Source organism: Levilactobacillus cerevisiae, assembly GCF_003946245.1.
Lineage (GTDB): Bacteria > Bacillota > Bacilli > Lactobacillales > Lactobacillaceae > Levilactobacillus > Levilactobacillus cerevisiae.
Map to the genome: position 1 here is coordinate 1 of NZ_RHNN01000023.1, position 57671 is coordinate 57671.

53 protein-coding genes are annotated in these 57671 nt (G+C 50.5%); 33 read left to right on the forward strand and 20 right to left on the reverse strand.

Annotated features, from left to right (window positions below):
• Positions 1–1252: 1252 nt before the first annotated feature.
• The 5 genes from apf (at position 1253) to EKM99_RS11040 (ending at position 5472) form a co-directional block, all read left to right on the forward strand.
• Positions 1253–1906 (forward strand): aggregation-promoting factor, encoded by a 654-nt coding sequence (gene apf, locus EKM99_RS11020; RefSeq protein ID WP_125583477.1) that lies wholly within the window; start codon positions 1253–1255, stop codon positions 1904–1906.
• 225 nt (positions 1907–2131) lie between these two features.
• Positions 2132–2482: an aggregation-promoting factor C-terminal-like domain-containing protein gene (locus tag EKM99_RS11025; RefSeq protein WP_125583478.1), complete on the forward strand. Its 351-nt coding sequence runs from the start codon at positions 2132–2134 to the stop codon at positions 2480–2482.
• Between the two features lie 254 nt (positions 2483–2736).
• Positions 2737–3924, forward strand: coding sequence for an acetate/propionate family kinase (locus EKM99_RS11030; protein WP_125583479.1), 1188 nt, complete (start codon positions 2737–2739; stop codon positions 3922–3924).
• 105 nt (positions 3925–4029) lie between these two features.
• Positions 4030–4587, forward strand: a complete 558-nt coding sequence (locus EKM99_RS11035; protein WP_125583480.1) for a TetR/AcrR family transcriptional regulator — start codon at positions 4030–4032, stop codon at positions 4585–4587.
• Between the two features lie 60 nt (positions 4588–4647).
• Positions 4648–5472, forward strand: coding sequence for an SDR family oxidoreductase (locus tag EKM99_RS11040; protein ID WP_125583481.1), 825 nt, complete (start codon positions 4648–4650; stop codon positions 5470–5472).
• Positions 5473–5536: 64 nt separating this feature from the next.
• Here the strand turns inward: EKM99_RS11040 and EKM99_RS11045 are convergent, their stop codons facing one another.
• The gene (locus EKM99_RS11045) at positions 5537–6334 is read right to left on the reverse strand and encodes an alpha/beta fold hydrolase (protein WP_125583482.1); all 798 of its coding nucleotides are present in this window, start codon (positions 6332–6334) and stop codon (positions 5537–5539) included.
• A 233-nt stretch (positions 6335–6567) separates the two neighbouring features.
• Here EKM99_RS11045 and EKM99_RS11050 point away from each other — a divergent pair, with 233 nt between their 5' ends.
• Positions 6568–7098, forward strand: a complete 531-nt coding sequence (locus EKM99_RS11050; RefSeq protein ID WP_125583483.1) for a hypothetical protein — start codon at positions 6568–6570, stop codon at positions 7096–7098.
• 407 nt (positions 7099–7505) lie between these two features.
• Here EKM99_RS11050 and EKM99_RS11055 read toward each other — a convergent pair whose 3' ends face one another.
• Entirely contained in the window at positions 7506–9128 is a 1623-nt protein-coding gene (locus EKM99_RS11055; protein ID WP_125583484.1) for an ABC transporter permease, read from the reverse strand.
• Positions 9129–9133: 5 nt separating this feature from the next.
• The gene (locus tag EKM99_RS11060) at positions 9134–10027 is read right to left on the reverse strand and encodes an ABC transporter ATP-binding protein (protein WP_125583485.1); all 894 of its coding nucleotides are present in this window, start codon (positions 10025–10027) and stop codon (positions 9134–9136) included.
• A 176-nt stretch (positions 10028–10203) separates the two neighbouring features.
• Between EKM99_RS11060 and EKM99_RS11065 the strand changes: the two genes are divergently transcribed.
• The 3 genes from EKM99_RS11065 to EKM99_RS11075 all read left to right on the forward strand — a co-directional run bounded on the left by EKM99_RS11065 (position 10204) and on the right by EKM99_RS11075 (position 13017).
• The gene (locus tag EKM99_RS11065) at positions 10204–10842 is read left to right on the forward strand and encodes a TetR/AcrR family transcriptional regulator (protein ID WP_125583486.1); all 639 of its coding nucleotides are present in this window, start codon (positions 10204–10206) and stop codon (positions 10840–10842) included.
• Positions 10839–11498: an HD domain-containing protein gene (locus EKM99_RS11070; protein ID WP_125583487.1), complete on the forward strand. Its 660-nt coding sequence runs from the start codon at positions 10839–10841 to the stop codon at positions 11496–11498. Before EKM99_RS11065 ends, EKM99_RS11070 begins: the two co-directional genes overlap by 4 nt.
• A gap of 184 nt (positions 11499–11682) precedes the next feature.
• Positions 11683–13017 carry an MFS transporter gene (locus tag EKM99_RS11075; RefSeq protein ID WP_125583525.1) on the forward strand — a complete coding sequence of 445 codons (1335 nt, stop codon included), beginning with the start codon at positions 11683–11685 and terminating at the stop codon, positions 13015–13017.
• Between the two features lie 61 nt (positions 13018–13078).
• Here EKM99_RS11075 and EKM99_RS11080 read toward each other — a convergent pair whose 3' ends face one another.
• Both EKM99_RS11080 and EKM99_RS11085 read right to left on the reverse strand, forming a co-directional pair.
• Positions 13079–13606, reverse strand: a complete 528-nt coding sequence (locus EKM99_RS11080) for a DUF3278 domain-containing protein (RefSeq protein WP_125583488.1) — start codon at positions 13604–13606, stop codon at positions 13079–13081.
• Between the two features lie 2 nt (positions 13607–13608).
• Positions 13609–13797 carry a helix-turn-helix transcriptional regulator gene (locus EKM99_RS11085; protein ID WP_125583489.1) on the reverse strand — a complete coding sequence of 63 codons (189 nt, stop codon included), beginning with the start codon at positions 13795–13797 and terminating at the stop codon, positions 13609–13611.
• A gap of 156 nt (positions 13798–13953) precedes the next feature.
• On the opposite strand from EKM99_RS11085, the gene EKM99_RS11090 reads away from it, so the two are divergent.
• Positions 13954–14757 (forward strand): chitosanase, encoded by an 804-nt coding sequence (locus tag EKM99_RS11090; protein ID WP_225419841.1) that lies wholly within the window; start codon positions 13954–13956, stop codon positions 14755–14757.
• A gap of 368 nt (positions 14758–15125) precedes the next feature.
• Positions 15126–15587 (forward strand): NUDIX hydrolase, encoded by a 462-nt coding sequence (locus EKM99_RS11100; RefSeq protein ID WP_125583491.1) that lies wholly within the window; start codon positions 15126–15128, stop codon positions 15585–15587.
• 40 nt (positions 15588–15627) lie between these two features.
• Here EKM99_RS11100 and EKM99_RS11105 read toward each other — a convergent pair whose 3' ends face one another.
• Entirely contained in the window at positions 15628–16431 is an 804-nt protein-coding gene (locus EKM99_RS11105; protein WP_125583492.1) for a hypothetical protein, read from the reverse strand.
• Between the two features lie 4 nt (positions 16432–16435).
• Positions 16436–16939, reverse strand: coding sequence for an aminoacyl-tRNA deacylase (locus EKM99_RS11110; protein ID WP_125583493.1), 504 nt, complete (start codon positions 16937–16939; stop codon positions 16436–16438).
• Positions 16940–17124: 185 nt separating this feature from the next.
• Between EKM99_RS11110 and EKM99_RS11115 the strand changes: the two genes are divergently transcribed.
• From EKM99_RS11115 to EKM99_RS11125, 3 genes are all read left to right on the forward strand, one after another.
• Positions 17125–17850, forward strand: coding sequence for a GntR family transcriptional regulator (locus EKM99_RS11115; protein WP_125583494.1), 726 nt, complete (start codon positions 17125–17127; stop codon positions 17848–17850).
• Between the two features lie 296 nt (positions 17851–18146).
• A complete protein-coding gene (locus EKM99_RS11120; RefSeq protein ID WP_125583495.1) occupies positions 18147–20531 on the forward strand; it encodes a phosphoketolase family protein in 2385 nt (794 codons plus the stop codon).
• Positions 20532–20820: 289 nt separating this feature from the next.
• Positions 20821–21501: a matrixin family metalloprotease gene (locus tag EKM99_RS11125; RefSeq protein ID WP_225419842.1), complete on the forward strand. Its 681-nt coding sequence runs from the start codon at positions 20821–20823 to the stop codon at positions 21499–21501.
• A 700-nt stretch (positions 21502–22201) separates the two neighbouring features.
• On the opposite strand, the gene EKM99_RS11130 is transcribed toward EKM99_RS11125, so the two are convergent.
• On the reverse strand, positions 22202–23584 hold the full coding sequence (locus tag EKM99_RS11130; protein WP_125583527.1) for an MDR family MFS transporter: 1383 nt from the start codon (positions 23582–23584) through the stop codon (positions 22202–22204).
• Positions 23585–23680: 96 nt separating this feature from the next.
• Here EKM99_RS11130 and EKM99_RS11135 point away from each other — a divergent pair, with 96 nt between their 5' ends.
• Complete coding sequence (locus EKM99_RS11135; RefSeq protein WP_125583496.1) at positions 23681–24268, forward strand: TetR/AcrR family transcriptional regulator; 588 nt, start codon at positions 23681–23683, stop codon at positions 24266–24268.
• 54 nt (positions 24269–24322) lie between these two features.
• Here the strand turns inward: EKM99_RS11135 and greA are convergent, their stop codons facing one another.
• On the reverse strand, positions 24323–24805 hold the full coding sequence (greA, locus tag EKM99_RS11140; protein ID WP_125583497.1) for a transcription elongation factor GreA: 483 nt from the start codon (positions 24803–24805) through the stop codon (positions 24323–24325).
• Between the two features lie 85 nt (positions 24806–24890).
• On the opposite strand from greA, the gene EKM99_RS11145 reads away from it, so the two are divergent.
• From EKM99_RS11145 to EKM99_RS11160, 4 genes are all read left to right on the forward strand, one after another.
• On the forward strand, positions 24891–25319 hold the full coding sequence (locus tag EKM99_RS11145) for a hypothetical protein (protein ID WP_125583498.1): 429 nt from the start codon (positions 24891–24893) through the stop codon (positions 25317–25319).
• Between the two features lie 516 nt (positions 25320–25835).
• A complete protein-coding gene (locus EKM99_RS11150; protein WP_225419843.1) occupies positions 25836–26600 on the forward strand; it encodes a response regulator transcription factor in 765 nt (254 codons plus the stop codon).
• Between the two features lie 64 nt (positions 26601–26664).
• Positions 26665–27930, forward strand: a complete 1266-nt coding sequence (locus EKM99_RS11155; protein ID WP_125583528.1) for an ATP-binding protein — start codon at positions 26665–26667, stop codon at positions 27928–27930.
• A 4-nt stretch (positions 27931–27934) separates the two neighbouring features.
• A complete protein-coding gene (locus tag EKM99_RS11160) occupies positions 27935–29260 on the forward strand; it encodes a sensor histidine kinase (protein ID WP_125583500.1) in 1326 nt (441 codons plus the stop codon).
• Between the two features lie 936 nt (positions 29261–30196).
• Here EKM99_RS11160 and EKM99_RS11165 read toward each other — a convergent pair.
• The 3 genes from EKM99_RS11165 to EKM99_RS11175 all read right to left on the reverse strand — a co-directional run bounded on the left by EKM99_RS11165 (position 30197) and on the right by EKM99_RS11175 (position 32376).
• The gene (locus tag EKM99_RS11165) at positions 30197–31087 is read right to left on the reverse strand and encodes an RluA family pseudouridine synthase (protein ID WP_125583501.1); all 891 of its coding nucleotides are present in this window, start codon (positions 31085–31087) and stop codon (positions 30197–30199) included.
• A gap of 65 nt (positions 31088–31152) precedes the next feature.
• Positions 31153–31608, reverse strand: coding sequence for a universal stress protein (locus EKM99_RS11170; RefSeq protein WP_125583502.1), 456 nt, complete (start codon positions 31606–31608; stop codon positions 31153–31155).
• Between the two features lie 201 nt (positions 31609–31809).
• Entirely contained in the window at positions 31810–32376 is a 567-nt protein-coding gene (locus EKM99_RS11175; RefSeq protein WP_225419844.1) for a cation transporter, read from the reverse strand.
• Positions 32377–33039: 663 nt separating this feature from the next.
• On the opposite strand from EKM99_RS11175, the gene EKM99_RS11180 reads away from it, so the two are divergent.
• The gene (locus EKM99_RS11180; RefSeq protein ID WP_125583503.1) at positions 33040–33714 is read left to right on the forward strand and encodes a hypothetical protein; all 675 of its coding nucleotides are present in this window, start codon (positions 33040–33042) and stop codon (positions 33712–33714) included.
• A 19-nt stretch (positions 33715–33733) separates the two neighbouring features.
• Here the strand turns inward: EKM99_RS11180 and EKM99_RS11185 are convergent, their stop codons facing one another.
• The 5 genes from EKM99_RS11185 to EKM99_RS11205 all read right to left on the reverse strand — a co-directional run bounded on the left by EKM99_RS11185 (position 33734) and on the right by EKM99_RS11205 (position 39599).
• Positions 33734–35542 (reverse strand): oligopeptide ABC transporter substrate-binding protein, encoded by a 1809-nt coding sequence (locus tag EKM99_RS11185; RefSeq protein WP_125583504.1) that lies wholly within the window; start codon positions 35540–35542, stop codon positions 33734–33736.
• Between the two features lie 142 nt (positions 35543–35684).
• Complete coding sequence (locus EKM99_RS11190) at positions 35685–36635, reverse strand: ABC transporter permease (RefSeq protein ID WP_125583505.1); 951 nt, start codon at positions 36633–36635, stop codon at positions 35685–35687.
• A 14-nt stretch (positions 36636–36649) separates the two neighbouring features.
• Positions 36650–37615 (reverse strand): ABC transporter permease, encoded by a 966-nt coding sequence (locus EKM99_RS11195; protein WP_125583506.1) that lies wholly within the window; start codon positions 37613–37615, stop codon positions 36650–36652.
• Positions 37615–38589: an ATP-binding cassette domain-containing protein gene (locus tag EKM99_RS11200; protein ID WP_125583507.1), complete on the reverse strand. Its 975-nt coding sequence runs from the start codon at positions 38587–38589 to the stop codon at positions 37615–37617. Before EKM99_RS11200 ends, EKM99_RS11195 begins: the two co-directional genes overlap by 1 nt.
• Positions 38586–39599, reverse strand: a complete 1014-nt coding sequence (locus tag EKM99_RS11205; protein ID WP_191983316.1) for an ABC transporter ATP-binding protein — start codon at positions 39597–39599, stop codon at positions 38586–38588. Before EKM99_RS11205 ends, EKM99_RS11200 begins: the two co-directional genes overlap by 4 nt.
• A gap of 441 nt (positions 39600–40040) precedes the next feature.
• Here EKM99_RS11205 and EKM99_RS11210 point away from each other — a divergent pair, with 441 nt between their 5' ends.
• From EKM99_RS11210 to EKM99_RS11265, 12 genes are all read left to right on the forward strand, one after another.
• Positions 40041–40505: an Rrf2 family transcriptional regulator gene (locus EKM99_RS11210; protein WP_125583508.1), complete on the forward strand. Its 465-nt coding sequence runs from the start codon at positions 40041–40043 to the stop codon at positions 40503–40505.
• An 876-nt stretch (positions 40506–41381) separates the two neighbouring features.
• Positions 41382–42395: a lipoate--protein ligase gene (locus EKM99_RS11215; RefSeq protein WP_125583509.1), complete on the forward strand. Its 1014-nt coding sequence runs from the start codon at positions 41382–41384 to the stop codon at positions 42393–42395.
• 131 nt (positions 42396–42526) lie between these two features.
• Positions 42527–42949 (forward strand): hypothetical protein, encoded by a 423-nt coding sequence (locus tag EKM99_RS11220; RefSeq protein WP_125583510.1) that lies wholly within the window; start codon positions 42527–42529, stop codon positions 42947–42949.
• Positions 42950–42960: 11 nt separating this feature from the next.
• Complete coding sequence (locus tag EKM99_RS11225) at positions 42961–43650, forward strand: hypothetical protein (RefSeq protein ID WP_225419846.1); 690 nt, start codon at positions 42961–42963, stop codon at positions 43648–43650.
• A gap of 702 nt (positions 43651–44352) precedes the next feature.
• Positions 44353–46068 (forward strand): DUF5776 domain-containing protein, encoded by a 1716-nt coding sequence (locus EKM99_RS11230; protein ID WP_125583511.1) that lies wholly within the window; start codon positions 44353–44355, stop codon positions 46066–46068.
• Positions 46069–46183: 115 nt separating this feature from the next.
• The gene (locus EKM99_RS11235) at positions 46184–46738 is read left to right on the forward strand and encodes a TetR-like C-terminal domain-containing protein (protein WP_125583512.1); all 555 of its coding nucleotides are present in this window, start codon (positions 46184–46186) and stop codon (positions 46736–46738) included.
• Positions 46739–46860: 122 nt separating this feature from the next.
• Complete coding sequence (locus EKM99_RS11240; protein WP_125583513.1) at positions 46861–48660, forward strand: oleate hydratase; 1800 nt, start codon at positions 46861–46863, stop codon at positions 48658–48660.
• Positions 48661–48958: 298 nt separating this feature from the next.
• Positions 48959–49249: a type II toxin-antitoxin system RelB/DinJ family antitoxin gene (locus EKM99_RS11245; RefSeq protein ID WP_125583514.1), complete on the forward strand. Its 291-nt coding sequence runs from the start codon at positions 48959–48961 to the stop codon at positions 49247–49249.
• Positions 49230–49583, forward strand: a complete 354-nt coding sequence (locus EKM99_RS11250) for a toxin-antitoxin system, toxin component, MazF family protein (protein WP_225419847.1) — start codon at positions 49230–49232, stop codon at positions 49581–49583. The genes EKM99_RS11245 and EKM99_RS11250 overlap by 20 nt, the downstream gene beginning before the upstream one ends.
• 118 nt (positions 49584–49701) lie before the next feature.
• Positions 49702–50292: a TMEM175 family protein gene (locus tag EKM99_RS11255; RefSeq protein WP_125583516.1), complete on the forward strand. Its 591-nt coding sequence runs from the start codon at positions 49702–49704 to the stop codon at positions 50290–50292.
• A gap of 14 nt (positions 50293–50306) precedes the next feature.
• Positions 50307–51377 (forward strand): YdcF family protein, encoded by a 1071-nt coding sequence (locus EKM99_RS11260; protein ID WP_125583517.1) that lies wholly within the window; start codon positions 50307–50309, stop codon positions 51375–51377.
• 54 nt (positions 51378–51431) lie between these two features.
• Complete coding sequence (locus EKM99_RS11265; protein ID WP_125583518.1) at positions 51432–51689, forward strand: type II toxin-antitoxin system prevent-host-death family antitoxin; 258 nt, start codon at positions 51432–51434, stop codon at positions 51687–51689.
• Positions 51690–52623: 934 nt separating this feature from the next.
• Here EKM99_RS11265 and EKM99_RS11270 read toward each other — a convergent pair.
• The 3 genes from EKM99_RS11270 to EKM99_RS11280 all read right to left on the reverse strand — a co-directional run bounded on the left by EKM99_RS11270 (position 52624) and on the right by EKM99_RS11280 (position 55998).
• The gene (locus EKM99_RS11270; protein ID WP_125583519.1) at positions 52624–53475 is read right to left on the reverse strand and encodes an SAM-dependent methyltransferase; all 852 of its coding nucleotides are present in this window, start codon (positions 53473–53475) and stop codon (positions 52624–52626) included.
• A gap of 198 nt (positions 53476–53673) precedes the next feature.
• Complete coding sequence (locus EKM99_RS11275) at positions 53674–54093, reverse strand: helix-turn-helix domain-containing protein (RefSeq protein WP_125583520.1); 420 nt, start codon at positions 54091–54093, stop codon at positions 53674–53676.
• Positions 54094–54189: 96 nt separating this feature from the next.
• Positions 54190–55998, reverse strand: a complete 1809-nt coding sequence (locus EKM99_RS11280; RefSeq protein WP_125583521.1) for a M3 family oligoendopeptidase — start codon at positions 55996–55998, stop codon at positions 54190–54192.
• Positions 55999–56290: 292 nt separating this feature from the next.
• Between EKM99_RS11280 and EKM99_RS11285 the strand changes: the two genes are divergently transcribed.
• On the forward strand, positions 56291–57235 hold the full coding sequence (locus EKM99_RS11285; RefSeq protein ID WP_125583522.1) for an alpha/beta hydrolase: 945 nt from the start codon (positions 56291–56293) through the stop codon (positions 57233–57235).
• Positions 57236–57671 lie beyond the last annotated feature (436 nt).

Below are 57671 nucleotides of genomic sequence, written 5' to 3' on the forward strand. Positions count from 1 at the left end.
CTCAAAAAAAATTGCCTAATCTCAAAGGATTAGACAATTTTATAAATGGAATTACCAACAACAGTTGACATAGAACCGCATTAACATCGGTTCAGTGATGACCCCGGGTTTGGGTCATTGCTGAACCGGGGTTAAGCGCAGGGACCTGGCTCGCGTAGCACGTTTCGGAGGCTGCCAGGACCAGGATTGAATGGCGAGAGAAAGATTAACGAACTAAAACAAGATAATTTGAAGCGAAAGTCAGGCTTGGGGTCTTTGCTTAGCGTTGTTAAGCGGAACCAGTTGCCTCTCGTAGCACATTTCGGAGGCTGCCAGGTCCAGGATTTAGTGGCGAGAGAAAGACTAGCGCACTAAAGCAAGATGACTTGAAAAGAAAGTCCAAGCCTCAAACAGAAAACCAGGGGCAAGGTTAAGCGCAGGGACCTGCCCCGCGTAGCACGTTTCGAAGGCCGCAAGGACCAGGATTTAGTGGCGAGAGAAAGATTAACGCACTAAAACAAGATAATTTGAAACGACCGTGTCAGTCTTGGGGTCTTTACTTAGCGTTGTTAAGCGGAACCAGTTGCCTCTCGTAGCACATTTCGGAGGCTGCCAGGTCCAGGATTTAGTGGCGAGAGAAAGATTAGCGTACTAAAGCAAGATGACTTGAAAAGAAAGTCCAAGCCTCAAACAGAAAACCAGGGGCAAGGTTAAGCGCAGGGACCTGGCTCGCGTAGCACGTTTCGGAGGCTGCCAGGACCAGGATTGAATGGCGAGAGAAAGATTAACGAACTAAAGCAAGATAATTTGAATCGAAAGTCGGGCTTGGGGTCTTTGCTTAGCGTTGTTAAGCGGAACCAGTTGCCTCACTGAACAGCACCAAGCAAGTTTAAAAACGTCTCAAAACCAGCCAACAACACTCCGTGGCCCGCCCAATCTCGTCAGCAATTCACACCGCTCACCACCCCCAAAATCACCAACTCTATAGAAGAAACCAAAAAAATCCACCAAATCAATTCTCAAATTAACGTTTTTAAATCCAGAAAATCCCGTAACAATCCCGTTTTCCGTCACACCCCCGCAACGAAAGCGGTCGCAAACATGGTTAATGTTGCAACCTTATTAACCACATTACGGTTTGTCATTTAAGCCGGTTTTTCTTAACGTGGGTGTAACTCAGGAACAATCACGGTGTAACGTCCGCGGGTTATGATAGGTCTCGTTAAGTAATTGCATGACATTTCCACTACTCAAAAGGAGGACATTCATTTCTATGAATATCAAAAAAGTTTTAGTTTCTACGTTAGGTACCGTAGCCGTATTAAGTGCCGGGTTATTTGCCAGCACAACTTCCGCCAACGCCGACGTCCGGGTAACGGTTAAGTCGGGAGACACGGTTGCCAAGATCGCTAACCAATACAACTCCAGCATTTCTTCAATTGAAAAAGCAAACAGTTTAAAGAACGTTAACTTGATTTACGTGGGTGAATCCTTAGAAATCCCTGACGCTACGAGCACTTCAACAACGTCAACCGCCTCAACTGCAACGACTAGCGCGGCATCCACGACGCCTAGTCAATCAACGACCGCTGCGAACAGTGCCGCTTCAACCAGCACTAGCAGCAACTACAGTAGCCAAGCTAGCACGAGCGCCTCAACTGGCACCACTAGCAGCGCCTCTACGGCTTCCTCAACGACTTCCAGCTCAGACTCTTCAGCCAAGGCTTGGATCGCTAGCAAGGAATCTGGTGGCTCTTACACGGCAACGAACGGTAACTACTACGGTAAGTACCAATTAAGCAAGTCCTACCTGAACGGTGACTACTCAGCCGCCAACCAGGAAAAGGTTGCCAACTCTTACGTGAGCTCCCGTTACGGTTCATGGGCAGCTGCGAAGGCCTTCTGGCAAGCAAACGGCTGGTACTAAACCCGATTTAGTACGGTCAATTAAGTAAATAACTCAGGAAACGACGGTGAAGCCGATAAAGCTGACCGTCGTTTTTTCGTGGCTACACCGGGCTTAAACGACATTATATTACACCAAACTGTCAAAAGTGGGGTGGGGCGTCACCGTTTTGTAACATAGGGACAACGCGGCTGTAACTTAAGAACGTTAAACTATTCTTAACAATTTCGTTAGGAGGGAACCCATTTGAAACTTAAAACTATGTTCATGTTAATCGTCATGGTCGTTTCAATGGCCCTGCCTAGCGTTTCGTCCGTTATGACGCCAGCAACGACCGCCGAGGCCAGCGTTACCTACGTTTGTTCTTTGTCCAAGAAGGAACAACGGGCCAAGGCCTGGATCGCCGTCAAGGAATCCGGTGGTAACTACCGCGCCCGCAACGGCCGGTATTACGGCAAGTATCAACTCACCGTTTCCATGTTGAAGGGTGATTACAGCAAGGCCAACCAGGAAAAGACCGCTGACAGTTACGCCCACAGCCGCTACGGCACGTGGACCAAGGCCAAGCAGCACTGGTTAGGTTACGGCTGGTTCTAAATTTATAATTAACGAGCTCGTGACGTTGTCAGGGCTTTTTTTATTGGTCGAAATGGCCGGCAGTCCGGGAGTGGACGACGTTCTGTGGCCGGGTAACGGTCAGGCATCACGTTTAATGCTCAGGCTTTCACGGCTTGCGGCTATGCAAAGCCTAACTAAAAATTCTCACAGAAAGTCAATCTTTTCTTGAAAGCGGTTACAGAATCGTTTAAACTGGGAAATAACCGAGAAAAGATTGGGAGGAGACACGACTCATGGCAAAAACATTGGCAATTAACGCAGGTAGTTCAACATTGAAATGGAAACTCTTTTCCATGCCGGAGGAGACCGTTATCGCATCGGGGATGGTCGACCGGTTGAATCTGCCCGGCTCCATTTTCAAAGTAAAGCTACCCGATGGCAAGAAAATTACGGACACGCAGGATAATATCACCAACAAGCTGGCGGCAGCGATGGTATTGACGCGGCTGAAGTCTTACGGCATCGTGAAACACCTGAGCGAAATCACCGGCGTCGGTCACCGGGTCGTGGCTGGGGGGGAAGTCTTCAAGGATTCCGCCGTCATCACGCCCACCGTCCTGAAGCAGATCAAGGAATTGAAGGACTACGCGCCGTTACATAACCCGGTCCAAGCCTACTACGTCGAGGTCTTCCAACAATTACTGCCGGAAGCCACACAGGTAGCGGTCTTTGACACGTCCTTGTACACGGAAATGCCCGCGGTCAATTACATGTACAGCATTCCGTACGAATATTATGAAAAATTCGGTGCCCGCAAGTACGGCGCTCACGGCACGAGTCACCGCTACGTGGCCCACCGCACGGCTGAAATCTTGGGCAAGCCATTGTCTGATTTGAAAATGATTACGTTGCACCTGGGCTCCGGGTCATCCGTGACCGCGTTCAAGGACGGCCATGCGCTCGACACTTCGATGGGCTTCACGCCACTGGCCGGTGTCATGATGGGGACCCGTTCTGGGGACATTGACCCGTCGCTAGTGGCCTTCTTGGCCGAAAAGCTGCACAAGACGATGCCAGAAATGATCGACGTGCTCAACCACAAGTCCGGTCTGCTGGGCATTTCCGAGCTGTCCCCCGACCAACGGGACTTGGAAGACACGCAGGACGAGCGGCCGAAGTCTAAATTAGCGCTGGACATGTTTGTCGATCGCGTGGTCAGCTACGTCGGCAGTTACATCGCCGAACTGGGCGGCGTGGACGCCATCGTGTTCACGGCCGGCTCCGGTGAAAATGGTGTCGACATGCGGCAAGCCGTGGCGGACAAGCTGAACTACTTTGGCATCGCCATCGATCCCGCCAAGAATGACTTCCGTGGTGAAGAACACATCGTCAGCCCTGACGGCGCCAAGGTTCAGGTGCTGGTGGTCCCAACTAACGAAGAATTAATGATTGTTCGCGACGTGGAACGGTTATCTAAATAAATTTTGTTGCTGAAAAGCGCGACCCGAGTGACTGGGCCGCGCTTTTTTTAATGGTCATGTGCGAAAGTTCTTGTAAGTGACTAACTAATCAGTTATTATAGGGCTATGCGAAAAAGAGATGACAACAAAATACAAGCGATTCGCGAATCCGTGTTGGATTTATGTATGACGGAAGGCCTGTCCAATCTGACCACGGCTAAAGTGGCACAGCGGGCTGGCGTGAGTCCGGCAACGATTTACATTTACTATCATGGGAAGACGGACCTGCTGAGTCGGCTATACGTCAACATCAAGACGGAACTGCATGCGGGGCTAACCACGGCGCTGGGAACGGGTGCATTGGCGGACCGGATTCAGCGGGCCCTGGCCTATTCCGTGACGCAGTATCAGGCGCATCCCAAGGAGGCAAAATTCCTGGGGACATTGTGGAATGCCCAAGAGATGTTGGATGACCAGGCCTTGGCGTTTGGTCAACAGGTCGATGATCCCTTGGCACAGCTGTTCCATGAAATTCAGGCTGACCCAGCCTACGTGGATGCGCCGGTGGAGGTCATTGCCGGTTTCTTTGAAATCTTGGTTGGCATGGTTCAGCGCGATCCGCAGTTATCCCCTGCGGTGGTCGCCACGACGATTACGATGATTGTGAAGGCACTGAAAAAGTAGTGCTTTTATTTTTGCTGTTTAAATAACTGATTAGTCACTTATAAAAGGAGCGAATGTCAAATGAAAAAAGTTGTGTTAATTACGGGTGCCTCAAGTGGAATGGGGGCTGCGGCGGTTAAACTGTTTGCGGATAAGGGCTGGATCGTTTACGGGGGAGCTCGCCGACAAGAAAAGATTCCAACTGGTCCCAATATTCATGCGATTCGGGTCGACATTACCAGTTCAGTCGACAACCAGGCATTTGTGGACCAAGCCTTGCAGGAGAATCACCGAATCGACGTGTTGATTAACGCAGCGGGCTACGGCGAGTACGGCGCGGTTGAAGAGGTCGCCATTGAATCAGTGAAGAAAGAATTTGCGACGAACCTTTTCGGCGTGATGCAGCTGACCCAGCTGGTCTTGCCCACGATGCGTGCTCAAAAAAAGGGCCGCATCGTCAATATTTCTTCCGGGATGGGGTCCAGTTATATGCCGACGGGGGGCTATTACGGCGCCAGTAAGGCAGCACTACAGTATTGGAGCGACACCTTGAACGCAGAGATTACGCCGTTTGGTTTACGCTCAGTCGTGGTCCAACCGGGTGCCACCCAGTCGGCGTTCATTGATCACATGGTGGCGAGCTTTGACCGCAACACACATGCGGGTTCGCCCTATGCCCGGCAATTAGCTGGCGTGATCACGATGTCTAAAAACTACCAGGCCATTGCGACGGTAGAGGACTTAGCACGGGTCTTTTACCGGGCCGCAACTGAGAAACGACCGAAACGCCGATACTTCAATAGTCTCAGCGACCGTCTGAGTGCAAATTTTGCCCAGCGGTTCCCAGGACTGTGGCGGGTTGTGATTGACCGAATGACGCGGGGATGGCAGAAAGCGACTGATTAATAGTCCTAAAGGCAACGATGTGCTCTGCTCAACGGCGCCCAGTCAGTTACGGTGATTGTCATGACTAGCTTTCACGTAAGAATTGGGTGAAATACGCCGCCATCATTGGGTACTGGTCGATGGGCAGGTTGTGGCCCGCGTTAGCGAATAGGCCAAACGTCCCGTTGACTTGGTGTGCCATGAAGGCCTCGTGATCGGTGTAGCCAATGGTCACATCGTGGCGGCCGGACAACAGCGTGATTGGCTGGGCAAAGTTAGTTGCCTTTAGCTGGTCCTCAAAGCTGAGCCGGTAGTGGGTGCCGTGATCACGATGTAGCTGATGGAGCGCATCTAGGTTGGTCCGGCGAATACCGGGGATGACCTGCGTTTGAAAGGCTTGCCAAGTTTGCGGGTTTTGCACGACCGTCACCTTATGGTAGTTGGCAAAGTAGTCCGCATTCGCGGCGGCCACGGCGATTGGCGCCGACTGAATGATCCGGTGCTCGGCCACGTGCCGCTCGCCCCGGATACCGGTCAACGTCGGGCAGACCAAAAACAAGCGTTGCACGCGCGTCGGTTCCTGGTAGGCCAACGCTAAGGCCAGGTAGCCGCCGTAGGAATAGCCGACCACGTCAAAGGATTGGTCACCCAGGACGGCCGTCACGGTTTCGGCGATGGCGGCCAGAACGTGGTCACTATCGGTCTGAGCTGGTGGCAGGGGTGGCGTGGCGCCCATACCGGGTAAATCTATGTAGAGCCGCGTGTGCATTTGCCCAGCAAATAATGGCTCAAACCACTGTTCCATGGCGTCGTGATCAATGGCCGCGCCGTGAATGAAGACGATGGGGGTGCCACTTCCCCGTAAATCGTAATGTAAGTGCATCGAAGCCCTCCTAAGGAAACCGTTATCATAGCCTCATTATACCGTAACAGAACGATGTTAGCGCAACCTTAAATGGGGGCTTAATGTTTTCTTGACCACTATGACAGTTGGGTAAAAACCGTGTCATTTTGTCATGTAACCCCGGATTCTTTAACCGATCGGTAATGGTTCACTAACGGCTTTGAGACATGCAGGCGGTAAGCTAGGGTCATCAAAAAGGGAGGAACCATTTGATGATTAAAAAAGTAATGATTACGACATTTAGCGCCGCAGCTGTCCTAGCAGCCGGTATCGGTTTTTCCAGCGTCACAGCGAATGCCAGCACGTACCAAGCGCCGGCGCAAAGCTATCACTACCAACCACAGACTAGTACCTATAGCAAATACGCACCCGTTAAGAACACGAGCGTTAGTGCACCGAGCCAAAGCAGCACGACCAGCACGGCCACGACTGGGACGACCAGTAGCACAACCAGTACGACAAGCAGTAGTAGTGCCTCTGGGGCCACGATTAGCGAGGCCCAATTTGAAAGCCAAGGCGTTGTTTATTTAAACGGTAATAAATGGACGTATTACTCCGGCAGTACGACCGCCGATGGGACCAGTATCAGCGCGAACGGACTGGATCCAAACGGTTACCGCGTTGTTGCGGCGCCGGCCAACGTGGCATTTGGGACCAAGATTATGACGCCGTTAGGAATGGGTGTCGTGCATGACCGCGGGACGGCCATCACGGGCAACCATTATGACGTTGTGATTCAATAAAAGACGAATAGATAAACGTAACCGCACCACTTCTCAAACTAGAGAAGGGTGCGGTTTTGTTTACGTCTAAATGGCTGGGGGAGCCAACGTATTCCTAGCATACCCGATGTTTTGCGGAATTGCGAGAAATATCTAATGAAAATGGTTGGTTAGTTATGAGTTAACCGATTGAACTAAAAAGCCATGACTGACCTGCAGCGGTTGATATAACCTTAATTGTAATGAAATATAGATAATATTATTAATGGTTAATACTTGCTATTTGATTTATAGTCGGTTAAGCTAGTGAAACGAACTTGCTAGTTCGCCGGCTCCAGGAAGATGGGTGCGGCATCCTGATTCACGCGTTCGCTGTAAGATAAAAGCCGCTAACCAAAGCAAGTCAGCGACTCAATGAAACCAGTTATTTAACTCATTTGCAAATCACGTCGGCGGTAGCCCACCCAACCGATGATGACGAGGCCAATGGCCAGGACAATCATCCAGCTAAAGGTGGTCCAGTTGACGTCGTGTAGGGGAACTCGGGTCATCCAGCCAGTGGGCGTAATTTTTTCAGTCCACTTCGGTAACTTCAGCAGGCTGCCCATGTAGACGCTGATAAAGCCCAGCGCGAGGTAGAACCAACTGAACGCCTTCACCCGCGGCCAGCAGCCGACTAATAAGACGGTGAGGGCGAGGAAGACCCAGATTTCGGGTAACTGAGCGGCAATGCCTTGCCAGAACTCAGCGGCACTGATGCCGTCTGTCGTGTGCGTCAGACTGGCATCCCCCATGACCACAATGCCGCCCAGACCGCCAATGAAGGCCAGTGTACTAGTGACAAAGGCAATTCCCACGTAACTAAAGAGCAGGTGGGTCCGACTCAGTGGTCGGGCGTACAGGGCCTCCAGCCAGCCACGCGTCTCGTCGGTGTGCACCTTTAGAATCAGCTGCATCCCGGGGATGATGGCGACGGCGGCCATGACGATCGACAGGAGTGACGTGAAGCTCAACAGCACCTGATGGTTGGCCTCGTGGACCATGGCCGAGCCAAAGACCTGTTGCATGGTCGGGTTGGTTTTCAAAATATCCCCAATCGTATTGAAGACGGTGCCATAGGCAATCCCAAAGATAATGACCGCGACGATCCAGGCGATAATCACGTTGCGTTGGCGCCGCCAAACCAGGCTGGCGGGACCCCGGAGAAGGGCCGACGCGTGATCACGACCGGGTCGCGTGGTGATGGCACCGGCGCCCAAGTCGCGGTGGTTATTGGCAAGAAAGGCCAGCCACAACAGGATTGCGGCAAGACCCAGGCTTAACCAAATTGGGGACCAGTGCGGGTTATTGTAAGGGGCGAGCTTTTCCACCCAACCCAGAGGTGACCACCAGGTGAGCTTGGGGTGTTGTACGTCCGTAATCATCCGGGCAAGGTAGCTGACGCCAAATAGCGTGTAGGCCAGGCCGGTGGCGCTGGAAGAGTGATCCGCCACTTGGGCGGTCAATAGGCCCAGCATCCCGAATAGCAGGCCGGTAGCGGCCAAGCCCAACCCAATCAGCCAGTTACCCTCGGTGCTGGCACCAGGCATGTTAGCGGCGCTTAAACCGAGACTGTAGAGCACACCCAGGACACCGTTCACCAAGATGAGTTCACTGGCAGCGGCTGCCAAGGGCGCTAAGGTCCCGACGGCGTGGGCGCGGACCAATTCCGTAATACCCAAGTCCTCTTCGGCACGGGTCGCGTGAACACTGAGGGCCAGGTTCATAACCACTTGAATCAAGGCCATAAACAGCAGCATTTCGTTGGCAAAGATTTCTGCCGTGGTGACCTTACCCGTGAAGGAAAAGGCGCCAAACATGGCGATAATTCCGGGACTCTCCAGCGTGCTCTTGATGGCGTTGATTTCGCTGGTGGAGCCGTAAATATCTTCAAACTTCCAGGCGACACTGGCCATTAGGGCCGCGAGGAGGACAATCCACATGAGAATCCGGAACCGATCCCGCCGAAAGTTCAGGCGAATCAGCTGACCGGTACGTCCAAAACGAGACATGGTCGTCACTCCTTTCCCGTGTAGTAGTGCATGAAAAGGTCTTCCAACGTGGGTGGGGTACTTTGCAAGGCGACAACTTGATGTTGGGCCAACGTGCTCATCACGGCACTGAGGTGTTCATCTTCAACGGAGAACTGCCATTCACGAGGCGCGTGGCCGACTTCGACCCCATGCACGCCGGGGAGGCTGGTGACATCGAAGTCATCGCCTAACGTGACGGTAATCATGGTCCGCGTCAAGTGCCGCATCTCCGCCAGGCTGCCGGTCTCAATGATTTGCCCTTCGCGGATAATCCCGATCCGATCGCACATGCGCTCAACCTCGGATAAAATGTGACTGGAGAGCAGCACCGCCTTGCCAGCGGCTTTGAGCGCCATGACCGCGTCTTGAAAGATCCGTTCGTTTAACGGGTCCAAGCCAGAGGTGGGTTCGTCAAAAATATAAAAATCGGCGTCTTGTGAGAAGGCCGCGATCAAGGCGACCTTCTGCCGGTTTCCTTTGGAATAGGTCCGCGCCTTCTTGGTGGTGTCTAAGCCGAACTGCTTAATCAGGTCGTCCGTCTTGGCAGTGTGGGCCGTGCCGTTCATCTTAAGGAGGAGATCAATGATTTCCCCGCCAGTCAGATTGGGCCAGAGGTAGACGTCGCCAGGCACATAAGCCAGTCGTTGGTGAATCGCAACGCTGGCGGACCAAACATTTTGGCCAAAGATGGTGGCGTCACCGCTGGAAGCCCGGATAATGCCTAATAAGACCCGAATAGTGGTCGACTTTCCCGCGCCGTTGGGGCCAATAAAACCAAAGACCTCACCGGGACGCACGTCAAACGTAATGTCTTTTAACGCTTGAAAGTGGCCAAATTTTTTTTGTAAATGGTTAATCTGAAGCACAGGATTTGTCATGAGTAATCCCCTCCTCACAGTTTTAAAATCGTTTACATCGTAAGCCCCTAGTCACCGAAAGTCAACGAAAAGGTGAACTTTTGTATAAAAATAGTTCACTAAAATTAAATTCTTACCTAATTTGCGGTATGATAAACTAAACAGTAGCGATAGTGGACTAGGGGTGGTGAAGAGAAATGGCAACCAATCAGGAACGGAAGGCACATCAACGGCAGGCAATCTTGGCGGCAGGTGTGACCCTCTTTACCCGGGATGGCTACAAGGCCACGCACATCAAAGACGTGGCGGACGAGGCGGGCGTGTCCCAGGTGACTCTCTATAAATATTTTGATAGTAAGTTGAGCTTGGGACATCAGGTCGTGATTGAAATCATCAATCAGGGTTACGCTGATTTTCAAAAGCTGATTGACGACCAACAGCTGACCTTTCCGGAAATTATCCAGACGATGATGATCAATAAAGTACAAATGGGCGCCAAGATTCATTCGGACTTCTACCAATTTGTGACGGATGAAATGCAAAGTAAATTAGGTAGTACGGTCGTCAGAGAAGCCTATGATAGTGGTGAGAAGACATTCTGGGACTCGGTCGTTGCCCGCGGTCGCGCGGCAGGGATGATCAATCCGGACATCTCTAACCAGGCATTACTGCTATACTTAAACATGTACGTCTCCTATATGAGCACGGCAGATATTGAACCGGCGACGTATAAGAAATTGGGCGAGCAACTACTCCACCTCTTTTTCTACGGTTTCGTTGGGGTGCCACCAACGGACGCGTCGCCAACAGACCCTAAGCAGGAGGACAAGTCATGACAGAAACCACAATTTTAACCGCAGTACGTCAATTTTCGCAAGCCAAAATGGGGGATGACGAGACCGGCCACGGCTTCGATCACATCCAACGGGTCGTGGGCCTCGCCGACCGCATTAGCCAGTCGTACCCCGCGGCCGATCACTTGGAAACACTGACCGCCGCCTACCTCCACGATGTCATTGATGAAAAATTAGTCGCTGACACCGCCGCAGCCAGTGCGGAAGTCCGTCAGTTCTTGACTGACCAGGATTTTACGTCTGCGCAAATCGACACGATTTTTCTGATTATGGACAATATGTCTTACCACAAGACGCTGGATGGCACGGCCAAACCGTTGCCACTGGAAGGCCAAATCGTGCAGGATGCCGATCGCCTCGACGCCATTGGGGCCATTGGGATTTCCCGGGCGATTTACTTTGGTGGTCACTTTGGCGAAAAGATTTATGATCCAGCCGTGAAGCCGCGCACGGAGATGACCCACGCCGAGTACCGGAATCTGGATAACGAAACCATCATCAACCATTTCTACGAAAAACTCTTAACGCTCAAGGACCTGATGAATACGACGGCGGCCAAGCAGTTAGCCGAACACCGCCAGCAGGTGATGTTAGACTTTTTAGCCGAATATAAAGCCGAATGGAACGCGGAAGCTTAGGCTCCCGCGTTTTTATTTTGCCGTGAAAACGATTTAATTCAAATTGACCAATGCAATTCCCTCCGAAAATGCGTATCATGGATAGTAATGCTAAATTTAGAGAGAAGAGATTGACTTGCAAACGACTGTCCGCCCCGAGAAGGTGCCCCGGGGAAACCTGATCGCCATCTTCGCGATTGCCTTGATGGCTTTCTTGGGAATTCTAGTGGAAACGTCCATGAACGTGGCGTTTCCCACACTGATGAAACAGATGCACGTGTCGCTGAATACCGTGCAATGGATCACGACTGGGTACCTCCTGACCGTGGCGTTACTCATGATTACGTCGGCCTTTTTGAAACAACGCTTCAAGAACAAGCAATTATTCGTGGCTGCCGCGTTGGCATTTATTCTCGGCGATTTAATTTGTGCGCTCGCAACTAACTTTCCAATCTTATTGATTGGCCGGCTGATTCAAGCGGGGTGTGCGGGGCTCGCGATTCCGTTAATGTTTAACATCGTGGTTGAAAGTGTACCGCGCTCCCGGCTCGGTTTTTACATGGGGATGGCCGGTTTGATTCTCATGATTGCGCCAGCGAGTGGGCCCACGTTCGGTGGTATCATGGTTTACCTGGCCAACTGGCGGATGATCTTTTGGTCCACCATGCCGGTTGAAATCATCATCTTGGTCTTGGGCCTGGGTGGGATTAAACAATTCTCGCCGGTCCAGCAGGTGAAATTCAATTGGGGCCAGTTCTTATTGCTGGCGGTGGCCTTCATCAGTTTCACCCTTGGCCTGAACAGCGTGTCGACGGCCGGCGCACTCAGTTGGGAGTTTCTCGGTGGCGTGGGCTTGGCACTCGTGGCCATCTGGGGCTACATCGCGTTGGCCAAACACAGCGAGCATCAACTGTTGAAACTGGAAATTTTCAAGAATCCAGTTTTCACCTACAGCTTCTTTGCCTACTTCATCCTACAATTTTGTAATATTGGGATTAACTTTGCCCTGCCAAACTACGCGCAGATTGTGGTGGGCGCGACGTCGTTGATTGGGGGCTTAATGCTGTTGCCCGGCAGTCTGATCACGGCGATCCTGCAACCGTGGTTCGGCCACTTGCTGGATGAACACGGCGCGCGGTTGCCAATTCTAATGGGGAGTACGTTGTTTCTGATTGCGGCGCTGGTCTTCACCATTTTCGGACGGCACCTCAGCATCGTGGTGATTTCGGTCATGTATATCGTCTTTAGTATTGGGCGGTCGATGGCTTTTAGTAACACGCTGACCAACGGGTTAAAGGAGGTTGACATGAGTCAACGGGCCGACGCCAATGCCATTTACAATACCGGGCAACAGTTTGCCGGTTCAATTGGAACCACGATTCTGGCGGCCCTGATGTCAGTGGTTAAAGTCAGCGGTATGTCTTACGCCCACGAGACGGCGATTGGGAGTCAGCTGGCGTTTGGCCTGATTTTAATTCTCAGTGTCGTGAACTTTGGTTTTTATGCCATTGTGTTCCGTTATCAAAAAAATGATAAATAGCCGCAAAAAGGCGTCACGCTAATCTGGTTTTCTCAGAGAAGGTGACGCCTTTGGTGACTGCTCATTGTTTCTTTAGGCGCACGAGGTCGATCAGGCCCATGAAGACGCCAAAGAAAACACCGCTGACCACGGCACCCTGAATATTATGGCTAGAAGTCAAGCCTTGCATCAGGGGCGTTTTGTCAAAAAGGGTGTCAAGAAAAGCCTGTTCCAAGTACATGAAGATGCCAAAATACAGCGTCAGACCGATGGCGACCCACAGGATGTGCCAGCGAGCAGCTGCCATATCTTTGGCCGAAACTTCATGATCCGTCAGGTGGGCTCGCCGACTAGCAGTCATGATGTAAGGACAAATGATCAAGGCAATAAAAGCAACGTTGAACATAATTAGACCGGCCAAGGCGGTTTCGGGCGCGGTCGTTGCCCAAAATAAGGCGACGAGGGGGCCTAGAAAAAGAGCTGGCAGGCAGAATAGCATGGCGTTAGTGCCGATACGGTTAGCCTCTTGGCGTTTATACTCGTCGAAATCCCCGCTGATATTGAAAAAGTGCTTAACAACTCTATCACGAAAACTTTCCCCGTTTTTCATGATTATTCCTCCCAGAATAAGTGATTGAGATCCGTGTGGAGGGCTTTGGCTAGCCGTAAACACAGGTCAAGTGATGGATTGTATTTATCATTTTCTACCAGGTTAATGGTTTGCCGTGCCACCGTAACTTGTTGTGCCAATTCAAACTGCGTGAGGCCGGCTTGCTTGCGATAGTCTTTGACCCGGTTCACGGTCAACCCTCCTTTGAAATGTCAGATATATATGACACTTTAAGAATAGCGACCTTGTCCCGAAATGTCAATTATATATGACTTTTAGCGTGGAAAATTGGGCGAGATATTGGTAAGCTAAGGATGATCGATTAATTCAGCAGGGGAGCAATGGGTATGCAAGTAAAACAGGTATTACGGGGATTCATGATTTTACTCGTTTCAGCGAGCTTAGTGGGGTGTACAGCGCAGGCACCGGGCTATCGCGGGCAACGAACGATTAAAACGGGCCAGCTACGCGCAACCACATTTTCGCTGGTGGCTAGCGCAGAGAACTCGACCACTAATTACCGCCAGCAGTACGGGTACATTGAGGATATCGGGGATGGTCGCGGCTATACGGCCGGTATTATTGGTTTCACCTCTGGCACGGGAGATCTGCGTGAAGTTGTTCAGCGGTACACGCACTTGAAGACGGGCCATAACGGGTTGAAACGCTATTTGCCAGCTTTACGGCGGGTGAATGGGACGGCCTCGCACGCTGGCTTGGGGCCACGGTTCGTCAAGGCCTGGCGTCAAGCGGCCAAGGACTCCCAAATGGTGCGGGCCCAGGATGCCATTTTGAATCGGCAATACCTGCGGCCGATATTGAAAGCAGCTAAGCAGGACAATCTCAGTCCGTTGGGGCAGTATATCTACTATGATGCCATCGTGGTCCACGGCCCGGGAGCGGACAAGAGTAGTTTCGGGGGAATCCGACGCCGCGCGAAGCAGTTGGCCAAGACGCCGAGTCAGGGCGGCAACCAGGCGCGGTATCTACGCGCGTTCTTGAAGGCCCGTACCCGCGTGATGAAACAGGAGGCCGCTCATAAAGATTTGTCGCGGCTTGAGGTGCAGCGTCAGTTTATTAAGGATGGTAATTATCAACTAAAACGGCCGTTGCATTGGCGGATGTATGGGGATCGGTATCAGTTGAAGTAAGTAAAAGTCCTAGGCTACTCTGTGTTGGCAGAGCGGCCCAGGACTTTTTTGAATTTTAGAAGAGGCACAATTGGGTGTCATAGCCATCCGGGTTCAGGGTGATCAGGCGGGCACCACGGGCTAATGAACCATAAGTGTTATAGCCCGTGACGTTGCCGTAATTGAGACCGATGCCACGAAAGGGCTTGTGGCGAACGTGATTAGCACCCGATTTTATCGCACCAGTTACCGACAATCCCGAGAAGGTTACCCATTAAGGTAAGCCTTGTGATGATAGGAAAAAGTAATTTGAATAATTAGAACGTTGACATCAAAACTTAATTGTAGTCTAATAATATGAAACATATAAACCAGAAGGAAGTCTGTTCATGCCAGATTATATTCAAGCTATCCGTGCCCAGGTGGGCCATAAACCGATCATTCTAACCTTTGCGGGTGGGATCTTGGTAGATTCAAAGGGGCGGGTCCTTTTGCAAAAGCGATCTGACTTTAATCGCTGGGGACTACCGGGTGGGGCGCTGGAATTGGGGGAATCAGCCAGTGCCGCTTGTATCCGGGAGTTTCGAGAGGAGACCGGGTTGACGGTTGCTGTGAGGGGGCTATTAGGTATTTCTACCGACCAGATTCAGCGTTATCCCAATGAAGACGTGGTGCAGGCAGTTGTCCTGACCTTTATGGTGGAACACGTCGCAGGAAAACTAGCAGCGACCAGTTCAGAAACCTTAGCGCTGAAGTATTTTGACCAAGCGCATTTACCGCCCATGCTAAATGCCCAGCACGAGCAGGGGTTAAAGGACTATTTTACCGGGAATATTCCTTGGTATGACTAACCAGCGCACGAAAAAACCGTGGCCAACCCGACCACGGTTCCTAATGATCTTTAATTTGTAATGCCAGTCGCACCAGCAAATTGGTGAACAGCGAAATCAATAATGCATATCCCAGCACCAGCGCTAGCAGAATGATGGCGCCAGTGATAAACGTCAGAAAGCCGCTTGCCATGTTGAACATGGTTAAGCCCACCGTTACCACCACGATAATCGTGAGAAAGCCAATCAGGCCAATGCGCGAGTTGGCGAAGTCCGCCGTACTCAGGTCAAAGCCACCAATGCTGAGGTTCAGCGATAACAGAATCATGATGGTCCAGCGCAGCCACGGGTGATTGTCGCCGCCCAATGCGCTGAAGAAGCCCGACCAATTTAACTGAAACGGATTACTGATCAGCGTCAACATCCCCTGAAACCAGCTAGGAATCAGGAGCGCCGTCAACCCCAGCAACACCGCCGCACAGCCAAAGATGGGGGCGATGCCAATAAATAGGTTCCCGGTCACCTGGTACCAATTATGCTGATTCCACGTGTGATTGACGTATCCCAGTGCCATGTCAGGCTTACCATCCGCTCCCAACTGATTGGGGTGCGGCCGCTTGAGCAGGCGCACCTTATCAATCCGGTGGCCAAATAAAATGGCCGTCAACAGGTGGCTGAGTTCATGGAAGAAAATGCCGATGAATCCTAAATAGAGCTCGCTGTCCATGCCAAAGCCGTTGGCCAGAAACGCCTTGGTATTGCGGTTCAGAAACGTCAACAGGGTCACGAAAATAAAGGGGATGGCGACCAGGTCAAGCCCCACGATACCCAGGTTCTTGAAGATGAGGACGAAATCCGTATTCATCAGCCTACTCCAGCAGGTCGGTGAACGTGCCGTGGACCAGCGTTGCCAGGGCCGTTGCATCGACTTCGACTGACCGACCAATTTGGCCAGAAGAAACTAAAATCTGACCCTGTTCCTGCGCCGTGGTATCAAAATAAATGGGTAAGTGGCTCTTTTCCCAAATGCCCACGGGCGTGTTGGCGCCGTGTTCGTAACCGGTTGTCTTGACCAAGTTCTTCAATGGCACCATATCAACTTTTTTATTACCGGATGCCTTGGCCAATTTTTTTTCGTCCAAGTGTTCGTCAATCGGCAAGACGCCAACTACGGGACCGGTCGTTGGGCCGCTCAACACCAGTGTCTTGTAGATGTGGTGTTCGTCGACGTCTTCGTGGTCCACCTCCAACTGGGCCACGTCGCCTTCCGTGTGGGTAGCGAACTCGAACTGTTTGTACGTGATTTTATTCTTGTCTAAAATTTGTTCGACCAACGTTTTGTGTAGCCGTTTACCTTTTTTCTTTTTAGCCATGGGACTCACCTTTCAAAAATAAAATTGGACCGCACTTTAAAAATAAATGGACCGGTTGTTTTCTGATAAAAGAAGACACCGCCAGCAAAACCTGTTATACTCTATCAGAGAGTATACTGGTGGTGCTGGTCGATTCGAAAATCAGCACATAACGACGTCTAGTTAAAGAGTTATGAGGAGATATCATGGCAGATTTAGTCTATCGACAAGTGATGCGGGACTTAAAACATCGTATCCATCAAAATGAATTTCCCAATAAACGGTTGCCAGACGAGCGGAGCCTCAGCGAAGCGTACGGTGTGAGTCGTAGCTCGGTGAAGCGGGCCCTCAGCATTCTGGCGAACCAGGGATTGATTTTTAAAAAGCGCGGTTCTGGCACCTTCATTAACCCATTATATATGAAAAACCAAACAATTTTTCAATATGAGGGGTCAAATTTAGGAATTACTGACAGTATGAAATCGGGCGGGAAGACCCCGGGCATTCGCCTGCTAAGTTTTAACGTGGTCCCCGCCAACAAAGAAATCCAACAAGACCTGTTTCTGGACGAGGGCGACTTCGTTTACGAAATCAAGCGGCTACGGTTGTTTGACGACAAGCCGTTCATGATTGAAACCGGATATATTCCGATTAAAATTGCGCCGAACCTTTCGCAAGCCACGGTCTCGGATTCCATTTTCAACTACCTGGAAAGCCAAGACAAGGTCGTGACCAAGTCCTTCATGTCGATTCAGGCCCAACCCTCAACGGCGGAGGATCAGGAGCTCTTGCACCTGAAACCCGTTGAGCCCGTTGGCATCATGGAAGGGATTTTCTTCCTCGATGATGGCACGCCGTTTGAAGTCTCTAACATGCGGCTACACTATCAGTATTTGAACTATAACACCTTTGTTTCCCTAGATGAAGAATAATGTTTGTTGGGCGCTGAACTAGCCGACCTAAAAACGAAGCTCGAGACGACTGCTCTCGGGCTTTTTCTGTTGTTTCGGTAGGGATAGTTGGTACGAGCGAGGACAGCAAATATCGAGTTGGTTCACTTTTTAAACAAATTGATACGGTCCAATTGTCTAAAAGGTTGACTTTTTCTGGAAACAGCCTATGATAGGGGGTGTAAAAAACATCCCGGTACTCACTACGAGGTAAATTTTACACATTTTCTATCAACTAGATGATGCAGTTACGAATTCAAAGAAGGAGTGTTAATTACATGGCAAATGCAGACTTCGACTCCAAAGCTTACTTGGAAGGCGTTGACAAGTACTGGCGTGCAGCGAACTACCTGTCAGTCGGTCAGTTATTTTTGCGTGACAACCCGTTATTGAAGCGTGACTTAACCTCTGATGATGTAAAGATTAAGCCAATTGGTCACTGGGGGACAATCGTTTCCCAAAACTTTATTTACGCGCACTTAAACCGGGCAATCTTAAAGTATAACCTGAACATGTTCTATATTGAAGGTTCAGGTCACGGTGGCCAAGTGATGGTCTCTAACTCGTATCTTGATGGTAGTTACAGTGAAATTTATCCAAACATTTCTCAAGACGAAGCTGGTTTGAAGCGTTTATTCAAGCAATTTTCCTTCCCAGGTGGTGTGGCTTCTCACGCTGCTCCCGAAACACCAGGTTCTATCCATGAAGGTGGGGAACTCGGTTACAGCCTTTCTCACGGGACTGGTGCCATTTTGGATAACCCAGACGTTATCGCCGCCGTTGAAATCGGTGATGGTGAATCTGAAACGGGTCCATTGGCCACTTCATGGTTCTCAGACAAATTTATTAACCCAATCAAAGACGGGGCTGTTTTACCCATCATTAACATGAACGGGTTTAAGATTTCTAACCCAACCATCCTATCACGGATGTCCGACGAAGACTTAACCAAGTACTTTGAAGGTATGGGCTGGGATCCTCACTTTGTTGAAATTGATGAAAACGAAAAAGACTTCACGCGAGTTCATGAAGACATGGCCAAAACCATGGATACGGTTATTCCTGAAATCAAGGAAATCCAAAAGCACGCTCGTGAAAACAACGATGACTCTTTGCCAAATTGGCCAATGATCATCTTCCGTTCTCCTAAGGGCTGGACTGGTCCTAAGGCTGACCTGGATGGCAATCCAATCGAAGGCTCCTTCCGTGCGCACCAAGTGCCAATTCCCGTTGCTGCTGGCGACATGGAACACGCTGACATGCTGGTCAACTGGTTGAAGTCTTACAAGCCAGAGGAACTCTTCAATGAAGACGGTTCTATCAAGCAAGAAATCCGTGACATGGCGCCTAAGGGCGAACAACGGATGGCCATGAACCCAATCACCAATGGCGGGATCAAGCCGGAACCATTGAAGCTCCCCGACTATAAGAAGTACGCGGTCGACACCACCGAACACGGCAAGACGATTGCACAAGACATGTTAGTTTGGTCAAAGTATTTGGCCGACATCATGAAATTGAACCCGAACAACTTCCGCGGCTTTGGGCCTGACGAAACCAAGTCTAACCGGCTCTACGCTGCGTTGGATTATGGGAAACGTCAATGGATGGAAGACATTCATGAACCAAATGATGAAAACATGGCGCACGAAGGCCGGATCATCGACTCACAACTGTCCGAACACCAAGCTGAAGGCTGGTTGGAAGGTTACGTTTTGACTGGTCGTCATGGTTTCTTCGCCACCTACGAATCATTCGGTCGCGTCGTGGATTCTATGTTGACGCAACACTTCAAGTGGTTACGCAAGGCCGCTGAACAAGACTGGCGTCACGACTATCCATCCTTGAACTTCGTGGATACGTCGACTGTCTTCCAGCAAGACCATAACGGTTATACCCACCAAGATCCTGGGATGTTGACCCACTTGGCTGAAAAGAAGCCAGCGTTCATCCGTGAATACTTGCCAGCCGACGCTAACACCTTGTTGGCCGTGGGTGACGTTGCGTTCCGGAGTCGCGAAAAGATTAACTTAATCGTCACTTCCAAGCATCCGCGTCCACAATGGTTCTCCATTGATGAAGCCACGAACCTGGTTCACAATGGGTTGGGCTACATTGACTGGGCATCTACGGACCAGGGTCAAGAACCTGATATCGTCTTTGCTGCAGCCGGAACTGAACCAACCTGGGAATCATTAGCCGCCATTTCCTTATTGCACGACGAGTTCCCTGAAATGAAGATTCGCTTCATTAACGTGGTTGATTTGCTCAAGTTGCGTTCACCTAAGTTGGATCCTCGTGGGATTTCTGACGAAGACTTTGATCGTCTGTTTACCACGAACAAGCCAATCATCTTTGCCTTCCATGGCTTTGAAGACCTGGTTAAGGATCTCTTCTTCGACCGTCACAACCACAACGTTTACGTTCATGGTTACCGTGAAAATGGGGATATCACGACCCCATTTGATATGCGTGTCCTGAACCAGTTGGACCGTTATGACTTGGCTAAGGAAGCCGTTAACGCCATTGATTCTTATGCCGTTAAGGGTGCCTACTTCGTTCAACGCATGGACGACATGGTTGCTAAGCACAATGCTTACATCCGTGAAGTCGGGACTGACTTGCCAGAAGTTGAAAACTGGCAATGGAAGCCATTGAAATAAATTTCTAAAATAACAATCACTGACGCTCGACTGGTCTTAACGGACTGGTCGGGCGTTTTTTGGCTCCAGTTAAGTGGCGACTTTGAAACGCGGGTTGGGCGGTTCAAAGCGAGGTCCAAGACTGCTCTTTGGCTTGGGCCGTCCTGCCCACAGCGTTCCGGCCTAAATTTGGCGAATGGTAAGCCGGCAGGATTAAACGATGTTACCAATTAGAAGGCGGCCTATGATTCGACGAGCCAATGTGGTATAACTGGTAAATGGTTAATTTCTTGAAAAGATAGGGGACGACATGATGCGCTGGCGTCGGGGAGTATTACTGAGTGTTTTAGTAGTTTTATTATTAGTGGGGATTGGCTACCGCAGCGGACGGGTGCCCCAGTTAACGGCCACCATTGACCGCTACCGCAACGATTTGACCGCGTTGGTGAGCCCCCACGACCGGGTAATCACGCACGCCGCTTCGGTCAAGGTACCCAAGAATGCGACGCCCGTCGTCGATATCGTGCAGGGAGTGGGCCTGTCCAAAACGTACTATTATCGCTACAGCGACCAGCTTTCCGCCAACGGTAAACAGGTCTTTGCGGACGCCGTGAAGGTCTACAACCAGACAGGCATCGTCCATTTGGTGGCGGGCTCGGGCTGGTCCGGCGCGGGGCACAACCAGATTACGTTTTCCGTTTATCACAAACGCATGAGCCAGCAGGCCACCACGGTGGAGCTGGGGCACGGTGGCCCGGAAATCATTCAAACCAGCGATGGTTGGGGAACAGACAGCGTGAATCATGCGGAGGCCAGTCTCAATGGGGATTACTCGGCAGCCTACAGCGATGCCGTCGCAATCCACGAACTGGGCCACGCACTGGGACTTGATCACAGTAAGTCCCACAAGTCCGTGATGTACCCGATGGCGCCCGGGAAGACCCACTTGTCGGCGGGCGACCTGACCAGCTTGAAGCTGATTTACGGCTAAATGCTGGGTGGGTTTGCTGGTAAATGTCTGGCGAGTCGGTATACTGAAGCTGTCAGGGAAACAGCTTAATGGCCAGTTCCTTGATAGCTAGCCGTTGAGAAACATGGTAACTGATTAAGTTCGACTCATATTGCAAGTCTTCCCTAACCGGCTAAAGTTAGAGGGAAGGCTTATTTTTTATGATTTTGATTATCATGCCAAACCTGGTAGAGAAACACTACCAAGGCCAACAGGAACGATAACCAACTAACCATTCTGGACGTTCCTTTGCTAGATTTTTGCATCATGCCAATCTCCGGTGTGGCTGAAAATGGTGTCGAAAGTCGCCTCCAGGATGGTGAAAATGGGATTGGAACGCTGTGGGCGGACGGCAGAAGCCAGAGTGCGGTCTTCTGCCTTACTTTGAGCCTCTGGGATACGAGTCTCAAAGCTACCAATTGCCTAAGTGGCCAAGACCGCCACTAAGGCAATTCCCACGGCTAAACCCATTTTCACCATCCTTGCGGCTAACACGGATTTTGCCAACAACGGTTATTGGCAGTCTGGGTTGGTGGCTTGAATTTAAAAGTGATGTGCTATGTAAAAAGCGCTACAGTGTCAGTCGTCTGAAGGCGATTGTACATTGTAGCGCTTTTTGTTAACAGGTAATGATACACATCTGAGAGCTTCGCAATTCAGCGCCAAGGTCAGGAGAGTACACCTATTTAGCACGGCGCCCATGGCTCAAGAACCAAGCCGGGATCGCAGTAACCGCAATGAAGCCGACCGACCACATGAAGGCCGTCTGGTAAGCCACGTTGAGGCCGACGCTCGGGAGTTCGTGTTGGATAATGGTGGCGAGGACGGCTGTCCCCATGGCGCCGCCGATATTTTGGAGCATCCGGGTAGCCGTCGTGGCCTCGGCAATCAGCTGTTTGGATAGGCCGGTGTAGCAGTCAGCCATCACCGGAATCGTGAGGCCGCCCTGGCCAATCCCGCGGACAAACAGAACGGCTAGGACCAACCAGGTACTAGTCTTGGCCGTAAAGAAGACGAAGGGCAGTGTGCCGGCAATCGCCACGACAATGGCGCCCAGGACGACCCAGCGCGCGCCAATGCTATCAGTCAATTTGCCAATCTGACTCCGCGAAACCAGTAGGCCCACCCCTTGTGCAATCAAATACGTCCCGGACCAAACGACGCTGAGGCCGCGGCTATTTTGCAGGTAGAGCGGCAGGAGGAACATGGCGCCGTTGACCGCGATGCCCGATAGCATCAGGATGAGCGTCGAGGCGGCAAAGGTGGGTGACTTGAACAGCTGCAGGCTGACCAACGCCTTCTGTGGCCACAGCCAGGCGTAGAGCACGTAGCCAATTAGGAGGGCGAGCGCCAGCAACAATGGCGTCAAAACCTTAGCCGACGTGAAAGTGGCGCCGGTGCTGAAACGGGTGATGCCAATGATGGCGGCGGTGAAGAGTCCGGCCAGCAGAATCAGGCTAGGCAGGTCGAGGAGCTTCCCGGCTTTCGGCGCGGGGAAGCTCGGCATTTTCCAGGCCAAGAGCGCCAGTGAAATCAGGACGATGGGGATGTTGATCAGGAAGATCCAGTGCCAGTTGCCAACTTCAATCAGGTAGCCGCCAATCGTGGGCCCCAGAATGGGAATTAACACGGCGGGCATGCCAACGATGGCCATCAACTTGCCGAGGCCCTGACTACCAGCCACCTGGACAATTAAGGTGGTGATCAGGGGCACGACGACACCGGCGGCCGCCCCCTGAATGATTCGTCCCAGGACTAGTAACGGCAAGGTGTTTGCCCAACTGGAAACAACAGAGCCGACAAGAAAAACGATGAGCGCGTCCAGGTAGAGCCGCTTGCCGTCGTACCAATTGGTTGCCCAGCCAGCGACCGGCACGGTAATCCCGAGGGCCAACACGTAGCTGGTCGTGACCCACTGAACGGCATTGACGGAAACGTTTAACGACTTCATAATGGTAGCTAAGGCAACGTTGGTCATGGTGGTATCTAGAAGGGGTGCGATGGCCCCAATCACCAGGAACAACGCGATTCGAATGATATTTCTAGTGGAATTTTGTTGGTTCATCATGTCACCTGCATTTTCAAATTAGATACGGCCGTATCTTATGTTTGAAAATAGTACACCCCTGGCTGACAAAATACAAGGGAGAACGACCAAACTATGGCAGAAAAGAAAAAAAGGCGGCGCGGGGCCGACCTAGAGAACGCCATTTTAACGGCAGCCTGGGAGCAGTTACAGGCTAAAGGCTACCAGAACGTCACCATTGAAGGGATTGCGGCGGCCGCAGCGACCACCAAGACCGTCCTGTACCGGCGCTGGCCGGACAAGGCCCACTTGGTCATCGCCGCCCTCAGTAAGTTTGGCGACCTGCCCAGTTACCACGTTCCGGCTACCGGCAGTTTACGGAGCGACTTCCTGGACCTCTTTGGCCAAATGGCGACGTTCCTGGCCCAGCTCCAAGGCGAGACTCTCCGCGGCTTACTGGCCGATCGGTTGCAACACCTGGAGTTAGGCGAGCTCTTGAACCACGCCAATGACGGGACGGCCCTCAAAACGTTGGTCCAACCGATGCTGGATCACGCCACGCAGCGCGGTGAAATCAGTCACGCCGATTGGCCAGACCGGGTCATTAATTTGGCCGGTATTTTGCTGATCAACGAAATCATTAGCCGGCAGGACCTAACGGCGACGGCGCAGGTGGAAATGGTGGATGAAATTCTGTTGCCAATCTTTTTGGCACACAACTAAAAAAGTACCGACTAGCGTGAAAACACGGCTAATCAGTACTTTTGGCATGGTATACTATGATGATGGTTGTGTCAGACTGACCGTCACGATTTTGACGTCATAACTGGCGTGGGGCGCCTGGATGGTCACCGTATCACCGGGGTGGTGGCCCAACAAAGCCTTGCCTAGCGGTGAGACGCGGGTGATTTTTCCGGCTTCAAGGTCGCCTTCCTGCGTGCCCACCAGTTGATAGACGTCCTGGTCGTCATCGTCTAGAAAGGCGACGGTGATCCATTTACCAAGTTCGACTTGGTCGTTGGCGGCCGGGTTGACTACCTTGGCGTACTGCAGTTGCTTGTTGAAGAAGCGCAACTGGCTTTCTAAGTGCCGCAAGTCTCGTTTTGCGGCGGAATATTCCGCGTTTTCGGAGAGATCCCCGTGCGCCCGGGCCTCAGCCAAAATCGCAATTTTCTCCGGTCGGTCGGCTTCCAGCGCAGCAATCTTTGCCTGTAAATCCTGGTAGCCCGCCGCCGTAATGGGATTAAAATCTCCTGCCATCAAATCACCTCAAGTATGTATTGGTCTGGGTAAAACACCCACTCCATTCTACCGAACGTTACACGAAAAGAAAAGGAGCACCTTCATGAAACTAACCTTACAGTATTGGTTGAAACAAACTGGGATTGGCCTGATCTTCACGCTGATTTTCCTGTTGCTCGGCCACCTGAATTACGCCCAGTGGCGGCTGATGCCGGGTATCTCAATCGCTGACTGGTACTTTTTACTCTGCCTAGTGTGCTTTGCATTTGCCAAATGGGTGATTCTCGAAGACAACCGGGACGTCCAGGCGCCCACGATTCGCCGTCGCCGGAAGCGGGGCTTGAAGCGAGCCGCGGACGAGACGGCTTCCGTTTATGAAAAAATGGCCAAGCCAGCCAGAGAGCCGCGGTTGCAGGCGGCACCCAAGAGTGCGCTGAAATGGTATTGGCGCGTGTTGTTGGACATTGCGCTTGCCTTCACGAGTCCCTTAATTCTAGGTGGATTCATCACATACTCACTACGACACAATTAAATTGTGTGATTTTTTCAAGCTTTAACGTGCATAAAATGACGTTTTTGCCGCTTCCCCTTCGTTCAGGTGAATTCATGTTAAAGTGATAACAGTTGGAAGAGGTCAGTTTTACGGCAACTGATTTTGCTGGTCAATCGGTTAAAGTATACCCGAGTTAGGGCCACAATCGATGGACCGTATCCACTGGTTATCTAATTAGAATCGTCGGCCTGACAGCCTGTCAGTGTGTGTGTCGTAACTTAGGTTAACGGGTTTTTGTTTCACCAATGAGCTAAAGAGTAAGTGGTGGTTATTGGAGGCCTAAGGATACGACGAGTTAGAACTTGGGGGAGTGCTAATTTTGCCGGCAAGGAATTAAATAATCCATTTAGAAAAGGGCTACCAACGGCGGTGGTTCCTTTTTTTTCGTCATTTTAGCGAACAACCTGGAGAGACCGTGGCAAAACGATTGCAAACCAGTCATTTTCAAGGTACATTAGTGGGTAATAGGTACGGTATAAAACTGGTTGAAAGGGTGTGATAGTTGTGTTGGCCGTTTACCTTTGTGAAGATAATCCGGAACAACTGAAGCATTATACGGATGTCGTGCAGCGCTACATCATGATCAATGACTATGACATGCAGGTGGCCTTAGCGACGCCTAGTCCGGCGGCGTTACTAGCCGACTTAAAAGCTAACCCACCTGAGTATGCGTTATTTTTCCTCGACATTGAATTTCCAGCGGAGGACACGTCGGGCTTGGAAACGGCAATCGCGATTCGCCAGCGGCTGGGGTTCGCTGAGATTGTCTTCGTGACGACCCACTCCGAAATGGCGTTGCTCACCTTCGAACGTAAGGTGGAACCCATGGACTTCATTGTCAAGGACGTGGGGCGCGAGCAGATCGATCAAAAATTACGAGAAAACGTGGATTATGGCTATGAACGCTATACCAATTACTTAAGCAATACGGAAAACCTCTTTAGTTATACGATTGGTGGCCGGGAATTCAGCCTGCCCATGGGGGACGTCTACTTTGTGGCGACCGCGGAGACCCCACACAAGGTCACGGTGCACGCCGCCAATCAGCTAGTTGAATTTCCGGGATTTTTAAAGGACATTGCCGACCAGTACCCCGACCTTTACCGCACGGACAAGAGTTTCCTGGTGAACCTGGATAACGTCAGCGGGATTGACGAGACCAATCGGCGGCTGAGTTTTCCCAATGGGGACCAAACGGATGTGGCCACCCGGCGGTTTCATGAGGTGAAAACGCTAGTTCAGAAACATTTGAAGTCTTGAGAGGGTGACAGTCGTGCCAATCTTTGAAACGCATTTTTGGATAAACTTTGTGCTGGCTGTCACTATGCAATGGTTTATCACGCTCTGGATTGGAGTTATTCGGCCACAAAACTGGAAATTACCTCTGAAATGGATGGGGTGGGCGCTGATCCCCGCCGTGATTGGCCAATCTTGGGCGTTGATGTTGCCGCCAGTGAGTGCCTTGCTGTACTTGCGGCATCACCGACCGAAAATGACGCTGATCTTTGTCAACGCGACCATCGTGATTTATTTGGTGGTCGTACTGATCAACGATGTTATGCGTGCCGTCACAACTGAAATCTTCGGCGATACCACCAGTCAGGCCCCTTGGTTTATTGCCGGTCGACTGGTCTTTCAGGTCGTCATTTATAGCTTGTTTTCCCTGGCCGTTACCGGGATGCGACTTCAACCGGGGAACCTGGAGCGCTTGGCATTTAGCCGCAAGGAACAGGCGACAGTCACGGTGTTACTCGGCAGCCTCGCCGTGTTGGCCCAACTGTCGTCAATCATGATTCACCGCTTGGATATCAGTCACGCGATGATGACGTTTGCGCTCAGTATTGAACTGGTGATGATTCTCCTTATCAGTACCAGCTTGTTCATCTTTTTGCAAAGCTTTTTCCACCGGCAACGGGTGCGCGCCTTGTATCAGGAGACCCTGTTACGGACGCGCTATGACCGCCGTATTTCGGATCAAGTCCGGGCCATTCGGGAGTTCAAACAGATCTACCAAAAGCAGATGCTTCGCCTGGGCGACTACCTGGACGCCGAGGACTACGCGGGGCTGACGGCCTACTACCAAACATTGAACTCACGGTGGCAAGCGACCAGTCAGCTGGCCGGATTGGAAGAGGAGGGTCTGCAGCGACTGAACGACCCGGCTTTAAAGAGCCTACTGTTTCAAAAGCTATTGGCCGCACAAAATAAGGGCCGCACGCTGCGCCTGGAAATTCCCGATCCCGTACGGTCGCTACCGATGAATAGTGTGCGCTTACTGCGAGTAGCTGGAATCCTGCTGGATAATGCGCTGGAAGCTGCACCGGTAGCCAGCCAACCGGACATTTATTGTGCCATTTTGGATTATCCAGATGCTATAGAATTTTCCGTAGCCAATCCCGTTTTGGCAACGGATCCACCTAAAATTAATCGGTTTATGACAGCGGGTTACACGACCAAGGGCCAGGGCCATGGTCAGGGATTGCGGACCGTTCAAGAAATTGTTGCTGAGACGGACAACGCCTCGTTACAGATTGCTCTCAAGCGCGACATGCTGTACTTCACACTGATTTTAACCAAACCGGGGAGGTGAGCGGATGGTTACGGTAAGTCCTTTGAGCCTAGGAATTGCGGATTACTCCATGGTATTTTGGTTTGTCCTCTTTCAGTACTACTGGTTTCCCGAATTGCTGCCGATGAGACACACGTCACTGTTCTGTGCCCTAGTGGCCGGGGCCTACACACTGATGGACCTGATCAACCCGTTCACTTCGCGCAGTACGTTACTCGGCGCGTTGCCCGTCATCTTGCTATTAGGTTTTGAAATTGGTTTGATGGGTCTGCGCCACCAGTGGCGGTACTTACCGGCTTTTGTTGATGTGGCCATTTTGTCGTATTTGTTAATCGAATTCATTGATATGACGGTGTTGGCGGGGATGATTCCCCTGACCAGTTTGGCGTTTGCCACCAGTTTCTGGGGGACGCTGAGTGAGTTGGTCATTAACAATATTATTTTTGCGCTGATTGGCTCGGGGCTGTGGCTTTCGCGGGCGCCGATGGAAAATTTAATTCAAGACATTCTGGGTCGCTCCATGGAATACGTCTTTTTAGCGTTTATGTCGGTGCTGGGCGTGGTTTATATTTTGTTTGAGTACTCTTTGCAGTCGTTGGATGATTCGGATCACTATCTGATTTTTCTGGCGGGAGTCGCGGGTACGCTAGTCGTTGGGCTGTCGCTGAGCACTTATATGTTGATGCAGACACACTTACAAGCGGCCCATACGCAGCTCCAATCGCAGCAACAGCGTTTTCGGGAACAGTATACAACCGAGCTGAATCGCCAAATGGCGGCCGTGCGGACATTTAGCCATGACTATCAAAACATGTTGTTGGGCCTCGGTGGTTACCTGGAGGATCAGGACTACGCGGGCTTCCGGCAGTTGTATATCGATATTCGTTCGGGCTGGGAAACCAGTAATGCCGCGGACTTAACGATTGAGGATTTGGCCAATGTACCCAACGCGGACCTGCGTTTTCGGCTGTATCACAACTATTTATTGGCGCAGCAAAAGGGCGTGCAACTATTCGTGAAGGTACCGGAACCCTTGACGGCAACAGTGACGACGCTCAAGGACATGGGCCAGATCGTTGATAGCGCTTTGCCGCCAATCTTGCCGATATTAGGGCAACTGACGCCCAACACTGTCACGTTTGAGCTCCGCGAAACGGCAAAAGAGTTGGCGTGGCTTCTGACCTTCCCAGTACCGGGGGATGCCCAATTGGATGGGCATTCGCGAGTGACCTCGGCACAAGGTATATTAGATTTTTCTAATATACATGAGTTGCTGCCGGCTAAAGCGACACTGACCTTACAGCTAAAACTGCATTGGGGGCAATTAACCATCGCACTACCGAAGACATAACGAAAGTGACCGGGGCCTTGGAGTATTCACAAAGTCCGCAGGTAAAATCATTTACAGAATACTTTCGTTCGTTTTAAGGAATTAACTGAAAACGCTTGCATTTCTACAGCCATCTGATATACTAAGTCTTGTAATACCAATCAATCTTTCAGGGAAACCAAAAAATAAAGTGATTTTGCGGGTTCTCGACATTGTGAAATTTCTTTCAATCTTTGAGATTAGAAGAAAATTTGCAGCACAATTAGTTTTAACTAACTAAAAGTGATTTGAATTGCTCAATACTACATATTGAGATTATGGCTGATTTGAGTAACAGCGTATCCTGACTACAAACTGTGATTATGTTGAATGCTCTAATGATGCTAGTGGGAGTCGGAGAGTGGTTACTCCGGCTTTTTTTGTGTAGAGTGCGGAGAGAGCCGTTTAGGTCCTGAGCATTAACGTAGCTAAGGGAATAACCCTGGTCTTGGGTTATTCCCTTAGCTGGGTTAAGCGCAGGGACCTGGCTCTCGTAGCACGTTTCCGAGGCCGCCAGGACCGGGATAGAGACGTGTAGAACCAATCAAACGGTCTAAAGCAAGCCGACTTGAAAGGTAAGCTCCCGAATCTGTTTTTCCTTACGGTGTTAAGCGAACCAGCTCCCATTTCGTATATTTCAAAACTCTATAACTTAGACATAGTTACGCCTAATAAAAATCCCTAAACGAAAAGTGCTACCGGACTCCGCATAGTCCAGTAGCACTTTTTGAGTTCCTCAGGATAAATTCAAAATTCCCCAAATCAATAAGATGGCCAGCAACAGCAGCAAAATAATTAGAGAAACGCGTGGTAGCCAACGCATCGAATCCCCCCTAAACCGCTCAACTGACCCAAGTATAACAATAATAATGGTTAACGGTTGCAATCGTCTAAATCGTCCATTTTTTGACGATAACGCTAATCTTGACTAAATTGGTCAAAATCGGCGGGTACGGGGGCCGTTACGGTCGTTTCATTCTGGTCGAGGGTAAATGGCTGTGGAAACGCTAAACGCCAGCAGTGAAGCCGTAAGCGGTCTTTACTGGGTGGACCGTAGAGCGGATCGCCAATCAGGGGATGGTCAGCGGCGGCTAGGTGGACGCGTAACTGATGGGTCCGGCCGGTTTCCAGCCAGAGTTTCACCAGCGTGGCGTTGGCGCGGTGCTCCAGGGCGGCGTAGTGGGTGACGGCCGATTGGGCGTGCTCGCCGTTGACTAAGCGCTTGCGTTTGTCAGCGGGATCTCGACCAATCGGCTCAGTAAGCGTGCCTTCGCCGGTCAACTTGCCGTGGACCCAAGCGAGATAGGTCCGCTGCACGCGCTTTTCGGCGATGTTGCGCACCATGATGGGCACCACGGCGGGCGTCTTGGTCATCATCAGAGCGCCAGTCGTTTCCTGGTCCAAGCGACTTAAAATGTAGGGGCCAGGTTCGTCCTCTCCCAGATAAGCGGCGACGTGATTCAGCGTAGTGCCGCGCTCCCAGGGTAAATTGGGATGGGTTTTACTGCCGCGCGTCTTATTCACGACGAGCAGGTCGGCAGTTTCGTAGAGCACGCTAACGGTTGCGGCACTGTCGGGGGCGACGTCCGGAAAGGGCTCTTTGAAATCGGTAGGGAGAAACGTCAACGTGACGGTCTCGCCCCCCAATACCGGCTGGTTCATCGAGCGGTAAAGGTCGTTAACCAACACGCGCTGATGGATTCGCAGGTCGTGCACCAGGTGACTGGGGAGCAACCAGGCCGTCAATAGTTGGCGCAGGGATAGGGGCGCTTGATCAGCGGGTAAAGTGATGTGATAGGTCCACGCCATGAGGGAGCTCCTTTCGACAAAAATAAGGCCGGGAACGCGTCCCGACCTTACGTTTAATAACAAAATTACTTAATCGCTTCTGGCTTAACAATCAGCACGTCGCAGATTGCGGAACGACTGACGTAGTTGGTGACAGAGCCGACCATTAACCGTTCAACGGCAGTCAACCCAGTCGAGCCAATCACAATTAATTCTGACTTGTGGTCTGCAGGGAATTCCCGGGCGATAACTGGCTTCGGGTTCCCAAACCGCACGTGGATACTAACGTCAGGGACGCCAGCATCGATGGCTTGTTGCTTCAAGGCGTCGAGTCGATCTTGAACGTCTTGGGAAAGCTTGTAGATGACGTCGCCACTAACGGCACCGCCATAGGTATCACTAAATTGATTGACTTCAAGCACGTTTAAAATGTCTAAGTGTGTGTTGTTACGCTTAGCGACTTCGATTGCTTTTTCTAAGACTGGTTGGGTTGCCTTGGAACCGTCAACGGGAACCAGAATGTTCTTGTATTGTTGTAACATATGGAATGCCACCCCTTCACGAGTCATGTTAAAACTTTACCTTAACTATATCATTTATTACGCAGAGTGTAAGCATTTTATTCCGAAAAGTCTGGATGAAAGGCAATGAAAATGCTGTCATCATGCGCGATTTGAAGAAAGTAAAAAGTTCTGACTTTCACGATTTCGGCTGGAAAGACTTAGAAAAACGCGCAGATTCGACTAAAACTGGCTGATGGGGACGACGGATTGGACGCTTGGTAGGTGGGCAATCGCCATTTGATAGCGTTTCTCCAGGGCCGGATCAAAGTAATCGACCAGGTTGAGGGTACTGTTGCGAAAAATTTTGATACCGGTAAATAGGATATAGCCACCCAGAAGCAGACTGGCCACGCCATCAATCCAACTGGCATGCAACCAGGCGATGCCTAAAATCGTCAGCACGGTCACGAGACTAGTCAAGGCGTCTGTCCAGGAATCCCGGGAGGCCGCGGCTAGCGCGGTGTTAGTCAAAACCTTTGCCCAGTGATGATTGCTCGACCAAAGGCCTAGTAAAACCAGGCTAGAGAGTCCGGCGCCAAGCACTGTGATGCCGGGTCGAATCCGATAGACTGGCCGTTGTACCAACACAACGGTTGCGTTATAGACAATATCACCGGCAATCAGAACCATCACCAGCCCGGCAATCAGGGTGTAGATGGTTTCGAAACGAAAACGGGACTGCTGAATCCGCGGTCCCAGTGCGTGCTGTTCCGCGGGAGAAATTGGTGCGCCCCACAATGTCGTCATCGTCCGTCTTGGCGGCAATGTAGCGGCCGGTCATCAGCAGGCTGGTCGAAAAAAATGCCAGACAGGTTGTTAAAGGCGTCAGCCCGCAAGACCTGGGAATGGCCGAGTTGGGCACAAAAATATTCAACGAGAAAGAGGCCCAAGTACGCCGCCACGTTGGTCCACAGGTGCCGTCGAGCACGGCCTGAGATTGATGACAGCAAGGTGTTGGACGCGTTGCCAATCGTGGGTGTTTTTAGTATTCATATGGGCACCTCCGTTTCGAAGTTTGCTCCCAGTATCTGTCCAAATCAGGTGGTCGAACAGGGAGACAACTTGGTTGGTGCGGTCAACGAATCACCAATAACAAAATAAATATCCGGGTTTTAAATCTAGCCGGTAATTTGACCGATGGGGGTAGTGGTATCAACTCTTAAGCTGGCATAAAAGTCCTTATAAAGGCTGATATAGCAATGATTGTGGGCTTGGGTTATGTGGCTAAATCAAGTATAGTGACCGGTATAGAAAAGAGCGCGAGTGAAGGAGGCACCCCCATGTCAGATGAATCAGGTTTGGAGTGGGTCAACGGTATTTGGATACTCGTGAAGGTTGGTCTGATACTGATCTTTGCCAGTGGTCTGATTTGGCAATTTCGGCATCGGCACAAGTAAGGGAGAGCATGGGATGAGACGAGAAATGTGGGCGTACGGGCAAGAACATTACCGCCGTTTGGTAATTTTGGTGGTTGCATTAATAGTTATTTTGATTGCTGCTGGCTTCCAAATAACCTACCATCTGGCAGTCTTGGGCGACTTAAATCTGTTAGCTTTAATGCTCCCGGGACTGATTCTTAGTACCACTATTTGTGATTGGGAGGTGAAGCGGTCGGCTTGGTCACAGCTGGGATTGGTGTTTGCCGTCAGTACCGGATATTTGATCATTCTTGGTGGTGGCTTATTCGTTTTGCTACAAGTCTTGTGGTCGGGCTCCCTGTTTAGCGGTTCTGCCATCGTGATGGCGTTAGCCTATGGTGGCAGCGCGGCCTTTAAAGGCCTGGGACTGTTTTGGCTGTTACTGGTGAGCCTGGGGACCCTGCAATTGATTGTGGGGCTGTACTATCGCCGCTTGCCAGCCATTGTATCTTGTATCGTTCCCTTTGTTGGGCTGGCCTATCACGGAATTACCTCGTTAACGGCGGTTCCTTGGAGCTACGCCGGTATCCTAGCAGCTGAATTCTTGGTGGCGGCGCCAATCTTGACGGTAATGGGGACTGCAGGAATCGTGGTCACGTACCTTTATCTGGCGGCACACAAAAACCGCCGAATCCCGAAAGATTCGACGGTTCATCTGAACGAGTAAGTTCACGCGATTTTAGAGATTATTTCAAGCTTGAAGAGGTCAAACTTAAGTTGCTCCAGAATTCAGTGTTCTTAGGACTCATATCGAAGCCCTTAACCCGCTTGTTGACTGGACCCCAGTTGTAACTGAAGGAACCAGGTGCGACAGCGGCTTGATCGTTCATGTATTCTTGCCACTTCTTGAAGGCGTTGGCACGGTAAGTTTCGTTCCAGGCCTTGTTGTTGTTCATGTCATTCATAAGTTGCGTGTTCTTCTTAGAAACAAAGTGACCCATGTTGTAGGCAGCATCTTCACCGTAGAGTTGCGTTGGCGTAGGTTCTGATGACAAGCCCCATGCAGCGGCGTAAACGTCAATCTTGCTTTGCTTTGGTGATTGTAACGTGGAGTAGAAGCTGTTCATTTCCATCGTCTTACCACCAGTGAATTGCACGTTCAAGCCAACCTTGTGCCATTGTTGCAGGTAATCTTGGTATTCAGCAGCTTGAGCTGAAGTCCCAGTCATGGCACCGAAGTAGATGGTTAACTTCTTGCCATTTGGATCAGAACGCCACTTGCTACCGTTACGCTTCTTGTAACCAGCGTCAGTCAGTAACTTGTTAGCTTTCTTGATGTTCAAGTTGTAACCCTTAGCAGTAGAGTCGTAGTACTTGCTGAAGATTGGTGGAATCAAGGTGTTCGCACGCCAAGTAACCCCGTAACCAAACTTCTTCGTAACGGCATCCAGGTTCAGGGCGTACATCATAGCTTGACGTAAGCTCTTGTTTGCCATCTTGCTGTTCTTGTCCATAACGTTCTTTTGGGTCTTGGTGTCGTAGTGACCAACGTTGAAACCAAAGTAGTCGTAAGAAAGGGCAGGTTGACCAACCAGCTTGTAGTTCTTAACACTCTTCAGTTGCTTGTAGTCGGTCCCATGCATAACAGAACCAGGAACGGTAAAGTCGTACTTGCCAGATTGGATGGCCTTGTCAATGTTGTTAGAAGAAACCACGTTGATGCTGATGTGCTTGATTTGTGGTGTCTTGCCGTAGTAGTACTTGTTAGGAGACCAAGTGGTTGATTCACCTTCAACGACCTTATCCAACTTGTAAGCACCCGTGAAGATTGGGTTCTTCCGAACTTGGCTGGATGAAGCTAACTTCGCAATTGAGACGTTCTTGATGTATTCGTAAGGTTCAACGGTGCTCCAGATGAAGGAGTTACCGGAATATTGCATAGCTGGCGTAACTTTCGTTAAGTGAATAACGACAGAACGGCCCTTTTGACCGTCTGGATAGGTGATCCCAGAGATGGTGTTGGACTTACCAGTATGGTAGGCTGCCATCCCCTTGATAGCGTTAAAGTCAGCAGAATATTGTTGAGAAGTTGTCTTAGGGTTTGCGATAACTTCGTAGGCGTATTCAATATCTTTAGCGGTTACCTTAGAACCGTTAGACCACTTAGCATCGCTCCGTAAGGTGATGGTAACGGTCTTGTTCTTCCGGCTGATTCTTTGGTTAGCCAGGCCACCGTCGATAATCTTGTAGTTCTTATCAACATTGAACAGGGCGTCACCGCCACCAGGATTGAAGACATCTTGATCTTCAGAGTTGGTAGCTAAGACCATATCAGAGATCCCTTGGAATGGTGAGTCGTTAGGTTCTGCGACCTTCAATGTACTATTCTTAGTGGCTGATGCATCAGTAGCTTTCGTGTTCTTATAAGTTGGTGACAACTTCACGGAAGCAGTCGTCCCACTAGTGCTGGATGAACTCTTGTTGCTGGAACATGCAGCGAGGCTGACAGTCGCTAAGACCGCCATCGCTGACAATACGAGCTTTTTCTTATCCATGCTATGTTTCCCCCTTGATTTTTAGAATCCTCATGATCACACCGGTTGGTTCCCCTCAGAATCGACCGGTAAAGCCGTAACGCAACAAATGAAAGTGGGTGACGTTGAGTGGCACCATCTCCTCAAATGGATTAAATTTCATCTAGTCGGCGGCCCCTTGACGTTGCGAAGCATCCGCAGCACGACGCAGAACTTGACCGACGTAGCTAATTGATAAACAAAGAATGATAATTTCTAACGCAGCGGGTAACCAAGTCCACCAGTATTGCGTGATGTTGTTAGGGTCGTTGGCGTTGGCAATCATGGTCCCTAACGAAGGCGTCTGGCTAGGAAGCCCGAAGCCCAGGTAGGAAAGACCCGTTTCAACCCCGATGTTCTCGGCGAAGGACAAGGTACAGTCAACGATAATCAATGACGAAATGTTCGGCATGATTTCGCGGAAGATAATCTTCCAGTGACTAGTCCCAGAAGTTCTGGAAGCGGCAACGTAATCTTTTTCCGATTCCGCTAAGGTCCGTGACCGAATCAACCGTGACGTGCCTTCCCAGTAGAAGATAGAGAAGATTAACGTCAAGGTGACGGAGTTGTAGTGGGGGATGATGGTAACCAAAACAATGATCATCATGGTCATAGGTAACATCATCATGAAATCGTAAACCCGTTGCATGCCCCAGTCGATGTAGCCGTTGAAGTAACCGGAAATCAAGCCCCAGCAAATCCCAAAGGTAGAGGAGATCAGGGTCAAGCCAATGGCAATCCCGATAGAGTTCCGGGAGCCCACAATCAACTGCTTAGCAACGGAACGACCACCGGAGTCAGCGCCCAACCAGTATTCTGGCGTAAACGGTTGGTTGAAGTACCCCATGATATTGGTCTCCATCATCTTGGGTGTGTTGATAAACAACGCGCCAATCATGACGAAGAGAATGAAACCAACGATAATGAAGAGTGCAGCCATAGCCGGTTTGTCGGCCTTGAATTCGCTCCAAATAATTTTAGCCGTGGAAGGCGTGGCTTCAGCCTGCGCTTCCTGTGTTAGACGGGCCAAATCAGCTGCGGAAACGTCTGAGTGTTGTTCAAAATTTTCTGCCATTCTGTTTAGCCTCCTTATTCAATCCGAATTCTTGGGTCGACAATACTCAAGATAATGTCTGACAACAACGTTCCAATTAAGTTTAAAATCCCGTAGATGAGGACCAACGCGGTAATAACCGTGTAATCCCGATAACTGATCGAGTTCACGAACAACAGGCCCATGCCGGGGTAGGAGAAGACGGTTTCGGTAAAGATGGAACCGTTCAGTAACCCGGTGATGGAGTAACCAGCGAACGCGGCGATAGGTAACAGGGAATTTCTGAAGATATGGTGGCGGTAAATATCCTTGCTAGGAACACCCTTTGAACGGGCGGTCCGAACATAGTCTGAACCCTTAGCGTCAATAACTTCAGAACGCAGGTATTGGACAATGTTAACGGTCCCGAACAACGCCCCTAAGATACCTGGTAAGAGAATGTGGTAGAACCGACTACCAATGGTTTGTAGCCAGCCACCACCACTTGCCTCGGCCGAAATTGACCCGGTTGTGGGGAACCACCCGAAGACGTAACCGAAGATCCAAATCCCGATAACTAAGATAACGAAGAAGGGGATACAGTAAGTAACGTAGGTGTAAACCCGGATGATGGTATCTGGTAATTTACCTTCATGCCGACCAGCGAAGACGCCCATTGGTAAGGCGAAAGCGTAGGTTAGAATCATGGTGAAGAAGGCTAACCATAAGGTGTTGGCAGCCCGGCCACCAATTAAGCGGGTAACGGGTTCTTGGTACTGGTAACTATTACCTAAGTTACCGTGGAACAAGTGGACAACCCAGTTCCAATACTGTTGGTACCAAGGGTCATACAGACCATTGATTTTCATCAAATGGTGAATCTGTTGCGGGTCAGCCTTGGGGTTGATTGAGCCGGTAAAGGGATCACCAGGCATCGCTTTAGCCAAGAGGAAGACCAGGATACTTAGGATAATAACTTCTGGAATCATGATTAAGAACCGACGGAGAATTGTTTTCCACATTAGGCCTGCACCTCCCCTTCCTGGCTGGCAAGTTGCTTGGCGATGTTTTCGGGTAAGGCCACTGAATGGGTCGGACTCACTTGAATTAGTGGGAAGGCCTCGCCCTTATCGTCGTAGTATTTGCTCTGCTGTTCCTGGTAGATTTTTTCAACGGCCAGGCGGGAAGCCCGGTGAGCGGCACGTTGATTGACGTTCGTTTCGGGGATGGCAGCCAGTAGCCGTTTCGTGTAGATATGTAACGGGTGGTTGTAGATATCCTCTCGCGTGCCGATTTCAACGAGGCGGCCGCGGTTCATGATGGCGATGTTGTTACACATATGCCGGACAACACCCAAGTCATGCGAGATGAATAGGTAGGAGATACCGAATTCACGTTGAATCTTTTTCATAAAGTTTAAAACTTGTGCTTGAACGGAAAGGTCTAAGGCGGAGACAGGTTCGTCAGCGATAATCAACTTAGGGTTCGTGGCAACGGCCCGAGCGACCCCAATCCGTTGACGTTGTCCACCAGAGAACTGGTGGGGATATTTGTAAAGGGCATCGGCATCCAAGCCAACGATGTCGAGCAGCTGTAAGACCCGCAGCTTTTCATCGTCTTTGCTGAGGTGCTCGAAGTTTCGCAGTGGTTCAGCGATGATGTCTTCAATTCGTTTCCGCGGATTCAAACTGGACAAGGAATCTTGGAAAATCATTTGAACGTCTTGGTTGTAGTCTAACTTGTTCCGGTTAGCCTTACTGGTAATATCAACGCCTTTGTACATAATGGAACCACTAGTGACTTTTTCGAGACCAACCACTGATTTACCGGTAGTGGATTTACCAGAACCAGATTCGCCAACTAGGCCGTAAGTTTCGCCGGCTTCAATGTTAAAGGTGATGCCATCGACGGCCCGAACGGAATCGGTGATGCGGTTCCAGAACCCGGTCCGAATGGGGTAGTGGACTTTTAGATCTTTGATTTCAACTAAGCTCATGCGGTCACGCTCCCCTTCTGATCTGGAAATTTGAAGCCTTTGTAGCAGGTGCAGCGGACTTCGTGGCCCGGCGCAACTTCGTGCATGACTGGGTTAGCTTCGTGAGCACTCGCTGGTACCCAAGGAACCCGTGGTGCAAACCGGTCACCGGAACTCGGCATCTTTTGTAGTGAAGGAACGTTTCCTTTGATGACGTAGAGGTCATCGTTTTCGTTATCACGTTGAGGCATTGATCGCAGGAGTGAACGTGTGTAGGGATGCTCAGGCGTGTTGAAGACTTGTTCGGCACTGCCTTCCTCGACGATTTGCCCCGCATACATCACAGCAACTCTGTCAGCCGTCTCGGCGACGACACCCAAGTCATGGGTGATGAGGATGATACCGGCGTGATTTTCCTTTTGAATATCCCGTAAGACGTCCAAGATTTGCGCTTGGATGGTTACGTCTAAGGCGGTGGTCGGTTCATCGGCAATGATTAAGTCTGGCTTGCAGGCAATGGCGATGGCAATGATGACCCGTTGCCGCATCCCACCAGAAAGTTCATGCGGAAATTGGTGAGCCGTTCGCTTAGGGTTGACGATCCCAACCTCGTCTAACAGTTTTAAAACGTGCTCGTGCTTTTCGTCCGTGGTTAAATCCGTGTGGTAATCCATGACTTCTCTAATTTGATCCTCAACGCGCTTCAGTGGGTTTAAGGCTGACAGGGGATCTTGGAAGATCATGCCAATTTTGGCACCTCGGAAGTTGTTGTAGCCATTATCATCAAGTTTTAAAAGGTCAGTGCCTTCAAAATCAATTTCGCCTGAGATTTTTGTTTCAGCTGGATCGTGGAGACCCATGATCGTGGTTGCTAGCGTACTCTTACCACAACCTGATTCACCAACGATGGCGAGAATCTCGTCATGGTGGACCTGGAGGTTGATGTGGGAGATAGCGTCGTAATACTGGCCGTTAATCTTGAAAGCCGTGCTGACGTCTTTAATGTTCAAAAAGTTCGATGCGGTTTCCACTGAAATCCCTCCCCAATGTATTAATTCTAATATATCTCTCATTTTTGAATAAAGCCCGGTGAATAAAGAACTTTTCGTATTCAATTCGGTCCTTAACAATAATTGTGTTTGATTATAGTTAATCAAATTCTCATTTACAACCCCAAATTTAAATAAATTCGCCACTCAGTCTTCATAGAATCCTCACAAACTTTGTTATACCAATCATCGCAGACTATTGAGAAAATGATAAAAAATTTAACCTAAAACCAAATAGTTCGATAATCTGGTTGCCAAACCACTAGTTCACGGGGTGAATCTATACACTTGACCGGAAAAATATGCATGTATATTCTGAATGAGAATCTTCTTAGCAATTTGGTTTACACCTTCAATCCACTTCACAAGGTGTGGTATGATACCAGTAATAACTACAGAACTTTTGAAAGCGATGGCTGAACGATGAGATTAGACTTTTCTGTTGCGGTCCACAGCTTGCTGTACCTGGACGAAAACCGTCCCCGAAAAATTGCGAGCCGGGAGTTGGCAACATCCTTACAACTGAATGCGGTCATGATTCGGAATATCCTTTCCGTGTTGCACAAACAGGGCTATATTGAGGGCTCCGTGGGTAAAAACGGGGGCTACCAACTGATTCGTGACCTTGCCGACATCAATGTGGGTGAACTGTATGATCTGACGATTCCGCCGACCATCAGCTACGCCCGTTTTATTACTGGGGACTCCAAAGGAACGAAGGCCAGCGACAACACGGATATTTCCGCCAATATTTCGCAAACCTTGACGGACCTCTTCACGCTAGCTGATGAAGATTATCGGAAATTCTATCATCAGTTCACGATGACCGACCTGAAAGAGGACCTACATGATCACGGATATTTCCGCAACCTGATTAGCCACGATTAACGTGGCAACCATGAGCCAATTACTGCCTTTTTGTTAGTGAGGCGGGTATAATGTAAGTGTAGATAAGGGATGGCGGCCAAGGCCACCATTAATGTCGTCGGAAATCGCCCGGGGTGAACCTGGACGATTTTTTTGTATAAGAGTGCGGAGCGAGCCGTTTAGGTCCTGAGCATTAACGTAGCTAAGGGAATAACCCCGGGTTTGGGTTATTTTCTTAGCTGGGTTAAGCGCAGGGACCTGGCTCGCGTAGCACGTTTCGGAGGCTGCCAGACTCGGGATCTAATGGCGAGAGAAAATTTAGCGACCTACGGATACGATGATTTGAACAGTACGCCCGAACCTGGGTCGTTGTCGTTACGTTGTTAAGCGGAACCAGTTGCCCTGTGTAGCACGTTTCAAAGGCTGCCAGACTCAGGATTTAACGGCGAGAGCAAGACTAGCGCCCCAAGCCAACATAAAATCTGAACACTAACCCTGAAGAACAAAGGTTAAGCGCAGGGACCTGGCTCGCGTAGCACGTTTCGGAAGCTGCCAGACTTGAAATCTAACGGCGAGAGAAAATTTAGCGACCTACGGATACGATGATTTGAACAACGACCCCGAACCCAACGCCCCGTCGTGCCCCCAACACCCCGGCCGACATTCCCCCTAACCAATCACCCAGTGGTCAGCACGAATTGTCGCTCGACAAAATCTTACTGATGCCCGCCAAGCCAACGCTTTTCCCACGACCATTCCCACATTTTTTCAACAATTCTTTCCACTTTGTAAGCTAAATTGTAATCGATTACAACTCGTGCTATGATTTACAGTAACCGGGAAAGTTACCGTATGGGGCCGCCCCGGGGTGGTTAATTTGAAAGGGGTTTTTGGGTTATGTATTGGTATGCCATGAAGTCACATGATATTCGTCACAATTTAGCAACGGAACAATACTTAATGAACAACAAGAAATTCGATGAACCACTGGTTTTGTTCTACTATGAAGGACCTAGCATCATCGTTGGTCGTAACCAAAACACTTTGGAAGAGATCAACCAAAAGTACGTTGAGGAAAACAACATCACGGTCACCCGTCGGTTATCGGGTGGCGGTGCTGTCTACCAAGACCTCGGGAACCTTTGCTTTAGCTTCGTGGTTGATAGCGATAGTGAAGCGTTCGGGGACTTCAAGTCCTTCGTTCAACCCGTCGTCGATGCCTTACACCAAATGGGGGCTACCACTGTCGAAGTTTCTGGTCGGAATGACATTTTAGTCGATGGCAAGAAATTCTCTGGTAACGCAATGTACTCCCACAGTGGCAAGACCTTCTCTCATGGGACTTTGATGCTGGACGTTGACCAGGACGTGATTGCTCACGCCTTGAACGTGCCAGAAGACAAGATGAAGTCCAAGGGTATCAAGTCGGTCCGTTCACGGGTTACCAACTTGAAGCCTTACCTGGCACCTGAATATCAAAACTTGACGGTCCCAGAATTCCGCGACACCCTGTTGAAGGAATTGTTCCACGTGGACAGCTTAGATGCCATCAAGGACAAGGAAGTCACCATCGAAGACAGTGAAAAGGCTGCCATCGACAAGATTTACAATGACTACTACAGCAACTGGGATTGGGTTTACGGTAACTCCCCAGAATTCACGGTTAAGAAGCGGCAACACTTCACGGCCGGCACCATTGATGCGCGCTTATTAGTTGAGAACGGAAAAATCAAGAACATCAAGTTCTACGGTGATTTCTTCGGTCCTTCTGATGCCACTGAATTGGCTGACAAATTAGCTGGTGTCCGTTACGACCGCGAGAATGTGGGCCAAGTCTTGAACAGTGTCGACACGCAGCTGTACTTCAACGGCATCGACACCAAAGATATTTTGGACTTGCTGGTTGATTAGATTCTCGCGAGTTTTCAGTGAATAGCTGATTTTCCGCCGGGAATACGTTAAAATAGAATGGAATTGACTAAGACGCGGTCGGTTTGACTGCGTCTTTTATTTTAGGAATTTATTGAGGAGTTTAATTTAAAATGAAAGATCGTAACGTGATTGCTTGGGCCATTATTTCCATGGTTGGCTTTATTGTTCTTAATTTTCTGATGTCCCGGCCCTTTGTCGACTCAACGAACGTCCAAATGACGACGCCTGAATTTTGGCACACCACGCTGATTGCCTTCGTGCTCTACGCGATTCCAATCGTGCTGGCTGCGCTGAACTGGAAGCCATCCTTCTACTTCATGGGCCTGGTGATTGCGCTGTATACGCTGTCACCGATCAGCGTGATCTTCAACATGTGGATGGACAGCGGCGCTAGCTTCATGATCAAAGCGCTGATGTCAATTTTCAGCTTGGCACTGATGGCCGGCAACGCCTACTGGTTGGTCCTGGCATTGCGGTTACGACTGCGACAACAAAAAATCGCCGATGCAAAGCGGTTCGCTGCTAAAAAATAGAGGTGGAAAGCATGAAACGAGAAATTCAAGCATTTATTGACGCGGCTGAAGCCGATGAAATTCAACATTTCACGGCAGACACGACTGAAAAAGCGTTTTTTAAAGACCCAGACGGCTTAATGGCGCCCTTAGCGGCGTTTATCCGCGAACAAATTGGCAAAGACCAATTGGCGCAGGCCGAGCTCAAGGTGACCGACACGGACGTTTCCGTTCGGTTAGAAATGAGCGTTCTCAACTTGCCCATGCAAGACAGTAAGACGATTGGCAAGATTTTAGAAACGAGTGAAGAGGCTGACCTGAACGTGTACGCGGTCATCGAAACGCCCGATATCAACGTTTCCGGCTTACGAATTGATGCCTTAGCGCCCGCTGATACTTACGTGGACCAGGCGCAAGTCGCTGACCAGAGCCTCCACGATTGGTTGGGCCTACAGATTGAGAAGCTGCAAGCTGCCGAGACCAACAAGGAAGCGACCGACGTTCAGAAGGCCGATGCTGTGAAACCAGCAACGACCAAGCCGGCGGCGAAGAAAACCACAACCAGAAAGGCAGCTGCTAAGAAACCAGCTGCCAAGAAGACAGCAACGCGGGCCGCAGCGAAGAAGCCAGCTACTCGTAAGCCAGCGGCTAAAAAGACAACGGCCACAAAACGCGCCACGACGCGTAAACCGGCCGCCAAAAAGCCAGCAGCTAAGAAATAGCCTTGAAATTCAGCCAATCGTGTGGTAGTATATTTTCTATGCGATGAGTCGAGAAATCACGCGTCCCTTGCTTGCAAGGAGCGTCCGCACAAGCGGCTAGGTGAATTTGTCAGCAGGGCACATATGTCACCGTATTGTGACGTGTCTGATCTTGAGGGAATGTGGATTCCGAGACGGATCCGTTCGGGCAACCGAACGCTGTGTGAAAAACGTCCAATCAGTCTTTTGACTGGTTGGGCGTTTTTTTTTGCGCTTTTTGCCAATTTTCAGTGGATGAGTATAGTGCGTAGAGTAAACTGGTCGGTAAGTCGCAAATTTTACGGACAATCACATTTAATTGCGTGGGTGTTGACGAGGATGGCACTTGAATTTGGCAAGTGTGTCGGCTGAGAATGGCGGAAGTGATATCCGGTTCTCAGTAATCATTTTTGACATAAAGTCAATGGTACCAATGAATTCGGCGACCACGGCCATTGAATAAATGAAGCCGTGACAGAAAAGCAACAATCTTTTTAGCTGGTTTCAACATTCCAAAAAATATGTTTCTACATTAATAGATAATAAGCTGATAGTATCTGCATATGAACTTATTATCCACTTCAATGAATGTGTGGTAGCATTTTTAATTAAGCTGATGTTATAGTTACTACACAGTAAAACCTAATGGATGAAGGCGATGAACTAGACAAAGGAGAACACTATATGAAGATGGTCAAAGGCTTATTAGCAGTTGCGGTAGCGGTTGGCGTTGGGATGGCTTGGAACGGCGAGGGCGTTGTCAGTAACGACAAGTATTCCCTGACGTCGACGAGTGTCTTGCAGGCAGAGGCCAGCGAAGTTAGCGCGGTAAATCTGCAGGCGGTTGATGAAGCTGGCAATGCTATCATGGATGATTTAAACATTCAGTTGGACAACGTTGAGGTTGGCGCGGACGACACCTACGCTGAAGTGCTGGCCAAGGTCGCTCAAGCAAACGGTGTTGACTACGTGGAGGCCTTAAAGTACTTCTCGCTGGTTAATAACAACGATGATGGCTTTAATCGAAAACTATTCAGTTCGCAACTCAATCAGTCAGTGGAAAAAAACTATGGTAGTAAGACACTGACAGAAGCCCAAAAATTAAAATTGGCTAAGGGCGTATCCGGCAAATACACGCTGGATATCCAAGCACTACACAAAAATTTAGATCAAAACATTTCTGATGGTAAAATCCAGGTGCCATTCAAGCAGAGTAATACAAAAACAAAGGTAGCTGTTTCGACGTTTGTTGGTGGGAAGGAAGTTTCAGGTGGCTCGTATAACTACTCGGGGGTCGAAGGTGACGTTATTAGTCTTGAGAACTCCCAGTTGGTATTGAGTCACACGCATCATAGGGACGCGCCAGTATTTACAATCAGTAATGAAACCCAAGCTGTCAGATATCTTCCCTTATATGCCAGAAAGGCGACCGTGACCTACAATCTTCCGGATGGCGTTCAGGGTCCCGCCTCCCAAACTTTCTATGGATTAAAGGATGAGGAACGGACTGTGGTTGCCCCAACTATTGCGGGCTACACAGTGGAGGATCCACAGACAATTGACTTCAACAAATCAAAATTGGACCGGAACATCACGTTCAACTATGAAGCCGTAAACATTGAAGAACCAGGCGACGGTGACAACAACGGCAACAACCCGGGTGGCGGCGACAACAACGGTGACAACAACGGTGGCGATACCGATAACGGCGACAACAATGGCAACGGTGGGACCACGGCCGTTACGCCATTCAAAGTCTATGGGAAGCAGCGCCTCTACCGCTACTCCCACGCCACATTTACCAACAATCGACGGGTCCAAACTCACGCTAAGAAGACCAAAGCCTACGCGCCCGTGATGACCGTGGTGGGGACGACGCAGTCCAACAACGGCGTGGCGCGGTACACCTTAGATGACGGCACGCACATCACGGCGAACTCTGATTACGTTGCCAAACTCTACTGGCTCAGCAATTACAAGAAGCTCTACGTGACGAATCCTAACGGGATCAACACGCACAAGGGTAGCGGCCTGAACAGCAAGGTTGCTCACGTGAAACAGGGCTCCGCGGTGACGGTGAAGGCCGTGACCAAGAAGGGTGAAATGACGCGTTACCAGCTGGCAAATGGCACCTACATCACTGGTAACAAGCAATTCGTTTCCCCGACGAAGCCTAAGAACGTGACGAAGGTTAAGGCCAAAACCACGGTTCGCGTCTACAAGGATGTGAACCTGACCAAGGTGGCCAAGACTTACAAGAAGGGCAGCACCCTCAACGTTCAAGGCTGGGATCACTCCCGCGGCGACGTACACCACGTTTCAGGGGTCAAGCGTTACAAGGTCGCTGGTGGCTACATGACCGCCAACAGCAAGTACGTTCAGACCGTCAACACCAAATAACCAGGTCAGAGTCGCCTTTCGGGCGGCTTTTTCATTTGCCAGTATCCGTTGTTTCCCGGTCGCAAACATTATATAATTACCTCAGAACATCGGGTGAGGGGCAGGCACAAGACATATGGCAAAAAATACCAAAGAACAACTCTCGGCGGCACTCCTAGCGCAATTGCAAAGGACGCCGGTCGACAAGATTACGATTAAGTCGTTGGTCACGGCCTGTGACCTGACGCGGCAGACCTTTTATAACCATTTCAGTGACATCTATGAGCTGGTCGAGTGGACCGCCAAACAAGCAACGGCGGAGTCTCTACAAAATGTGGCCGACTACGACAACTGGCAACAGGGCTTTTTAAATGTCCTGCTGGCCATCAAGGATAACCGCTACCTGGTCCAAAACACCTACGAATCGGCGTACCGGGACCTGCTGGAGAAGTACATATATACCGTTTTATACCAATACATTATCGCCGTGGTCGAGCGTCAGGCGACCGGCATGCGCGTGGCCCAGAAGCACAAGGATTTCATTGCCCACTTCTACAGTCTGGCGTTCATCGCCCTCATTTTCGAGTGGGTCAAGGATGGGCTCAAGGAAGACCCAGCGGACCTCGTGGAACAGACCGGCGTGCTGGTTCAGGGAGATTTCCAAAAGGCTTTACAGAACTATGCCGAGTAATTGACAAAATGCGGGAGCTGTCAAATTTTTGACGGTTCTCTTTTTTTGTCAATTGTCTTGGGGCCGCGCGGGCCTTATCTTAAGGACAAGCACCTAATCCCAAATCAAAGAAGGTCATCTTCATGAATATCTATCAGACGATGTATCATCCCCTCAAGCCCGCTGGTATCGACGATCGTCGTGCCAACATCGTGGGTGGCGGGATTGCTGGATTAGCCACCGCAGTCTTCTTGATCGACGACGCCCAGATGCCTGCGCGCAACGTCACGATTTACGAAAAGAAGCCGGTGATGGGCGGTTCCATGGACGGCACCAAGAGCAATCAAGGCTACTTGTGTCGGGCCGAACGGGAGCTGGAACCTTACATGGAGTGCCTGTGGTACCTCTGCAGCAAGATTCCGTCATTAGAAAATCCCGGCCGGACAGTCCTCGACGACGTGGTCGACTTCAACCGCGATGAACCCATCCACAGCGAGGCTCGGGTCATCATTAACCAGGGTGAAATCGACAGTCATTACCATGATTATAAAATGAAACCCGAATACGCGGCCGCCATGGAAACAATTATCAATTCCACGGAAGAAGAACTGGCCAACAAGCGGATTGATGAATTTTTCGATAAAGACTTCTTCAGAACCAACTTCTGGACCTGCTTCCACAGTCAATTGGCCTTCAAACACTATCACAGTGCCATTGAATGCCGGCGTTACTGGCAACGATTCACCTTTATTTCCCGCCACGAATACCTGGAAGGCTTCGTCCACACGAAATATAACGAATATGATGCCATCATCCTGCCAATCGAACGCTGGTTGATCGATCAGGGCGTGAACTTTGAAAACAACTTCAACGTGACCGACCTAGGCTTCTCTGACGCTAACAACACGGTCAACGAAATTATCGCAACCCAAAATGGTAGCGCTGCCAACGTGACCGTTCAACACCAAGACCTGGTCTTCGTCACGACCGGTTCCATCAGTGAGAACAGTACCTTTGGCGACAACCACACCGTGGCTGAAACCAACCGTGACACCGAGGACATGGGCACGTTTACCATTTGGCAGAACCTGGCGAAGAAGGATGCCAAGTTTGGCCACCCCGAGAAGTTCCTGGGGCAGATCGACAAGACCAAGTGGATTTCCTTCTTCCCAACGGTCAAGGACTACCCCGAATTTTTCAAACGCATCGAGGAACTCTCTGGCAGCCCCGCCGGAACCGGTGGCCTGATGACCTTCAAGGATTCCAACTGGGACATGTCCTTTGAAATTCATCACAAGCCGTTCTTCCCATACCAAGCCGATGATGAAGAGGTTGGTTGGGGCTATGGTCTGTACGGTGAAAACGAAGGGAACTACATCAAGAAGCGGATGTGGGACTGTACCGGTGATGAAATTTTGACGGAACTGCTGTACCACTTGGGGATGTTGGACATTAAGGACGAGGTCCTGGCCCACACCTACATGTCGACAGCGATGATGCCATACTGTACCAGTCAGTTCATGCCTCGCCAAGCCGGCGACCGGCCACTGGGTGTGCCAGCTGGCTGCACCAACTTGGGCTTGCTCGGCCAATTTGTTGAAATTGACGATGACGTGGTCTTCACGGTGGAAACTTCCGTCCGGACTGGGTTGGAGGCCGTTTACAAGCTGCTCAACTTTGACAAGAAGCCGATTGAGGTCAACCCATCACGTTACGACGTTCGTTACCTGTTGCAACGGATCAAGCGGTTCCAAGGGATTACCGGTGACGTGACCGCGGCTGATTTGCCACAGATCGATCCCGCCCAGTTACCAGCAATGACCGGCAAACTGCTGAAGCTGGTCAACGCCGTTCCACCGTACTACCAGATGTACCTGGGCCGCGACCAAACGATTCCGCAAAAGGCCGCCGTGCTTCACCCTAAGGCACCACACAGCAAGTAAGTTGCTGCACCCCCGTAGATGTTTAGTGGTGTCTTAAAAAGAGTGGGGAGCAGGCGATTAGAAGTTAATCTGAATCAGCTACCTGCTAATCCACGTTTCAGTAATATGCATGCGAAGAGAGGTTGTGATTGTTTATTACAGCCTTTTTTCGTGGTGGCAGGTTTTAGTTGAAGCTGATTATTATAGTTTGTCTTCCAGGTGAAACATCGCCATATATTAGTACATATGAAATTCAAAATAATTGTAATAATAGTGATAAAACAGTAAAATAAGTGTAGTTTGGAAGGCGGTGAACACGATGGATGTACAAGAAAAATCCAAGAAAAAAATTCAAATTAATATTGATAAGGACCTTGCGGAGCAAGCTGAAACTGTTTTTAATGACATTGGTTTAAATCAGACTAGTGCGCTAACTGCTTTTTACAAGAAAGTTGTTGCTGAGGGTGGGTTACCCTTCGATTTACATCAAACGCCGGAACAGAAAGCAAATTTGGGTTTGCGAGAATCAATCAAAAAATTACCGGTTGAACAGTTAAAGACCCAAAGTCAAGTGGAAGCGTGGTTCAAAGATGATACCCAAGACTACTGAAGTAGACGATGTTGTGAGTATTTATGTCAGTTATGTTGACGGTAGCGGTGGCAAACGGCGACCGGTATTGATTGTGGCGAGAGATTCAGACTGCATTAAATTCTTTCGGTTAACAAGTAAATACCAAAGTAAATCACGGAAAATCCAGCAACAATATTTTCCCTTGCAGGACTGGGCAATGATCGGGTTGAAAATGGCAACTTATGTTGATATTGGTAAATTATTAGAAATTAATTTTCAGAAGCTTGAAAAAGTCACCTATATTGGTCAGCTTTCACTGCGGGATAAGCTGAATTTGCAGCACTTTATTGATAAATTCTCATTGCCTAAATGAGTCGTCCCCAGTGGGCGGCTTTTTTCGCGTCCCCCCAACAATTCTGGGCCCACACCACCCATCCCCGCCACCAACTGTGCTATTCTAAAACTATCACGAAATTTGAGGGGACTTTCAAATGAATAAAGGACGAGTCGAAGCCTTCACGGACGCGGTGGTGGCAATTGTTTTAACGATTATGGTGTTGGAATTTAAAACGCCCGATGAGCCAACCTTTACGGCCTTGGCCAGCAACTGGAGTTATTTAGTCGCTTATCTGATTAGCTTCTTATTCGTTGGGGTGGCTTGGTACAATCATCATTATATGTTTGCGTTGACGAAGCGCGTGACCAAGCGCATCTACTGGGTCAACAACCTGTGGATCCTGGTGATGGCGATGTTGCCGGTCTCAACAGCTTGGGCGGGGCGGTTCATCACGGCCGTTCAACCGGAACTCTTTTACTTCATCATCTTTACGCTGTGGGCGTTGGCCTACGCCGCACTATCCCACACCGTAATGGCCGTGAACCTGGCACGCGACCCGGAGATTGCGCAGAAAATTCGCTGCATGCCGGCCTACCGGATTCACGCCAGCGTCTGGTTCTGGTTGGTGTGGCTGGTGGTCCTCGGACTGATCTTCGTCTGGCCACCCATTTCACTGGCCTTCACGCTGTCAGAACTACTGTTGATGGCGATCCGCACGCCAGCTGACAGCGACCGTTTGTTTTAGAGGAGTTTAACGACATGCAAAATGAATTATTTAATATTCCGGGGTATTTTTATTTGGGGTGGCTGATACCCCTGTTTTTTGGCATTGTGTTTGGCATCAGCTATGGGATTGAGAAGCGCCGCTTGGGCAATGGGATTTGGTTTTCGCTATTTTTCTATTCGTTTCTCACGCTGCTGGCGATGACAATTCTGGGGACCAACAACAAGTGGCTGATCGTTATCAGCATCGCGCTGTTTGTGATTTTGTTGCTGGTGATTGGCGTGGTTTTCGCCCTGCAAGCGTTCCTCCTGCTGTGGAATGCCTGGATCGTTTGGAAACGGGAGAGTCACACGCTGGCCAACATGTTGACGCTGTTCTTGGGGATTGCGATTTTAATTGCGCCGTTTCTGACGCGGCTCTCGACGCTGTACCTGCCCGTTCCAGTGGCCACCATCCTTAACCTATTTCCAGCGATGGTCATTTTCTACGTCCTGTTTTGGTTCTACAATTACCTGACGATGCTATTTATTTATCAATTTAATCATCCCCGTTACAAGCAGGATTATTTAATCGTGTTGGGGGCGGGCCTGTTAAATGGCAACGAGGTCTCCCCGTTGCTAGGCCAACGGATTGACCGGGCATTGAAGTTTTACCACAAGCAGTTGGCTAAGACCGGTCGTGCGCCCGTCATCATTTTTTCTGGTGGTCAGGGGGGCGACGAGACCGTGCCCGAGGGTGTGGCCATGCGTGAGTACGCGTTAGCCAAGGGTTTACCGGCCGACCACGCGCTGGCGGAAGATCAGTCCAAGACCACGTATCAAAATATGATCTTTTCCAAGCAACTGATTGATGCCCGGGGGCCCGTGAAGCCGCGTGTGACCTTTGTGACCAACGGCTACCACACGTTTCGGGCGGGGATGATTGCCCGCAAGGCCGGGTTGCCGGCCAACGGTATCGGCGCCCACACCGCCAAATTCTTCTTACCGAACGCCATTTTGCGTGAATACATTGCCATTTTTGTGGGCAACAAGCGCTGGCACGCGGTGGCGGTGGGGCTAATGCTACTGTTGACGCTGTTTATGACCTGGGCGGAGTATCATTCTTAAGGGTTCGAACAAAAAAGTTGTGATCGGTATCGTAGGCTTGAAGAGGTGAGATTGATGAATCGTGATAATAAAAACGTGAAATCAGTGACGGACTTACATGAGAATACGCATTTGTTAGATGAAGTCACACCGGGAAATCCAGTCATTCTTACCAAAGAGAATCAAGAGAAGCTGGTCGTTTTAGACATAGATGATTTTAAGAAATATCAGGAATTGGCATTTGCAGCCAAGATGATGAAGACGGCTGACCATGCACGCCAAGGGAAGAAATACGATTGGCGTGATGTGAGGAAGGAATTAACCGAGCCATAATTTGAATCGACGATGATGGTTAGGTAAAATGAACACAAAAATGAAGCCACGACGAACAATCGTAGCTTCATTTTTTGATGCAAATAATTAGATTTACTAAAATGTACAACCAGAGCTAGTCAGTCTCGCTAACTAATCGTGCACCTATTCATCCCGATGTGCTTGGTAGCTGGCAAACGCCGCGTAGCCGAGTGCGACTACCAGGCTGGCCCCCAAGCCGTAGAACAAAATGTTTCCCAACGCTACCATGGTGATTCCTCCCTGTCGTCATTAACTTGTCATATCATAGCAAATCGCTAATTCAGGGTAAATAGGTTGGGGCACAATGTAATATTACAATTTTAATAGCAACTAAAGACTGAAAGCTGAACTGTAAGTCCAACCCGCTACATCCATCAAGTCCATTAACATCGCGGCAACATTGTCTAAACCTGCCGGCTTACCGTTCGCAAAATTTAGGCCGGAACGCTGTGGGCAGGACGGCCCAAGCCAAAGAGCGGTCTTGGACCTCGCTTTGAACCGCCCAACCCGCGTTTCAAAGGCACCATTTTCCAAGCAGCCCACTTGGGAAAATCCCACGGCTGAGCCTAAATTTTGTTCACTCGCGCCTACGTAGACGGTGAACAATTATTGCAGATAAGACCTAACAGGCCAGCGATAGTCACATCAACGTGGTGATATAAAAACAATTCTAACCGGAGGAGGACAGAGATGGAGGCAGCTGTGACAACGGTGTTAACTGAGTGAATTTTCTCAGTTTACAGCGTGGGACGTGTTTGGAGACTGACGAATTTTGGCAGGCTTCAAACCGAGCCGGAGGACCGACCCTCAGGCCGCAGGCGGTCCCCATAGCAGCCGGAATCTCTGGCAGCCGCAGGTGGCAATTCATAACTAACCTAGTAGCTCATCCATCAGTGGCAAAAGTTTCGCCAGTCTACTTCACCAGATAAACGTGATCCTGAACCAAATCAATCTGGGTGTAGTGGCGGTTGAGGTCGCGGGTTGCCTTGTTTTCCAGCAAGTCGGCGTGATCCCAGAAATCGGCCGATCCCGTGGCGCCGTGGGGTTCACCGAGCACAACGAAGTCGACGTCCTTGGCAGACTTGCGCAGGGCTTGGAGCAGCTCCCAGTCCAGCGGCAGGCCGTCCGGCGACCACGACATAACGACGACGCCCACCTGATCCTGGTATTTTTCCCAGGCGGCCGTGGCGGCCAGCGGTTCAATCGAGGTCAGGGGGTGGCGGCCAGTTTCATTTTCCGCCGTCCACGCCTGACTATCCGTGGCGTAGACCGTCTTGTGAGCGTCCCGTAGGCCTTTGGAAATGTAGCCGTTGCCCGCCATGACTTCCAGGACGGCGCGGTCGCCAACAAACTTTGTGAGATCACTCACGAACGGCGCTGGCGTGTAGGCCCACATGCCGTAGTGCGTTTCCAAATAATCACGGAAGGAACGCAGGTCGTGGTCCAGTAGCGGCAACGCGTCCGTCAGCTCGTTCCACAGCTTGTCCCCGGTGGCATCGCCTGCTGGGTAGCGTTCGTTGAGCTTCTGGTAGACCTGGTCCTGGCTGTCATCGGGCAACTGTAGGAGCGGCATCTGTTGCGGCAGGTCGCCGGCGGCCAACATTTTATCAGCCAACAGCACGTTGCTAATTAAAATTTTAATGGCGGGGTAATCATTAAATTGGTGATAATAGGCCGTCATGCGTTCGATGTAGCTAGTTTTGCGCTGGCTCAGGGGTGCGTGGCGGACTTTTTTCTTGAGTTTTTGCAGTTTTTTCGGGTTCAAGCGGGTCATCCTTTCAAAATAAAGAGTGGGACAAGCGGCGTTTAGCTGGCGAGCATTAAGGCGGATAACCGAAGAATCCCGGTTTTGGATTGTTTGGTTATCAGTTTTAAGCGGAACCAGCTGCCGCTTGGCCCACGTTTCAGCAATCTCGCCTTAAACATACCAAAAGAGCCTGGAGTTTCCCCCAGACCCTTGAACTTAATGATCGTCTAAATGGAGATCCAATTCTTCCTGCTGGTTAGGTTCCGGCGTCGTGGCGCGGTTTTCCCGGCCATGCAGGTAACCGTCGATCAGCTGGTAAATTTCGTAGCGGTCCCGGCCACTCAACAGTTCACGGTTAAAACTCAACTGCTTGCCGGAGAGAAACAGGCGCCCTAAATCGTACTCGTCGCGCTCCGTTTTCCCGGTTAGGTAGTCCATGGTCACGTCGAAATATTCTGCGAGCTTACGGACTTCCAAGAAGGAAGGTGTCCGGATGCCGCGCTCCCAGTTGCCCAGTTGTGAAGCGGTGTTGGCACGCTCACCCGGACCTGACGCCTGGGCGTTCAAGCCCGTCGCCAGCTGTTCTAATGTAATGTGTTGGCCGCGTCGTAAGGCCCGAAGTCGTTCTGAAAACATCCAACTCACCCGTTTCTTTCTAGATTGCTTAACTATGCCTATTATACCACTCTCTGTGGTTTTTTCGTGGCCACAACCTTGACGAGAACACGAGCCCTACTTAACCAACGGATCCGTCAAACGCATGAACTCGGCGACGTCGCGCTTAATCAATTTGACACCAGCTAACCAGAAGTCGGGTTGGGTCAAATCCACACCGAGGTGCTTTTGGGCTAGCTCTTCACTGGACATGTTGGCCGTGTCCCGCAACAGTGCGATGTAGTGATCTTCGAAATTGCCTTCCTGCTGGGCCTTGGCGTAGATGCCAAGACTGAACAGGTAGCCGAAGACATAAGGGAAGTTGTAGAAGGCCGGTTCGTCGATGTAGAAATGCAGCTTGCTGGCCCAAAGGTGAGGCGAGTAGGTCGACAAGTCGTGGCCAAAGGCTTCCTTTTGCGCGTTCAGCATCAGCTCGTTTAATTCGGCTGGCGTGACCAATTTTTGTTGGCGCAACTGGTAGAACCGCGTTTCAAATAGGTAGCGGGCGCGGATGTTCAGGAACATGGCGACCGGGTTGTCCATCTTGGCGTTCAGGAGCGCAATTTTTTCCGCGTCGGTCTTGGCCGCCTTGACGTTGGCGTCGGCAACAATCAGTTCGCCAAAGGTCGAGGCCGTTTCCGCAACGTTCATTGCGTAGCCTTGGCGCAGGAGGGGCAGGTCTTCCATGACGCTGGAGTGAAAGGCGTGGCCGAGTTCATGGGCCAACGTGGACACGTCGTTGGGCGATCCCGTAAAGGTCATGAAAATCCGGGACTCGTGGGTCTCAGGCGCACTCTCCATCCAGCCGCCGGGTGCTTTGCCGGCACGGTCTTCGGCTTCGATCCAGCGATTTTCAAAGGCGCGTTGCGCGAGGGCCGCCATTTTCGGTGAGAACTCGCCGTAGTGTTTGATGATGAAGGCCGCGGCCTCGTCAAAAGTGAAGTGGTGTTGCGCGCTGCCGGGCAGGTTCAGGGGCGCTTCCACGTCCTGCCAGCCGGCGTGCTTTTTGCCCAGCAAGGCCGCCTTGCGGTCGAGGTAGTCCAGCAAGAATTGCTTGTTGTCGTCCACAACCTGCCAAATGGTGTTCAGCGTCGCCGCGCTCATCCGGTTGTCTTTTAAAGGTGCACGTAGAAAATCAGTAGTCCCGTGAGCAGCGTATTCGGTCAACCGGAAGCCAGCCAAATGGTTCAGTGTGTCGGCAAAGAGTTGTTCCTTGTCCGTCCAAGCTTGTTCCCAAGCGGGCAGTAAAGCGGCCCGGTAGTCGGGATCGGCGTTGCCCAGCAGATTGTTGTCGGCTTGGCCGGCCGAAAGGGTCGTCGGGTTGCCATCGGCGTCGTGAAACGGCACGGTCACGGTGGAAACCAAGGAATCGTAATGGCTGCTCCAGGCGGCCTTGCCGTCGAGGTTGAGCCGGCTGATCAACGCCTCGGTCTTGTCGTCCAGCAATTCCTTGCCGTCGTTACGCATTTCTTTTAAGTTAAACGCAATCGGTTTTAAATCAGGGGTGGCCAGCATGGCCGTGAAGTTGGCGTCGGGCACTTGGACCAGCACCTTCTTCAATTTGCCGCTAACGTTGTCGGCTTGCGTTTCCAGCGTTCGCAATTCGGCCTCCATCGGTGCCACGTCGGGGTTAGCGCTGTCGGCGGAACCCACGGCCATAATGAAGATGCCCGCTTGCGCGATGGCTGCATCGATGGCTTGGAGTTGGTTAATCAGTTTCACAAATTGTTGGTACAAAGGTGCATCGCTGGCGGCATCCCACCGGTCCAACAAATCGCCCAACGACGCAATGGCCGTCTGGGTTTGGGTCAGTTTCGTTTTCAGCTGGGTGGAGTTGATACCACCCGGAAACAGTGAGTCTAAATCCCAATTTAATGCATATTTCATGGCGAGGCCTCCCTATGTAAGTTGTGACCATTATAGCAAATTTCAAAACGATTGCGCTCACTTAAAGAACTTCGTATACTTACTCAAGAGAGAAAAAACGCTTGGTATCGTTCATTGCCGCTCCCGCCGCTCCCGCCGCTCCCGCCGCTGGTCGCTAACGGTAGCGCAAGTATTTTTTAGCGGCGTATCTGGCGGTTCAGAGTAAGTTGAGGAAATGACTGTGAATACTAAGTGTGATTTACGAGTTAGGTCGTTTCAAGAGAGAGATTGAGATAATTGGGAGGAAAAACGTGTGAATAAGCGAGTAAAAGGGTGGCTGATTGCCCTGGTAGTACTGGTGGTCTTGGTGTTGGGCGGCCTGGTGGGGGCCAGTCTGTATTTCTACAATATGACGGTGGCTAGCGGCAAGAAGAGTTTTGTCGCCACCGGGACGACGCTGAAAAAGTCGGATCCCATGTACGCCGAGAAAAAATGGTACCAGGACGTGCCTAAGCAGCGCTGGACGGAAAAGGCTGCCGGCGCTAATTTAAAATTGGTGGCGGATTACGTGCCCGCGGCGACGGCGACTAAGAAAACCGTGGTCTTGGTGCACGGCTTCGGGTCGGACAAGGAAGCCATGGGCGGCTACGTTGCGATGTTTCATAAATTAGGTTATAACACGCTGATTCCCGACACCCGCGGGCAGGGCCAGAGCCAGGGGAAGGTCATCAGCTACGGCTACTATGAGAGCAAGGACTATTTGAAATGGGTCAATCAGGTCATCGCCAAGCAAGGCCAACAGGCGCAGGTCGTCCTATTCGGCGTGTCCATGGGGGGCGCCACAACCATGATGACCAGTGGCCTGAAGACGCCGAGCCAGTTGAAGGCCTACATTGAAGACTGTGGCTACACGGACGCGCAAGCAGAAATCACCTACCAGGCCAAGCAAATGTACAACATTCCCTACTGGCCGCTGGTACCGATGACCAGTATGGTGACGAAGCTCAAGGCCGGTTTCACCTTCAAGGACGCCAACGCTTTGGCCGCGGTCAAGAAGAATCACAAACCCATGCTGTTCATCCACGGCGGCGCGGACAACTTCGTGCCAACCAAGATGGTCTATCAGGTCTACCGTGCGGACGCCGGTCCCAAGCAATTGCTGGTGATTCCTGGCGCCAAGCATGCCGCGGCGCTGTCACACGATCCGGCGCGCTACACTCGAACGGTGAAGGCCTACCTGGCAAAATACATCCATTAACGTGAATCTAGCAGTTAGGAGAGAAACAGGACTGATTGAAATTGCCACCTGCGGCTGCCAGAGATTCCGGCGTCTGTGGGGACCGCCTGCGGCCTGGGAAGCGGTCCTCCGGCTCGGTTTGAAGCCTGGTAAAGAACACCAGGCTTCAAACGCGTCCCACGCTGTAGGCTGAGAAAAGCACTCAGCCAACACCGTTGTCACGGCTGCCTCCATCTCTGGCCTCCTCCGGTTTAGATTGTGGTCTACCACTATGTTGGTGTAAATCACTGTTGCAGTGGTGGCTAACGACTAGTCGGAGACGCACGCCTACGTTGATCACCCCAGTCACAATGGGTGAACGTCATTAGGCCAGCTGACTAGGTGTTTAGCTGTGTGGTTACGCCTGCGGCTTCAAGCAGGCTTTCCACTGCAGAATTAGGCTGGTACCAACTAAAAG

Bases quoted from the DNA above. Each gene is read 5' to 3' on its own strand.
- apf (WP_125583477.1), top strand. From the start codon at position 1,253: ATGAATATCAAAAAAGTTTTAGTTTCTACGTTAGGTACCGTAGCCGTA.
- EKM99_RS11030 (WP_125583479.1), top strand. From the start codon at position 2,737: ATGGCAAAAACATTGGCAATTAACGCAGGTAGTTCAACATTGAAATGG.
- EKM99_RS11035 (WP_125583480.1), top strand. From the start codon at position 4,030: ATGCGAAAAAGAGATGACAACAAAATACAAGCGATTCGCGAATCCGTG.
- EKM99_RS11040 (WP_125583481.1), top strand. From the start codon at position 4,648: ATGAAAAAAGTTGTGTTAATTACGGGTGCCTCAAGTGGAATGGGGGCT.
- EKM99_RS11045 (WP_125583482.1), bottom strand. From the start codon at position 6,334: ATGCACTTACATTACGATTTACGGGGAAGTGGCACCCCCATCGTCTTC.
- EKM99_RS11050 (WP_125583483.1), top strand. From the start codon at position 6,568: ATGATTAAAAAAGTAATGATTACGACATTTAGCGCCGCAGCTGTCCTA.
- EKM99_RS11055 (WP_125583484.1), bottom strand. From the start codon at position 9,128: ATGTCTCGTTTTGGACGTACCGGTCAGCTGATTCGCCTGAACTTTCGG.
- EKM99_RS11060 (WP_125583485.1), bottom strand. From the start codon at position 10,027: ATGACAAATCCTGTGCTTCAGATTAACCATTTACAAAAAAAATTTGGC.
- EKM99_RS11065 (WP_125583486.1), top strand. From the start codon at position 10,204: ATGGCAACCAATCAGGAACGGAAGGCACATCAACGGCAGGCAATCTTG.
- EKM99_RS11070 (WP_125583487.1), top strand. From the start codon at position 10,839: ATGACAGAAACCACAATTTTAACCGCAGTACGTCAATTTTCGCAAGCC.
- EKM99_RS11075 (WP_125583525.1), top strand. From the start codon at position 11,683: ATGGCTTTCTTGGGAATTCTAGTGGAAACGTCCATGAACGTGGCGTTT.
- EKM99_RS11080 (WP_125583488.1), bottom strand. From the start codon at position 13,606: ATGAAAAACGGGGAAAGTTTTCGTGATAGAGTTGTTAAGCACTTTTTC.
- EKM99_RS11090 (WP_225419841.1), top strand. From the start codon at position 13,954: ATGCAAGTAAAACAGGTATTACGGGGATTCATGATTTTACTCGTTTCA.
- EKM99_RS11100 (WP_125583491.1), top strand. From the start codon at position 15,126: ATGCCAGATTATATTCAAGCTATCCGTGCCCAGGTGGGCCATAAACCG.
- EKM99_RS11105 (WP_125583492.1), bottom strand. From the start codon at position 16,431: ATGAATACGGATTTCGTCCTCATCTTCAAGAACCTGGGTATCGTGGGG.
- EKM99_RS11110 (WP_125583493.1), bottom strand. From the start codon at position 16,939: ATGGCTAAAAAGAAAAAAGGTAAACGGCTACACAAAACGTTGGTCGAA.
- EKM99_RS11115 (WP_125583494.1), top strand. From the start codon at position 17,125: ATGGCAGATTTAGTCTATCGACAAGTGATGCGGGACTTAAAACATCGT.
- EKM99_RS11120 (WP_125583495.1), top strand. From the start codon at position 18,147: ATGGCAAATGCAGACTTCGACTCCAAAGCTTACTTGGAAGGCGTTGAC.
- EKM99_RS11125 (WP_225419842.1), top strand. From the start codon at position 20,821: ATGATGCGCTGGCGTCGGGGAGTATTACTGAGTGTTTTAGTAGTTTTA.
- EKM99_RS11130 (WP_125583527.1), bottom strand. From the start codon at position 23,584: ATGAACCAACAAAATTCCACTAGAAATATCATTCGAATCGCGTTGTTC.
- EKM99_RS11135 (WP_125583496.1), top strand. From the start codon at position 23,681: ATGGCAGAAAAGAAAAAAAGGCGGCGCGGGGCCGACCTAGAGAACGCC.
- greA (WP_125583497.1), bottom strand. From the start codon at position 24,805: ATGGCAGGAGATTTTAATCCCATTACGGCGGCGGGCTACCAGGATTTA.
- EKM99_RS11145 (WP_125583498.1), top strand. From the start codon at position 24,891: ATGAAACTAACCTTACAGTATTGGTTGAAACAAACTGGGATTGGCCTG.
- EKM99_RS11155 (WP_125583528.1), top strand. From the start codon at position 26,665: ATGCAATGGTTTATCACGCTCTGGATTGGAGTTATTCGGCCACAAAAC.
- EKM99_RS11160 (WP_125583500.1), top strand. From the start codon at position 27,935: ATGGTTACGGTAAGTCCTTTGAGCCTAGGAATTGCGGATTACTCCATG.
- EKM99_RS11165 (WP_125583501.1), bottom strand. From the start codon at position 31,087: ATGGCGTGGACCTATCACATCACTTTACCCGCTGATCAAGCGCCCCTA.
- EKM99_RS11170 (WP_125583502.1), bottom strand. From the start codon at position 31,608: ATGTTACAACAATACAAGAACATTCTGGTTCCCGTTGACGGTTCCAAG.
- EKM99_RS11175 (WP_225419844.1), bottom strand. From the start codon at position 32,376: ATGACGACATTGTGGGGCGCACCAATTTCTCCCGCGGAACAGCACGCA.
- EKM99_RS11180 (WP_125583503.1), top strand. From the start codon at position 33,040: ATGAGACGAGAAATGTGGGCGTACGGGCAAGAACATTACCGCCGTTTG.
- EKM99_RS11185 (WP_125583504.1), bottom strand. From the start codon at position 35,542: ATGGATAAGAAAAAGCTCGTATTGTCAGCGATGGCGGTCTTAGCGACT.
- EKM99_RS11190 (WP_125583505.1), bottom strand. From the start codon at position 36,635: ATGGCAGAAAATTTTGAACAACACTCAGACGTTTCCGCAGCTGATTTG.
- EKM99_RS11195 (WP_125583506.1), bottom strand. From the start codon at position 37,615: ATGTGGAAAACAATTCTCCGTCGGTTCTTAATCATGATTCCAGAAGTT.
- EKM99_RS11200 (WP_125583507.1), bottom strand. From the start codon at position 38,589: ATGAGCTTAGTTGAAATCAAAGATCTAAAAGTCCACTACCCCATTCGG.
- EKM99_RS11210 (WP_125583508.1), top strand. From the start codon at position 40,041: ATGAGATTAGACTTTTCTGTTGCGGTCCACAGCTTGCTGTACCTGGAC.
- EKM99_RS11215 (WP_125583509.1), top strand. From the start codon at position 41,382: ATGTATTGGTATGCCATGAAGTCACATGATATTCGTCACAATTTAGCA.
- EKM99_RS11220 (WP_125583510.1), top strand. From the start codon at position 42,527: ATGAAAGATCGTAACGTGATTGCTTGGGCCATTATTTCCATGGTTGGC.
- EKM99_RS11225 (WP_225419846.1), top strand. From the start codon at position 42,961: ATGAAACGAGAAATTCAAGCATTTATTGACGCGGCTGAAGCCGATGAA.
- EKM99_RS11230 (WP_125583511.1), top strand. From the start codon at position 44,353: ATGAAGATGGTCAAAGGCTTATTAGCAGTTGCGGTAGCGGTTGGCGTT.
- EKM99_RS11235 (WP_125583512.1), top strand. From the start codon at position 46,184: ATGGCAAAAAATACCAAAGAACAACTCTCGGCGGCACTCCTAGCGCAA.
- EKM99_RS11240 (WP_125583513.1), top strand. From the start codon at position 46,861: ATGAATATCTATCAGACGATGTATCATCCCCTCAAGCCCGCTGGTATC.
- EKM99_RS11245 (WP_125583514.1), top strand. From the start codon at position 48,959: ATGGATGTACAAGAAAAATCCAAGAAAAAAATTCAAATTAATATTGAT.
- EKM99_RS11250 (WP_225419847.1), top strand. From the start codon at position 49,230: ATGATACCCAAGACTACTGAAGTAGACGATGTTGTGAGTATTTATGTC.
- EKM99_RS11255 (WP_125583516.1), top strand. From the start codon at position 49,702: ATGAATAAAGGACGAGTCGAAGCCTTCACGGACGCGGTGGTGGCAATT.
- EKM99_RS11260 (WP_125583517.1), top strand. From the start codon at position 50,307: ATGCAAAATGAATTATTTAATATTCCGGGGTATTTTTATTTGGGGTGG.
- EKM99_RS11265 (WP_125583518.1), top strand. From the start codon at position 51,432: ATGAATCGTGATAATAAAAACGTGAAATCAGTGACGGACTTACATGAG.
- EKM99_RS11275 (WP_125583520.1), bottom strand. From the start codon at position 54,093: ATGTTTTCAGAACGACTTCGGGCCTTACGACGCGGCCAACACATTACA.
- EKM99_RS11280 (WP_125583521.1), bottom strand. From the start codon at position 55,998: ATGAAATATGCATTAAATTGGGATTTAGACTCACTGTTTCCGGGTGGT.